Here is a 57,671-nt window from a genome sequence, read left to right as displayed (position 1 = left end):
AGGCGTCAGACACGATCATGGCCGGCGGAACCCGCTGGACCGTATCGATGGTGGATGCCGGCGCCCCGGTAGTCATCGTCCGGGCCGAGGAACTTGGACTGGACACAGCCCGCTACGAGACGTGGAAGGCCAGCGTGGAATTGCACCTGGATACCCTGGACGTCATCCGTCGTCAGGCAGCGGTCCGAATGGGAATGGCAGCAACTCCAGCCGAAGCCGCACGCGCCGTTCCCAAGCTCGCAATCGTCGGCCCACCCACCGGGCCGGAGTGCGACGTCAACGTCATGATGCTGTCGATGGGCAAGCCCCATCCGGCGTTGGCCATCACCGGCAGCATCGCCCTCACACTCGCCGCCCGCACCCCGGGCACGGTAATGAACGACATCACCGGCGACGCACCCCAGGCAGTCCTGAAACTGCGGACACCTGCCGGCGTCATCGAAACCTGGAGCGAGGAACTAGATGGGTCCCTTCTGGTGGGCGTAGACCGAACAGCGCGCACCATCGCCTCCAGCATCATTCACCTCCCGGAGACTCTCGGCAACGTCGTCGAAGCCTCACTAGCAACAGCCACTCGATGAGGAGAAACAACCATGGCTAAGACTATTTCCACACCAGCTCCCGAGGCTGAGAGCGACATCCGGGAAGAGCGTTCCCAGCGACCCGGCAACCGCCGCCGTATCCTGCTGATAACGGTTGCCGCTTCAGTCATCCTGGGTCTGTTTGCCATCCTGTTCGGGGGTGCCATCTTCAACCCGGCGGCCACCCCTGAATCGGAGCCGACCATGACTGCCATCCAGATCATCCCGCTGGTAATCCTTGTGGTGATGTTCGTCGTCGCCACCAAGTGGCCACTGAACATCGGCGTCATGGGACTCGTGGCGTCCTTCGGGGTTGGCTACTTCATGCTGGGTATGACCGACAAGGAGATCCTGGCCGATTTCCCGGCGAACATCGTGATCACCATCATCGGTGTTACCTACTTCTTCAGCATGGCCCAGCGGAACGGGACCATCGACATCATCGTCCAAAACTGCGTCAGGCTTGTTCGTGGAAAGACTCTGCTGCTGCCGTGGGTATTCTTCCTGCTCGCAGCATCACTGACCGCCCTGGGCACGTTCTCCCCCGCCGCCGTGGCTCTGCTGGCACCGGCTGCGATCGGCCTGGCCTACGAGTCACGCATCCACCCGGTTCTTATGGGCGCATTCATCATCAACGGAGCCCACGCAGGCGGCTTCTCCCCGCTGTCCGTGGCGGGTGTCCTGGTGCATGACATTGCTGTCAAGAACGGCTTCCCAATCTCCCAGGGCGCACTTTTCGGAGCGAGCTTCGCACTGAATCTGATCCTGTCCGTACTCACCGTGGTGCTGTTCGCCCTTTTGGGTAAACTCCGCGACGGCGCCGCAGGCCAGCACGCCGAGCTCGAAGCACGACCCACCCGCCCGCACGGCCAGCAGATCCTGACGCTGGGGCTCATCGTGGCCATGCTTGTCTGCGCCTTGGGCTTCCACATGCCCATCGGCTTCGTCGCCCTCTCGGCGGGACTCCTGCTGGCGCTGGTCAACATTAGGGAGCACCAAACCTTCATCGGCGGAGTCTCCTGGTCCACCGTGCTGCTCGTCGCCGGAATGATCACTTACGTTTCCCTCCTGCAGCACGTTGGCGTCATCGACACCCTCGCAGAGCAAGCCCTGGCCCTCGGAGCACCTCTCCTCATTGCCCTGGTACTCTGCTATGTCATCGGCGTCGGCTCCGCTTTCGCCTCCTCCACCGCGCTGCTGACAGCTTTCATCCCTCTGGCTGGTCCTTTGCTGGCAACGAGTTCGCTCAGTGCATCGGGAACCGTTGCGGCCCTGGCGATCGCCGCCACCGTGGTGGACGTATCGCCGTTCTCCACCGACGGCGCGTTGGTGGTGGCCAACGCTCGCGAGGATGACCGTCAGCGCGTCTATAAGCAGCTGATGATGTACGCCGGCGGAGTGGTTTTGGTGGCACCCGCACTCGCTTGGGCATTGCTTGTACCAACGGGCATCATGTAGCTCAACGTATTACTAAACGCCGAAGAACAGGTTCGGTACGCGTAGGAACCGCTCCGGCACACCATCGCAACAGGTAACCCGACCTCCGGGCGCAGGGGCGCGACCCATCGCACCAAGGGCAGGACCACCCACCAGTGGTCCTGCCCTTCGTTATTTTTGGGTGGGGCTAGGGCGTGACTTTGAGCTCACGGATGGTCAGGTCCTGGAATGTGGCCGATCCTTCATGGGCGTAAAGGCGGATGCCGTCATCACCTTCAAGGGGGAAAGCCCGGTGCGAGTGCACCACGCGCCCATCGCCGACGAACACTTCGACGCTGGTGCGATCCACAAGGATGCGGAGCGTAAGTCTGCCAGTGGTGGGATCCATCGCGGTTTGGGTTTCCCCCGCAGTGGGGTTAACGGTGGGGCGGCGGTTGACGTACGTAAACGAGCCACGCAGGAACGCACCGGCGGCCACATGCCTGCCTCCACCTGGTGCGCGGCATACCTCCAACCCGAGATTGGCCGGCGGCGCGGCCGGATCCCACACCACCTCGCAGCTCAGATCGTAAGCATTCGAGCGGATCTTCAGGTCATGAGTACCGGCAACCGCCACATCACCTAGTCGATGTGTGCGCTTCACGTGATCGCTCAGGGCAGATGTGGGCGCTGAGGCGAGGTAATAGGCGTCGCTTCCACGCTTGAGCCGGACATCGCGGACAATCATGTCATCGCCGTTGTAGCCGTCAGTGGAAAGGGTTGGCGTGTTGTGGGGGTAATCCCAGAAATTGGCCCAGCCGATTGCCCGTCGGAGGGTTGGGTCCTCCGCACCCGTCGCATCGTGATGCGGGTAGGTCACTGCGCCATAAAAGTCGAAGCCATAATCAAGCCATTCCGGCTCGGCGAGGTCGGGGGTGAAGGAGCTGCCGTCAAAAGCTCCAGTCCAATACGCATACGTCGCAGGCAACCCGCGCCCCTTGCCATTGGCACTGGTACCAAGGACCCAGTGCGAGGTGCCGTCGTCGGCAGTCATCTTGAAGAGGTCAGGGCACTCCAGCAGCCCCAGGTCGCTGCGAAGAAATTCGCCAACACGTTTCCAGGACCGCAGGTCCGGGGAAGTGTAAAAACCCAGCTTCTGCCCCTCGGCATTGGCCATGAACCACCGGCCGCGGTCTGCGTCCCAGATCACCTTGGGGTCTCGGAAATCGTGCACCCCCGGGTTGGGCAGTACCGGCGCCTCGCCGCCGGGCGTGAAAGAGCGCCCCCTGTCCGTGGAGTACCAGAGGTATTGTGCCTGCCGGCCTTCCGGAGCCTGGGTAACTAGGGCTATGACGGCTCCAGCACCATATCCGGCAGTATTGGCATCATCAACCACCAGACATCCGGACCAACAATCGCCGTTGCCGTTGCTGAACTTGGGTATCGCCACTCCGCGATCCCGGAATGCGACGTGATCCGTGGTGGTGGCCCTGCGCCAGGACGTGCCGCCACCGCCCTTGATGTAGTCAGCGTTGTACAGGTAGTAGTAGTGGTACTCCCCGTCAAGGTAGATGGGTCGTTGGGGATCGTTCTTCCAGTTGTCGGTCACGCTGAAGTGATAGACAGGGCGCATCCGGGATGATCCTTTCGAGGCTGGGCCGCCCACCGCCATAGCGGGTCCTCCAGGAGTGGAGAGCGCGATGGACCCGCCCAGCGCAACAGCGCCAGCGCCGGTCAGAAGTCCGCGGCGGGAGACTGACAGTGATTCATCCATGGGTTTTCTTCCGTTCCGGCTGCAGGCTACGGGTCTCTTCAAAGACCCCGGCCATGGTCCAGGCATCGAAGGAGAGGATCCGCACCGAACCTTCGGTGGCTGCCAGCGTCACGCGCTCGCCGCCGAGGGTTGGGTAGATACGGGCCGTGAGCGGCTTGCCATTGGCGAAAATTTCGACGGCGGACCGGTCCACCAGAACGCGCAGGCGAACTCGCCCATTAGTCATGGGAATGGGGCCGGACTTGTCCTCAACGTCAACGGCAGGGTTGAGGCTGCTGCGGGTCCGGTCAAGGCGAAGAGTGCCTGTTGGGGTTTCGTCAGCAGCCCGGCTCAGCATGATGAGCGTTTCCTCAGCACCATCCGTGGACACGAGCACGCCGAGGCGAACCTCCGCACCAGGGGCAAGGTGTAGGTCCAGCTCAAGGTCCAGCTGGTTGCCGGACACACGGGTATCCAGTGGCGTTCCAGCCCCCACCAAAACCTGGGCCGGCACGCTGACGTGGTTGCGACGGAGTTTCGCGATTTCGGGAACCGGTGCAAACTCCAGGGTTCCGTCGTTGGCCACCGTGGTGAGCCGCGGCAAGCTCATCACCCCGGACCAGCCGGCCTCCACCATGGCTGCGTCGCTGCGACCTTCCTGCATCCAGCCGAACATGACACGTCGACCGGACTCATCCTGGAAAGACTGCGGGGCGTAGAAAAAGCGACCCCCAAAGTCCAGCCGGTGCAAAGCCTCCGGTTCGAAGGAATTTCCGACGTAGCGACCGGTCCAGTACAGCGGGTGGCGGGTTTCGCCGTCGTTCCATGCGGAGAAAACCAGCACATCAGGCGAGTCGTCAGCAGGTGCGGATCCTAAAGAACCTTGTCCTGCCCGGAACAGATCAACGCATTCCCACATGGTCCCGGTCCAGTCAGTGTCCGCCGGGTCACCCTGTGAGGCATCTCCGATGAACAGCGGCCCCACGTAGTCCCACGATCTCAAGTCCGAAGACTCGTACAAGAACGCCGTACCGCCGCGATGACGAATTCCTGAGCCTACCAACTGCCTCCACACGGTCCCCTCGCGCCATACGCAGTGATCGCGGTAGGCAGTGATGTCCACCCCTGCAGGCGGCGCTGCGATCACGGGGTTCCCGGGATCCTTGGTCCAGTCCAGAAGGTCAGGGGATCCTATGGCGACGCAGGGCAACTCCTTGTCCGCGAACCGTCCGGAGTACACCAAGGTGGGTGTGCCGTCGTCGTTCACCAACACCCCGGACCAGCAGCCCTCGGCATCCGGTCCCGCGGATGGCTCCAAAGCCACGGGCTGATCAGTCCAGGTGACCAGGTCCGAGCTGGTGGCATGGCCCCACTGAATCCGGTGATGAAAAGCACCCTCAGGGTTGTATTGGTAGAACAAGTGGTACGTGCCGTTCCACTGGCTGACCCCGTTGGGATCGTTGAGCCAACCGGCCGGTGAAACGAAGTGGAATCGCGGGCGAAGGGGGTCGGCCTCGGCGCGGGACAGCAGTTCGTCGCGCGGAACGGTGGCGAGCGGGTGGGTAAGTTCAGTCATGCGGAAGCCTCTTCGTGAGCGTTCGACGCCGGGTGGCTGGTTTGGGTTGGTTCACTGACCAAGGCATGACTGCCGGCAGCAGCCCACGGCCGGTAGAGGTGGCAGCGAACCCAGTGACGGTTTTCGGGGTCACCCACCTGATGGCGCACAGGTTCCTCGGACGAGCATGCTTGGTTCGGATCGCCGTAGAACGTGCAGTGCGTTGAGGCCATGACCGCTTGCCGCAGTTCTGCCCTGCGGACCGGATCATAGGAGCCTGCACGGGCCGGGTCAGGGACAGCTGAAACCAGCAGTTGCGTGTAGGGGTGGGCAGGATTGGCCAGAAGGTCCAAGGACTCGCCTTCTTCAACCAGTTCACCGGCGAACATGACCGCGGTCCTGTCTGCCAAGTACCGTGCGGACGCGAGGTCGTGGGTGATGTAGAGCATGGAGATGCCCTGCTCGTCGCGGAGCTTGCGCATCAGGTTCAGCACGCCGATCCGGACAGAAACGTCCAGCATGGACGTGGGCTCATCAGCCAGGATGACCTGCGGTTCAACGGCGAGGGCCCGGGCGATCGCAACGCGTTGGCGCTGGCCGCCGGAGAGCTCGTGCGGATACGAGTTCAGCATGTCAGCCTGAAGGCCAACGGTGGTCATGAGTTCTTCGAGCCGCCGCTGGGTCTCCCGCTCGCTTCCGCCGCTCCTGCCGTGGATCGCCAACGAGCGCCGCAGGAAGTGATCCATCCTGTGGGCCGGGTTCAGTGAACCGAAGGGGTCTTGGAACACCATCTGCAGTTTTGATCGGAACGCACGCGATGCTTGGAACCGGTCGCGTTTGAGGACGTCGACGCCGTCAATCAGGATTTCCCCTGAACTAGGCTTTTCGAGCCGCGCCACACAGCGGGCCAAGGTGCTCTTGCCGGAACCGGACTCCCCCACGAGCGCTACGATTTCGCCTTTGGCGATGCTCAGGTCGATCCCGTGGAGGGCGCGGACAGAATCGCGGGAGAACAAACCGCCAATGGGGAAAGTCTTTCCCAGGCCGCGAATTTCCAGGGCAGGGGTGCCGGTGGTGGACACGGCCGCCGGGGTCATCAGTGAGTGGCTCATCGTGCGGCTCCTTCCAGGTTGACGGAATTGACCACCGAAGTGTCGGCGACAAACGGGGCTACAAAGTGGCCGGGTGCCACCTCAGCGAGGTCCGGGATGTTGCGGAACTTCACGCCGTCGGGCAGTCCCGTCAATGGGACGCGGGGGCCGGTGAGCGGCGGGAACGCGCCCATCAGCGCTTGGGTGTACGGGTGACGGGGGTTGGCGTAGACGTCATGGGCCTTGGCGGTTTCCACCATCCGCCCGCCATACATCACGGCCATGCGGTGCGAGAGTTCCACCATGAGAGACATGTCGTGCGTAATGAACAGGACAGAGAAACCGAGCTCGCGCTGGAGCTCCTTGATCTGGGCCATTATTTCCTGCTGAACCACCACATCCAGTGCGGTAGTTGGCTCGTCCAGGATCAAGAGTGACGGCTTGAGCGCTACAGCCATGGCAATCACAGCTCGTTGACGCATGCCGCCTGAGAGCTGGTGCGGGTAGGACTTGAGCCGGGAGGGTTCGATTCTTACCAGTTCCAGCAGTTCCCCGGCTCGCCGCATTGATTCCTTGCGGGAATAGCCGGCATGGGTCGTGAAGATATCAACGATCTGTTCGCCGATGGTCAGCACCGGATTGAGCGAGTTCATGGCCGATTGGAACACCATGGCCACGTCCTGCCAGCGGAAGCGCCGCAGCTCCTCCGGAGTCATGGCCAGGACGTCCTTGCCGCCAAAGGAAATGCTGCCGCCGGCGATCTTCGCGGGATCCTTCAGGAGCCTCATGATCGAGTTGGCAATGGTGGATTTACCGCATCCGGACTCCCCCGCGAGACCGAACACCTCGCCGGTGCCGATGCTGAAGGAAACGTGATCGACGGCAGTGGTGGAGCGGGTATCGCCGACGTACTGCACCGTGAGGTTCTTGACCTCCAGGACAGGCTGGTGGGAGCCGAAGGAAACTTGGGAGATGGTCATTTGGCGGCGCTCCTTTCGGCTTTCGCGGGTGTTGTTTTGGGCGTTTTGATCTTTCGGAGCCGCGGGTTGGTGACTTCGTCCACCGCGTAGTTGATCAGTGCAAGGGCGAAGGCCACCAGCGCGATGCACACGCCGGAGGGTACAAAGACCCACCAACTGCCGGTCAGCAGGGCACCTTCGTTACCGGCCCAGAAGAGGTTGTTTCCCCAGGAGACCGTGCTGACATCGCCCAGTCCCAGGAACTCCAGGCCCGCTTGGGCGCCGATTCCATAAATCACGCAGGCCAGGAGGGTGCCCATGACGATCGAGGCCATGTTGGGCAGGATCTCGCGGAACATGATCCGGCCTGCCCGTTCGCCGGAAACTACGGCCGCGGCCACAAAGTCCTTGGAGCGGATGGATAGTGCTTGTGAGCGCAGGACGCGGGCTGACCCGGCCCACCCGGTGACCACAAGAACCAGGATCACTGTGCCCAGGCCCGGCGGGAGGAAGGCGGCCAGGATGACCAGCAATGGCAGGCCGGGCAGCAACAGAAAAACGTTGGTGACCAGGGACAGTGCTTCGTCAATGAATTTGCCGAAGTACGCCGAGGCCAGACCCACCAGGATGCCGATGAAAGTGGACGCCACGCCCACAGTCAGTCCCACGAACAGCGAACTACGTGAGCCGTGGACGGTCAGGGCGAGCACGTCCTGTCCTTTGGCGGTAGTGCCAAGCCAGTGCTCGGCCGATGGTTCCAGGGAGGCCATCGCGGTGATCCTTGATGGGTCACCCGGGAACAGCACCGGCGCCAGCAGTGCCAGTGCAAGGAAGATGACCATCACGGCCATGCCCGTCAGCGCTTTCTTGTTGCTGATGAGGCCGTGGACGAAGCTGCGGTTGGGCTTGCGGACAGCCTGTGTTGGTGTTGGCTGCTTCAGAAGTGCGGTAGTCATGATCGGTCCTCTAGTTGCTGCGCACGCGCGGGTCGAGGCGGACGTAGAGGATGTCCACCAGGAAGTTGGCCAGCAGCACAGCGGCGGTGATGGTCAGGAACAGGCCCTGCATGAGCGGATAGTCGAGGCCTTGGACAGCGTTGAGGAGCTGGTAACCAACGCCGGGGTAGGCGAACACCACCTCTGTGAGCAGCGCACCACCCACCACGAATCCCAGTCCCATGCCAAAACTGGTCACCGACGGGAGCATGGCGTTGCGGGCTGCGTAGCGGAGCATGATGCGGCCAGGGCGCAGTCCCTTGGCTTCGGCCATGGTGATGTAGTCCTCGGAATTGGTGGCAATCATGGTGTTCCTCATGCCGAGCATCCAGCCGCCGATCGAAACCAGCACGATCGTCAGCGCGGGCAACACAAGGTGGGCGCCGACGTCGCCGATGAACTCCGACGTAAATGCCGGTTCCAATCCGTCCGTGAAAGCGTGCCTGATGGGGAACCATCCCAGCACCACGCCGAAGAGGTACAGCGCACCCATGGCCAGCCAGAAGTAGGGGAACGAGCCGATGAAAACCAGCACGGGCGGGAGCGCGGAGTCGATCGCGCCGCCACGGCGCCAAGCCGCCAGGATTCCCAGCAGGTTACCAACGACGGCGGCGATCACCAGTGCGGTTCCGCCCAGCAGGAGTGTCCAGCCGATTTGGGACGAGATGACCTCGGTGACCGGGGTGGGGAAACGCGAGATGGAGACACCCATCTGCCCAGTGAAAATGTTGTGAATGTAGTCGATGTACTGCTCCCAAATGGGCCGGTCATCAACACCCAGCAGCTTGCGCAGGGCCTCGATCTGTTCGGGCTGCATTCGGTCCTGGGAGCGGGCGAACATACGGGACACGGGGTCGCCCGGCATGAATCGCGGGAGCAGGAAATTTAGGGTGATGGATGCCCAGAAGGCGATCAGGTAGAAACCCAGGCGGCGCAGGATGAAGCGCACGGTTTCCCTCCATTCGGGAATTGCGGGGATTGCGGAAAGTGAAGCGGCACGCCCGGCGGGGAGGCCGGGTCAGCGGCAGGGTGCCGCCGGGCGTGCCAGCGCTGATGCGGCGGCGTGAGGCCTGCCAGGGATTACTTGCGCGGTTCCAGCGTGGTCAGGACGAGCACCGTTGTGGGTGAACGGACGGAGAGGGTGGCGTACGGGTTCTCCTCCGTGGGCCATCCGGTGAATCGGGTGTCATTGAAGGCACCCCATTCAGGTCCGGAGAACAGCGGCACCAACGGTGCGACGTCGTTGTATTCTTCCTGCAGCTTGTTGGCGATGTCCTTTTGCTTGGACTCGTCAGCTTCCGCAGCGAAGTCGGCCAGGAGGGCATCGGCCTTTGTGTCGCCGAAGCGGTGGTAGTTATCAAAGGTCTTGGTGCCTACCGGCTTCACCGTGGCGGTGCCCATGGAGGTGTTGAAGTACTTGTACGGGCTGGGGTCGTTAGCGCTCCAGACGATCCCGGAATCGAAGTCGCCTGTCTCGTAACCGGCAACCACTGCCGCCCAGTCAGGGGACTCCACCTTGGCAGTAACGCCCACCTCGGCAAGGTTCTGCGCGATTACGTTGGCCACGGACAGCCAATCAGAGGACGTCGCACCCACGGAGATCTTGAACTCGAAGGGCTTCCCGTCCTTGAACGTGCGCTTCCCGTCAGCTCCCTTGGGGTAGCCCGCCTTATCCAGAAGCTCGTTGGCTTTTTGCACATCGTGGTTGGTCCACGTGCAGTTGTCCTTGACCGCGGCGTTCTTCCACGTCTCATAGTTACCGGAGAGTCCAGTGCAGTCCGCCGGCTTGGCATAGCCGCTCATACCGATCTTGGTGACCTGATCGCGGTCCACGGCCATGCTCAGCGCCTTGCGGACATCAACATCGTTGAACGGCGCTTTGGTGGTGTTCAGCTGCCAGTTGATCATGGCACCGGTGGCCGGGAACCAGTACTGGCGGTGTTCCTTGTCCTTGGAGACAAACGTCTTTTCAATGTTGGGAATGTACTGCGGAGCCCAGTCCACGTCCCCGTTTGCGGCGGCGAGGTTGGCGCCGTCGTTTCCTGCAAAAGCGAGCATCTTGATGCCGGCGATTTTCTGCTTTTCCGGCTGCCAGTAATTGGGGTTCTTCTTGAGCACGAAGGACTGCGCCTGGAAAGTATCAACCTCGGTGTATGGTCCAGTGCCCACGGGCTTGGCGTTTGCATCCTTCTCCGGGTCCGGCAATGCGGACCATACGTGCTTGGGCAGGATGATCAGCTGACCCACATCATAGAGGGCCGGAGACCACGGCTTGTTGAAGTTGAACGTGACCTTATTGCCCTCGGCCGTGACGGTGTCCAGGTATTCAAAACCGCCCTTGATCTTCTTCTGAAGTTCGAACGTGAAAGCAACATCGTCAGCCACGAACGGCTGCCCGTCAGACCACTTCACACCGTCACGAAGGGTGAAGGTGACCGATTTGCCGTCCTCCGCCGACTTCCACTCAGTGGCCAGCCACGGCACCGTATCTCCCTTTGCCGGGTTGAAGATCAGGAGGGATTCGTAGATGGACTGCTGAACCATCGGGTTCACCGTGGGGGCGAACGGGTTGAAGTTCTGCACGAACGTTCCCATGTCCTCACGCGGAATGGTGAGAAACGCGCTGGCGTTCGCTCCGGCGTCGGAAGTGCTTGTCTTGGTGACATTTGCCGTGCAGCCGGTGAGCAGCATCGCGCCCACTGCAAGGCTTGCCGCCGTCATCCGGGCAGCCCGGAAGTATCGGGGTTGTGTCATGATGGTTGTCTCTTTCCTATCTTCATCGTGCAAGGTGAAGGGGTGGGTAAGGGTTGCTCTTCGACGTTGATTTCGCGGTCAGACCGAAGAGCGTTCTAGCAGCGGACAGTCGACCAATTGCTGGTCGGCAAGGATCGGCTGTCCTGCTGTGAGAGCGGCGAGCGTTTGGACGCCCAAGGCGCCCATTTTCTCGAAGGGCAACGCAACCGTGGTCAATTTTGGCCGCAGGTAGGCCGCAATAAGTTCCTGGTTGTCGAAGCCGATCACGGCGATGTCCCCGGGGATGGTCAGGCCCCGTTCCTTGATGGCGTCATAGGCGCCCATCGCCATCCGGTCATTGAGGCAGAACAGCGCCGTTGGCCTGCCGCTTTCCGGGTAGCGATCCAGGATGTGGCAGGCAGCTTCGTAGCCGCCGTCAGCCGTTGCATATCCGGATACCACCAATTCCGGGTCAAGCTCCAGTCCGGCTGCGGCGAGTGCTTCGCGTGCACCCTCCAAACGCCCCACTGAAGCAGGAATAACCGGGTCAAGATTGATGACTCCAATCCGCGTATGGCCGGCTTGGAGCAACCGTTCGACGGCCACCCGGCCACCCCCACGCTCGTCAGGGACGATCGAGGGCAGCTTTCCATCCGCATCGAAGCAATTGATCAACACGGTGGGTACTTCATTGGCGCTCGCCGGAACATGGACGCCCCGGTGAAACGTGGCTGCGTACAGGAGTCCTTCCACTCGTTGTTCCAACAGCTGTTCAGTTGCAGCATCTTCCAAGCCCTGGTTGGGTCCTACGGCATCGGCCTGGTCGGAGGGCGCGATGAGTAGGAACCGGCGGTCAAGCCAGGCTTGGTCTTGGGCTCCCTTAATGATGTCGACAGCGAACGGTGCCGTGACGATCTCTGTCACGATGCCGTACCAGTCACTGCGCCGGGATGCCAAAGCACGTGCACCGGCGTTGGGCCGGTAACCCAGCTCCTGCACGGCCTGGTTGATCCGGGTGCGGGTTTCCTCGGAAATGCTTGCGTTTTCGCGGTTGCTCAGCACAAACGAGACTGCAGTCCGGGAGACGCCGGCGTGGTTGGCAACGTCCTTCATGGTGACTCCCCGCTGCCGCACGGGCACGGCCTCGTCAGGGGTGGTTTTCGCCATTGAATGCTCCGGGTGCTCTTGTTCGATCCGAGGGTGTGCCAGAGCTTCATGATCTGGCTGCTCACCGGTAACCCTGTTGGTAACGCGCGTTACCCGGTGAACATGTGACTTAGGTTACCCGCGTTACTTCGCGTCTGTCAACAGGCTGCCCGGAGGGCTAAAAACGGAAGGGGCGTAGGGTGGACGTTGGACGAAAGGAGCACTTCATGAAGAAAATCCTCATGGTACTGACCAGCGTTTCCGAGCTCGGCGATACGGGAGAGAAGACCGGTTACAACGTCGCCGAGGCCGCACATCCTTGGAAAGTCTTCAAAGATTCAGGCCACTTCGTCGACTTCGCCTCCATCAAGGGCGGCCAGCCTCCCAGCGACGAGGTAGATACAGATGACCCCATCCAGGTTGCCTTTACCCAGGATGAGACCACGCGCGCCGGGCTGTACAACACCGCCCGCGTGGACGTCGTGGATCCCGGCCAATACGATGCCGTCTACCTCGTAGGCGGGCACGGCACTATGTGGGACTTCCCGGACAGCGAAGGACTGCAGCGGCTGGTAGCCAGCGTCTACGACGCCGGAGGTCTGGTAGGAGCTGTGTGCCACGGTCCTGCCGGTCTGCTGAATGTGGAACTAAAAAACGGGTTCCGACTCGTCCAAGGACGCGACGTAGCCGCGTTTACCAATGACGAGGAAGTAGCTGCCGGCAAGGACAAGGTTATTCCGTTCTTCCTGGCCGACCGCTTGGAGGAGCAGGGTGCCCGCCATGTTTCCGCAGGTGTCTTTGAAGAGAAAGTTGCGGTGGACGAGCGCCTGGTAACAGGCCAGAATCCAGCCTCAGCGGCAGGTGTCGCCAAGGAGATGGAGAAGCTCTTCGCCCAGGTCATCCATCAGGAAAAGGCCGACGAGCAACACGAGTCCGAGGCATTGCGCGCAGAGAAGGACGCGGAAAAGTCCGCCAAGAAAGATGCGGCGGACGCCGATCACTAGTCCCATGGGGTTACGTACCCTGCGCTAGGCCGCCAACTCTGATCCGGGCGCCCCCATCCGTGGGGGCGCCCGACCGTTCCCGGGCTAACTGGCCTGATCCGCCGTGATGGTGACCGGATGAGCCGTCACATGAAAGATCTCATGGAGCTGTGAGCAGGCGCGCTGCACCACGGAACGGAGCCACGCATTTGCGGGATCCTCTGTCAGGGATGGATGCCAATACATGGCTTCCACCAAGGCCGCTTCCAACTCCCCTGCGAACTCCAGGACCTCGATGCTCGCCCCCCGCTGCGCCCTGGATGCCAGCATGCGCGGAACCAGCGCAACAAGGTCCGTCCCCTCCACCATTAAAGGCAGGGACAGGAAGCCGGCCACCACAGCGGCCACGCGTCGCCGAACACCGCGCTTTTCAAAGAGTTTGTCCGCCGGCGTGCTGATGCCCTCGCCGAAATACCCCACGGCGTGCGGCACCCCCACGATGTCCTCCAAGGTCAGCCGCGGCAACTGCAGAAGAGGGCTTCCTGCATCGGCCACGGCCACAAAACTGTCCCGGAACAGTTGTTTCGTGGTTCCTTGCATCTTGTAGCCTATCGGCCCCACCAGCAGGTCCATTCTGGAATAGTCAGCCAAGGCGCCCTGAACCCCGGACGTGGGGACGATGTCCACCACCACATGCGGAGCCTCCTGCCGCAGGATTCCCCTCAGGGGCCCCACGATGAGTGCCGCGGCATAATCGGATGCGGCAATCACGAACTCACGTTCACTGGTGGTGGGATCGAATCCGGACCTGACGCGCGTGGCCCGCTGAATGTGAAGCATGGCTTCGTCAACCAGCGGGACCAAAGACTGCGCGAAGGGAGTGAGCTCGTAGCTGCGGCCGTTACGGACCAAAAGTTCGTCGTCGAAATGCCTCCGCAGCCTGGCCATCGCCGCACTTGTGGCCGGCTGGCTGAGCTGGAGCCGTTCCGCAGCCCGGGAAACGTTCCGCAGCTCCAGCAGAACCTGGAGTTGTGGCAAGAGGTTCAGATCCAGGTTCTTCATGCCCCTAGGTTATCCACAGGAGAAGGACATTAGCTTGCGTGCCCACGAGCCGCGGGCCCGGACAAGGACCATGACGGCGAGCCATGCCAGTATTTGCCGAACAGATAGTTGCTATCAGATACTTGCTCTTCTCCGAATACGTGATGTGGCTCATGGTTGTTACAGGACCTGCAGATAACTGTCCCAGCAATCAAGCACTCAGAAGGAAATTCATCGTGGAAACTCCCCTCTCCCATCTTGCCCACCTCGAGATCACCACTCCGGACGTTGAAGCCTCGGCACGGTTCTACGAGGAGAAATTCGGCATGCGCATCATTGATCGCGTGGATGGCAATGTGTACCTGCGCTGCTGGGGCGACTACTACCGCTACAGCCTGGTCATCACTGAAGGCCCCGAGGCATCGCTCGGCCGGATGGCGTGGCGCACCAACTCCCAAGCAGCACTGGAAGCCGCAGCAGCCCGTGTTGAAGCAACAGGTGTGCAGGGCACCTGGACGGCCGGTGGCCACGGCTTCGGCAAGGCCTACGAATTCACCGGCCCCTACGGCCACCACATGCGCTTGTTCTATGACGTGGAGAAGTTCGTTGCCGAGCCCGGCTTCGAATCCACGTACCCCGACCGTCCCGAACGCCGTAGCAGCCACGCAGCCGCTCCCCGTTTCCTGGACCACGTCACGGTGGCTTCCTCCGATGTCCGCGGATTCGCCAAGTGGTACAACGAGGCACTGGGCTTCCGCGTCATGGCGTTCGTTGACCTGGACGAAGCACCCATCACCGTCTTCTCAGTACTGACCACCAACGAGAAGTCCCACGACCTCGGCGTCGTTAAAGATACTTCCCAGCGCGCCGGCCGCGTCAACCACATCGCGTTCTGGGTGGACGCCACCGAGGACCTTCTCCGCACTGCTGACGTCATGATGGAAAACGGCACCCCCATGGAATACGGCCCCTCCATCCACGGCGTGGGCGAACAGAACTTCCTGTACTTCCGCGACCCCTCAGGCCTGCGCGTTGAGCTCAACTCGGGCGGCTACCGGAACTACGTGCCGGACTGGGACGCCAACACCTGGAAGCCCTCGGAAGGTTCCAACAACTTCTACAAGAACGGCGCCATGCCGCACTCCATGACAGAATCCTTCCCGCCGGCGGAAGGCTTCACCGCCACGGAAGAAGGTGCATCCGCCGAAATGAAGGAAGCCCTCCTGAACCCCTACGCAAAGCAGGGTCGGGGCTAGGAACATGGCTGACGCAACGTACTCGCTGATCCGCTTCCAGGAACCCGGCGACACAAAGGCCAGGGCAGGATTGCTGGTAGGCGAACGTGTCCTCCCCCTGGACAGTGACATCAATGGCCTGATCCACCACTGGGAGACCACCGAAAACGAACTTGACAAGCTCGCAGCCTCGGCCGGTGAAGAGGCGGGCCTTGCCTTGTCCGCCGTCGAGGTCCTTGCTCCAGTGGAACCGGCGCAGGTCCTACAGACCGGCGCCAACTACCGCAAGCACGTGATCGATCTGGCCGTGGCCCACCGGGAAGCCGGCCAGGATGCCGAAGAGGTGCGCGCCAAGACAGCAGCCATGATGGATGAGCGCGCCGGCCAGGGAACACCCTATTTCTTCATCGGCCTCCCCACGGCTATCGCTTCAGCCACGGACGATCTCACCCTCCCGGCATACAGCAAGTCCCACGATTGGGAACTCGAGCTAGCAGCCGTGATCGGTAAGGAAGCTTTCCGGGTAACCCCGGAAGAAGCTCTCGAGTATGTCTTTGGGTACACCATGGTCAACGACATCACCACGCGCGAGTATGTGTTCCGCAAGGACATGCCCGCCATCGGTTCGGACTGGTACCGCGCCAAGAACGCACCGGGCTTCCTGCCCACCGGTCCCCTGCTGGTGCCCGCCAAGTTCTTCGGCGACCCTCAGGATGTCCAAGTGACACTGGAGCTCAACGGGAAGGCCATGCAGGACGAGTCAACACAGGACATGATCTTCGGTGTCGCCAAACTGGTCAGCGAAGCGTCCCAAATCATGCCTCTTCGGCCCGGCGACCTGGTTCTGACCGGAAGCCCCGCGGGCAACGGCCAGCACTGGGGGCGGCTCCTGCAGGACGGCGACGTCATGGAGGGCACCATCACCGGCCTGGGAACCCAACGCATTCACTGCAAGGACGAACAGTGACCGCCGACGCCGTTGAGACCAACCAGATCCGGCCCTCTGACCCGATGGGCAGCATCGCCGCCGCGGCTCAGCTATACAACAACTGGGGACGCTGGGGCGACGACGACGTCCTCGGTACCCTCAACTTCATAGACAACGGCAAGCGCGTGGAGGCGGCATCGTTGGTGAAGTCTGGCGATGCGTTCTCCTTGTCCCAGCCCTTCGACACTAATGGCCCCCAGAAGGGGTGGCGTCGACGCACCAACCCGGTTCACACCATGACCGACACCGGGGTGGACGCGGAGCGCGGCAACCAGGGGTTCCCGCACGGCTTCGGTGGGGCTGATGACGTGATCGCCATGCCCTTGCAGTGCTCTACTCAGTGGGACGGGCTTGGGCACATCTTCGATCGCGGCAAAGCCTGGAACGGCCGGGCCGCGGGAGATGTTGTCACCTCTGAGGGCGACCTCTTCACCGGGATAGAAACCGCCGCCGCCAAAATCGTCACCCGTGGTGTTTTGTTGGATGTTGGCCGCGCCATGGGGCCGGAGCTTGGACGTACTGACGGGGAATTGCCCGATGGCTTCGCCATCACCCCGGAGCACCTGGAGCGCACCATTGAACGCCAGGGTCCAAGCTCGGTAGTTCGCCGCGGCGACATCGTGGTGCTCCGCACCGGGCAGTACACGCGTGTTCGCCGCGAAGGCTGGGGTGATTACGCCGGAGGGTCCGCTCCCGGGTTGTCGTTCAGCACGGCACCATGGCTGCACGCCTCGGAGATCGCCGGAATCGCCACAGACACCTGGGGATTCGAAGTCCGGCCCAACGAGTTTGAAGGTGCTTTCCAGCCACTCCACCAGATCGCCATTCCCAATCTGGGGCTGTTCCTCGGCGAAATGTGGGATCTGGATGAATTGGCGGAAGCATGCGCCCTTGACGGCAGGTATGAGTTCATGCTGACAGCCGCTCCGCTTCCCATCACCGGAGCGGTCGGTTCCCCGGTCAACCCCATAGCCGTGCGATAGCTGGTCCGCCCTCCGGTTTCACAGCCGAAGTAGCCCAGGGCAGAAACAGCTTCGCGCGAGAAGCAGCACAATAGGCAGTATGGCCGTCACCACAAAGGAGTCAAAGATGGCAGCAGTACAGAAGGTCGGAATCGTCGGAGCAGGGGCTGCAGGACTCACTGCGGCGATCCTTCTGGCAGATGCCGGGATCGAGGTGGAGGTTCTGGAGAAGGCAACCGAGCCACAAACCCTTGGCTCCGGTATCACGCTGCAGGGAAACGCCCTGCGCGTCCTGCGCGATCTTGGCGTCTGGGAAGACGTGGAGGCGAAAGGGTACGCGTTCAGCACCCTCGGCCTGCGCGCCCCCGATCCCGCAGGTACCGTGATTGCCGTCCTGGACGACATCCGGACCGGTGGCGACGACCTTCCGGCGACGCTCGGTATGTACCGTCCGGACCTGACTGCCATCCTGCGTGAACGCGCCGTGCAGGCAGGTGCCCGCATCAGTTACGGCAAGACCGTCACCGACATAGAGGACGACGGCGGCAGCGTCACCGTCCGCACCGGCGACGGCGGCACCTCGGGCTACGACCTCCTGATCGGCGCAGATGGACTGCACTCCGCAGTCCGCAAAGCGATCGGCATCGAGGTGGAGCCCAAGCCTACGGGAATGGGTATTTGGCGCGCCTTCGTCGAACGGCCTGAGGAAGTGGTCCGGACCGACCTCACCTACGGAGGGCCGTGTTTCATCGCCGGCTACTGCCCCACCGGCCCGGACACCATTTATGCCTACCTCGTGGAGAAGGCCCAGGAACGCAAGCAGGAAGACGGCCCCAAGGTGATGGCCGAACTCGCCGCCGCCTACGGCGGCCCGTGGAACGAGATCCGCTCAAACCTGGACCATGGCGCCCGAATCAACTACACGTGGTTCACTTCGCACCTGGTGGAAGGACCGTGGAACCGCGGCCGTACCGTCATCATTGGGGACGCGGCGCACAGTTGCCCTCCAACAGTGGCGCAAGGCGCGGCCATGGCCTTGGAAGACGCCGCGGTACTTGCGGAGCTGTTGATCGCCGCGGACCACGTCACGGAAACCCTCTGGAAGGAGTTCGCGGACCGCCGCCTGGACAGGGCAACGGCCGTCGTCAAAGCCTCAGTCCAGCTTGGTCAATGGATGCTGGACGGTGTCAGGGACGCAAATGTTCCGGGCCTGATGAACTCGCTCTCCACCATGCTTAAGGAACCCGCATGAACCACATCGAAACAGCCCAACAGCCCACTGTGGATGTCCATGCCCACGTTCTGATTCCGGCCTTGCAGCAGCTGGTGGCCACCGCTGACCCTGAAGGTTTCGCAGAACTGCAGGCGTTGGAAGTCAGGCGGAACGGTCCCGAGTCCATGGCGAACTCCGGCCTCATGATCAAAGAACGGTGGCCGCAGCTCACTGATCTTGACCGCCGGCTGGCGGACATGGACGCCCAAGGAGTGGACGTACAACTGGTGTCACCGTCGCCGTCGCATTTCTACTATTTTGCCGGGGAAGAGCTCGCACTGCGGCTTGCCATGCAAACAAACGAGGCAGTCCGGGATCTTGTCCAGCAGGCACCGGAACGGTTGAACGGGCTGGGCTTGGTTCCGTTGCAACATCCGCAGCTAATGGTGGAGGCCTTGGAACATGCTGTTCTTGACTGCGGCTTGCTGGGCGTGGAGATCGGCTCTTTTGCTGCCACGCCCGGGGACCCGGAGCGCAGCACTGTTGAGCTCTCCGATCCGCGGCTGGAACCTTTCTGGAACCGGGCTGCGGAACTGGACGCAATCGTGTTCCTCCACCCCTTTGGCTGCTCCCTGGACGAACGACTGGACCGCTTCTACCTGTCCAATACGGTCTCCCAGCCCGCAGAGAACGCCGTCGCGCTTTCCCACGTGATTTTCAGCGGGGTCCTGGACCGTCACCCGGACCTCAAGATCCTCGCCGCGCACGGGGGTGGTTACCTGCCCACCACCTTTGGCCGATCGGACCACGCTTGGAAGGTTCGCCCCGAGGCGCAGCGGTGCGCCGAACCGCCGTCGACGTATCTTCAGAGGATCTTCTTCGATTCCCTGGTGCACAGCACCCGCGAGCTGCGCGCCCTCGTTGAGGTGGCGGGCGCCGGGCAAGTCCTGCTCGGCTCGGATTATCCATTCGACATGGGCTCCAGCGATCCCGTCGGGGCAGTTAGCGAAGCAGGATTCACCGCGGCCGATGCCGCCAAAGTTCTTGCCGGCAACGCTTCCGGCCTCGGCATCAGCGCTGCGGCCAGCCTCGCCGTCCGCCCCACCACCTAAGGAAACACATGGTCAAGATCGCCCGCTGGAATCACGATGGCGGTACATACTCCGGGTTCGTGGATGACGGCAGTTGCTTCGGGTTGCCGGAGGGACAAACCGTTAACCACTTGTTGAGTGCCGGTTTGGCAAGAACGCTGGAGATCGCCGCGGAAACGCTTCGCGGCGCACCTTCGGTTGCCCTTGCGGACGTAGAGTTGCTGGCGCCGCTGGTACCTGCCACCATCAGGGACTTCGTGGCCTTTGAAGAGCATGTGGAAGGTGTGAGGAAGAGCATCGACGGCGTGGCCGGCGTTGTTGCGGAATGGTACGAGGCACCCACGTTCTACTTCACCAACCCCCACACGGTGACAGGCACAGGCGATGTGATCAGTATTCCGGCGGGATGCAGCGAACTGGACTTCGAGACCGAGGTAGCCGCCGTCGTCGGGCATGTACCGGGCAGCGACGGCAGTAACCTGTCAGCGGCAGATGCCCACCGGCACATCTTTGGCTACACCGTGCTCAATGACTGGTCCGCCAGGGACCTTCAGCGCCGCGAAATGAAAGTCAGCCTAGGTCCCTGCAAGGGCAAAGATTTCGCAAATACTGTGGGCCCCTGGATCGTGACGGCTGATGAGTTCGAACACCTGCATGACGATGAGGGCTTTCTCCCCATCTCCATGGCTGTGGAAGTCAACGGGCAGCCCATAGGCCAGGATCTGCTGTCCAACATGGGTTGGCCGTTCGCTGAGCTGGTTGCCTACGCGTCCCAGGACTCGGTAGTGCGACCGGGGGACGTCCTCGGCTCCGGAACCTGCGGCAGCGGCTGCCTCGCTGAACTCTGGGGACGGAACGGGTCCAAGACACCCCCACCTCTGAAGACCGGCGACGTTGTGCGGATGGCTGTGGAGGGAATCGGCAGCATCGAGAACACCGTGGGTGAAAGGCGAAACGGCGTGACCAGGGTCCCGGCCCGGAACCGTCCCCGGAACCGCACCGTCAGTGTGGCCTTCCGCACCTAGGACTGACATTGTCCCTTTGCGCGCGTTTTGGCCATCTGCTCTTTGTCACCGCAACATATAATCCGATCATGCCCATTACGCGTTTTTCCTTAGGTTGCCATACTCTCTTGTCCACCCCTCAGCAGGACGGGGCGGTTCTATGAGCGGCGGTCTGGTAGCGCTTCTGGACGATGTTGCCGCCTTGGCCCGCATTGCGGCTGCATCCGTCGACGACATCGCCGCAGGGGCAGCCAAAGCAGGGGCCAAAGCCGCCGGCGTGGTCATTGACGACGCCGCCGTGACTCCGCAGTACGTGTCCGGGGCGGACCCGTCCCGCGAACTGCCCATGATCAAGCGGATCTTCTGGGGTTCACTGCGGAACAAGCTGGTGTTCATCCTCCCGGCGTTGCTGCTGATCAGCGCCTTCATTCCGGGAGTTATTCCGTTCATCCTCATGTTGGGCGGCACTTACCTCTGCTACGAGGGCGCCGAGAAGGTCTGGCACAAACTTCGTGGCCACTCCCAGCATGAGAAAGCGCCGGCCGTTCAACGCGGACCCGAGGCCGAGGCCAAGGTGACCAAGGGCGCCATCACCACGGACTTCATCCTGTCCTGCGAGATCATGGTCATCGCCATGAATGAGGTAGCAGCTGAGTCATTGTGGGTCAGGGCTTTCATCCTGGTGGTCGTAGCAGTAATCATCACCGTCCTCGTTTACGGTGCGGTAGGGCTCATCGTCAAAATGGACGACATCGGCCTGCACCTGACCACCAAGGACTCCGCGGGTTCCCAGCGCTTCGGCCGCCTGCTCGTCAAGGGCATGCCGGCCGTCCTGGGTGCCATCACGCTCATCGGGACCATCGCCATGCTGTGGGTTGGCGGTCACATCATGTTGCAGGGCGCCTACGATCTCGGCTGGCACGCTCCCTACGACTTGGTTCATGTACTTGAGTCACCCTTCGCCGGGATCCCTGTAGTGGGCGGCTTCCTCGCCTGGCTGGTGAACACGCTGTGCTCTGCCATTCTGGGAGCCATCTGGGGCCTCGTCATCATGCTCATCCTGCATCCGCTGCTGAAGGTGCTGCCGTTCGGCAAGAAGGAGGAGGGGCACGAAGAAGGCGACGTCCGTTCCGCGATCGCCGGACACAAGCCCGCGAAAAACCACGAGGATCCGGTCTCCTAGAACTGTTGCGGCGTCCGGTATAGGTGAGCCTGGACGCCGCAGCTGCAGCCGGATATTACGCGGACCGACCGCCCGAAAACACTCAGACCAGCCAGCTCCACCAGCGCGACCGCTCCGGTTCCGGCGTCGGCTCTGGTTCCGGTTCTTCACCCAAAGCCAGCGCTGCCTCGACGAGGTCTACTCCGGTGAGGGTCATGACGGCCTCCCGATCGAGTGCATCCAGACTTTGAGCCTCATCAAGCGAGAGCCGCAGGGCCTGTCGGTTGAGTGCCTGCTCGAACAACGTGCGGGCAAAGCGTGCGTTACCGGAGTCCTCCCCGGCATGGAGCCCGGCAAGGATTCGACGCAGCATCTGGTCCGCACCGGGTTCCAAAATGTACTCGTGCTGGGCCAGCATACGGTGGAATATGGTCTGCAACTCATCAACGGAGTAGTTGGGGAACGTGATCTCCCGGGCGAAACGTGAACGGAGTCCGGGGTTGGAGAGCAGAAAAGCTTCCATCAGGCGCGGGTAGCCGGCCACAATCACCACAAGCCGATGGCGGTGATCCTCCATTCGCTTGAGCAAGACCTCGATTGCCTCGGGGCCGAAGTCCATTCGGCCATCTTCCGGTGCCAGCGCGTAGGCCTCGTCGATGAATAAGACACCATCGAGCGCTCGTCGGATCACGCGGTCCGTCTTGATGGCAGTCGCCCCAACATACTGCCCCACCAGGCCCGAGCGATCCACCTCAACCAAATGCCCTTTTTGCAATAAACCCACCGCGCGGTACATCTCGGCCAGGAGCCGGGCCACGGTGGTCTTGCCCGTCCCCGGGTTTCCCAAAAACACCAAATGCTGAGACGTGGCAACTTCCGGGAGGCCGTGAGCCTTACGGCGGGCCTGGACTTGGAGCAAGGCGACCAAGGCCCGCACCTGTTCCTTCACGGTCTCCAGGCCCACCAGCGAGTCCAGTTCGGACTGCACCTCCGAAAGTGGCCGGGCCGGCCCGGGCCTTGCGCCCGTGACATCACCTATTAGATCGTCCACGCGTTCCGAGCCGGACAACTTGAGCTGATTGGCCAAGTGGCCAATGGTCTCACGCAGGTCATCAAGCGGATTGCGGCTGGCTGCCATACATCCACTGTAGGGCAGAAGTGGCTGAAGGGTCCGGTATGCCTAAGTTACATCAAACGTTTCTGATATATTAGTTAAGTATTAGCGTCTGCGAAAGACCCTTACTCAACGAGGAGTACACAGCATGCAGCAACTCGCGCATCGACTCGACCGGCTTGGCACCGAAACCGCCTTTAGCGTCGCCCAAGCGGCAGCGGCTTGGAAGGCCAAAGGAAACCTGGTTTTCCCCTTCCACCTCGGCGACATCAACATCCCCACCGCCCCGCACATCATCGAAGCTATGACCAAAGCCATCGCTGACGGCTACACGGGCTACTGCCCCGGCCCCGGCATCCCTCAACTGCGCGAAGCCCTCGCCGAGGACCTCGGTTCACGCCGCGGCATCACCCTCTCCCCCGACAACGTCGTGGTGATGACCGGCGGTAAACCCGTCATCACCAAGTTCCTGCAGGCAGTGATGAACCCCGGGCAGGAAGTGCTCTACCCGAACCCTGGATTCCCGATCTACGAGTCTCAGATCGAATACCTCGGCGGCACGGCGGTACCGTACCGCTACCTCCCCACCAGCCAGGGCTTCTCGATTGACCTCGACCAGGTACGCGCATCCATCACCCCGAACACCGTAGCGATCATCTACAACGATCTACAGAACCCCATCTCTGCAGAGTCCACCACGGCCGAACGTGAAGCCATCGCCCACATCGCACAAGAGCACAACCTCTGGGTGCTCTCCGACGAGGCCTACTTCGAAACCCGCTACGAGGGTGTCTCCAGCTCAATCGCATCCATCCCGGGAATGGCCGAGCGAACCGTCATCCTCTACACCTTCAGCAAGAAGTTCGCCATGACAGGCTCACGCCTCGGCTGCGCCGTCGCGCCCCTCGAAATCGCCAAAGTACTCAGCACCCTCAACACCAACGACGAATCCTGCACCACTCACTACGTACAGTGGGCGGGTATCGAAGCACTCCGCGGCACCCAGGAACCCGTCCAGCAGATGTTGGACATCCTGCGTGAACGCCGGGATGCAGCCTGTGAGCTCGTGAACTCCGTCCCCGGGATGCACGTCGCAGTGCCGCAGTCCACGTTCTACCTGTTCCCGGACGTCACCGACGTCATGGAGAAGATGGGATACACGGCAGTGGGCGACTTCGCCAGCGACGCCCTCTACAAAACCGGAGTTTCCTTCTGCACCCGTGAGCACTTCGGCCGACGCCAACCCGGAGAAGAGCGGCAGTACATCCGCCTCGCCTACTCAGGCATCGACGTCGCTGACATCCGTGACGGCCTTGGCCGCCTCCGCGACTGGATGGTGACCGCATGAGCCGCGTCGTCGTCACGGGACGCATCCCCGAGGCTGCCATTGAAAAGCTTCGGGCCGAACACGACGTCGATGCCTGGGCTGGTCCCCAGACCATCACCCGCGAAGAACTTCTGCGCCGCGTAGCCGGAGCCGATGCCATAGTGTCCCTGCTCACCGAGCGCGTCGACGCAGAACTGCTCGAGGCCGCCGGCCCGCAGCTCAAAGTCGTGGCGAACGTCGCCGTCGGCTATGACAACATCGACGTGCCCGCCTGCACTCAACGGGGAATTGTGGCCACCAACACCCCCGGTGTCCTCACCGAGGCCACGGCCGACATCGCGTTCGGTCTCATCCTCATGGCAACCCGACGACTCGGCGAGGGCGAACGACTCATCCGCTCCGGCCAAGCTTGGAAGTGGGGCATGTTCTTCCTCCTCGGGTCCAGCCTGCAAGGCAAGACCCTCGGCATCGTAGGCATGGGCGGCATCGGCCAAGCAACCGCGCGGAGGGCCAAAGCCTTCGGCATGGAGATCGTCTACCAGTCCCGCAGCGAAGTCGATCCTCAAATCGCCGCCGAACTGGACGCCCGACGCGTCGATCTCGACGAGCTGCTGGCCGTTGCCGACGTCGTCTCCCTGCACTGCCCGTACGGTCCCGCCACTCATCACCTGATCGGGGCCGAACAACTCGCTGCAATGAAGAATTCTGCATTCCTCATCAACACTGCGCGCGGACCCATCGTGAATGAAGATGCGCTGGCAACAGCCCTCCGAGAGGGTGTAATTGCCGGTGCCGGGCTCGACGTCTTCGAGAAAGAGCCAAGCGTTCACCCCGAACTTCTTGGGCTGGACAATGTTGCGCTCGTGCCACACCTCGGCTCAGCCACCGTGGAGACACGCACAGCCATGGCCATGCTGGCCGCTGATAACGCACTGGCAGTGTTGAGCGGAGAACAACCACCCGCGCCCATCGCATAGGGCGTCGGGGCCAACATAGATGTGGTCGCCAGTCAGTTCCGGTTAACCCGCCAGGGGTGTTCGAGCTTCGCGGACGCGCGAAGCTACCGGCCAAGGCTGCGCTAACCGTGAGGTTGGAGTTCAGTAGGGTTGGAACAACCAAGAGCGAGGACAACCCTTATGAACACCCCTGCCAGCAAGACTGCCGTAGACCGACACTACGACCTGGTGATCATCGGCACCGGGTCCGGGAATTCCATTCCCGGACCCGGGTTCGAGGACCAATCGATCGCGATCATCGAGAAGGCTTCCTTCGGCGGGACCTGCCTGAACGTAGGCTGCATCCCCACGAAGATGTACGTTCACACCGCCGACGTCGCACTGCAGACCGCGGAGTCCGGAAGGCTGGGCTTGGAGGCCGAGGTCAACTCCGTTGACTGGCCAGGCATGGTGAGCCGCATCTTCGGGAACCGGATCGATGCCATCTCCGCTGCCGGTGAAGAGTATCGCCGCGGACCGCAGACCCCAAACATCGACGTCTATGACCAGCACGCCGTCTTCGTTGGTGATCGTACGTTGCGAACCGGCCAAGGGGTCCACCAGCGAACCATCTCGGGCGACCGGATCGTCGTCGCGGCCGGCTCCCGACCCGTTATTCCCGGGGCCATCGCCGACTCCGGCGTGCGGTACCACACCAATGAGGACATCATGCGGATTCCGCAGCTGCCCAAATCCCTGGTGATCATTGGCGGAGGCTACATTGCCATGGAGTTCGCCCACGTCTTCGACGCCCTTGGCACGGACGTCACAATCATCGCCCGCTCCACGCTCCTGAAGAACCTCGATGAGGACCTTCACGATCGTTTCAACACCCTGGCCGCCAAACGCTTCGATGTCCGGTTCGGCAGGACCACCGTTGGCGCCGATCAGACCGATGACGGTATTTCCGTCAGGCTCGACGACGGCTCCACCGCCACCGGGGAGGTACTGCTGGTAGCCGCCGGGCGCACCCCCAACGGAGACCTGCTGGACCTACCTTCCGGCGGGATCGACATGACCAATGACGGGCGCATCAAGGTCGATGAGTACGGCCGGTCGAGCTCCGCCGACGGCGTGTGGGCTCTTGGCGACGTGTCCTCGCCCTACATGCTCAAGCATGTAGCCAACGCAGAGATGCGCGCCGTCCGCCACAATCTGTTGAACCCGGACAAGCTTCAGGAAATGCCTCACCGCCATGTCCCCGCCGCCGTTTTCACGCACCCCCAGATTGCCACGGTAGGCATGACCGAATCCCAAGCCCGCGAACACGGCCATAACGTCACCGTCAAAGTCCAGGACTACGGGGACGTGGCCTTTGGGTGGGCCCTGGAAGACACAACCGGCATCTGCAAGCTGATAGCCGATCAGGACACCGGCAAACTCCTCGGCGCCCACTACATGGGCCCACAAGCATCCACCCTGATCCAGCAAATGATCACTGTCCTGGCCTTCGACCTCGACGTACGTCAATTCGCCGCCAATCAATACTGGATTCACCCCGCGCTGCCCGAAGTCACCGAAAACGCCCTGCTTGGTCTCACCTTCAACTGACCAGAACACCACGTCACACGTCCGCGCACACCGAAGCTACGCAGACACTAACTCCTTGTGGGCAGGGCGAGCTTGAAAACTTTAGCCCACGCAGATCCCACCTGTTTCAGCAGCGGCCCCGTGGTGTACTTCAGACCGTAGCGACCGCAGATCTCACGGACCTTGGGTGCGATCTCGGCGTAGCGGTTGGACGGCAGATCCGGGAAGAGGTGGTGCTCGATTTGATGCGACAGGTTTCCGGTCATCAGGTGCATGAACCGGGGCCCTGAGATGTTGGCCGATCCGATCATCTGACGTACGTACCAGTCGCCGCGGGTTTCACCTTCCACCATTTCCTCGGTGAACGTGTCGGTTCCCTCGGGAAAGTGGCCACAGAAAATGACAGCGTGGGCCCAGACATTACGGATAGCGTTGGCAGTCAGTGTGCCGTAGAGGGCTTGCTTCCCGGAGCCTGTAAGCATGGCCAAGGCAGGAGTGGCGGCGTAGTCCTTAGCGAACTGTTTGACCGCCTTTCGCCCCAGCGCTTTGAGATCCTTGTTCATGGCCTCCTTGGATTTCAGGCCTTCTTTGTACTCGGGGATCTCCAAGTCGTAAATGGCTATGCCCCATTCGAAGACGGGCGCGAGCAAGGCGTTATACAGGGGATTGCCCAGGTTAAAAGGCTTCCATTCCTGATCGGGATCCATCCGCAGAAGGTTGTACCCGACGTCGCGATCCTTGCCCACCACGTTGGTCCAGCGGTGGTGAAGATCGTTATGAGTGTGCTGCCACGAGCGCGAGGGGGTAACGAAGTCCCATTCCCACGTGGTGGAGTGGATGTCCGGGTCTCTCATCCAATCCCACTGCCCGTGGAGGATGTTGTGGCCCAGTTCCATATTCTCCAGAATTTTAGCCACGCTGAGGAGCGTTGTGCCGGTGAACCAGGCTGCCTTGTTCCTACCCACCAGCAGCGCGGCACGACCGGAGATTTCCAACCCCCGTTGGATCTTGATCATGCGCCTGATGTAGGCGGCGTCGCTGGATCCGCGCTTGCCAAGGATTTCGTCACGTATGGCATCGAGCTCACGGCCCAGCTGGGCTACTTGTTCGTCGCTCAGGTGGGCTGCCGCAGGTGGCCGCACTGTCGGCCTGCCGGCCTCGGCAAGGGCACCGGGCCGGGTCTTGGGCCCGACGGCGGTGGCGGAGCTCATGGCTGAAACTACTGACATGCGGTGGTACTCCTCAAATTCCGAGGTTGACGGGTCCGGCAGCTGCCGAGACGCACGTTTGGATGAGTTCCCCAGGTGCCCCGCGGACCTCACCGGTACGAAGATCGCGGACCCTTCCGGCGAGCAACGGGGTGAGGCAGCTGTGACAAATGCCCATGCGACATCCGCTGGGCATCAGCAACCCTGCGTCCTCCCCGACGTCGAGAATGGGAACGTTGCCGCCTGCAAAGACCTCGCGGTCGGAAGCCTCAAATGTCACTATGCCACCTTCGCCTCCATCCCCTCCCCGGAGTTCAGTGCTGAACCGCTCAATCGTCAGCGAACCCACTTCTTTTACACCCTTGGATTCGTTCGCGGAAGCAGCGGCACCGGCCAGCGCCGCCTGGTTCCACATGGCTTCCGCGTCATCTAGGAAGGACTCGGGGCCGCACGCATACGCCGCCCTGGCCCGCCAGTCCGGGCAAACCTCGTCCAACACGGCCGTGGACGTGAAGTTCATGCGGCCACGGCCTTCGGTGTGCCATTGGACAAGCCGGAAGTTAGGAAATTGATCAGCAAGTTCAGCCAGTTCCTCCCGGAAGATACTGTCGCCTTGCCCGCGGGAAGAGTGGATCAGCACAACGTTCGCATCGGGCCGGCTTGGGACAAGCGTCCGGATCATTGACATGACGGGCGTGATGCCGCTTCCCGCCGTGAGCATCAGGAGTGAACGGGGGTGCTCAGGGAGGACAAAGTCGCCCTGGGGTGGAGCCAAAAAGAGGACATCACCCACCTTCGTTTTGCGGACCAGAGTTCCTGACACGGATCCAACGTCAGTGACAGTAATAGCCGGGTCCTTGCCGGCCGGTGAACTCAGGGAATAGGACCGCCAATGGCGAACCCCGTTGAGCTCTACACCTATCCGCGCCCACTGACCGGCCAGGTGGGCATGCCAGCCGCGGCCGGGCCGAAAGAAAATAGTGGCCGATTGGGCCGTCTCATGGACAACCTCCGTGACCACCCCGCGCAACTGACGGGACGAAAAGACAGGGTTGAAAAGCGCCAGGACATCCTCCGGCGCAAGCGGGGTGGTCAAAACCGAGGCTATGCGGGCCAGTGGTCTGAAGCGGACGATGAGCTGCTCCTCGCAACGACAGAGAACAAGAATCCGACCACTTCGGCCGGAAGAGGCTTATGTGGCCCATGCCGGTTCAGTAGGACTGAGAGTATTATCATCACCGGATTCTGCTCAAACCGCCACTTGGAGACCCAACGCCTCCCTGAGGTCGAACCGACATCAAGCCACGGCCACCGGGTCATCAAGGGGATGCAGACTGCTAGCCTCACCTCATGCGCACAACGTCTGCACGAGACAAACGCACCGCCAGCGGACAGCGCGTACTAATCCTGACCGCTGGCGTGGGATCCGGGCATAACAGCGCCGCGGCGGCGGTGCAGCAAGCATGCGCCGCGCGCGCTGACATCGCCGAGGTGCAGGTGCTGGACGTGCTGCAGGTGAGCAGCGTCCTCTACCGCGCACTCTTGAGCCGGGGCTACTCCGTCCTCGTGGAAGGCCTGCCGTGGCTCGTCGAATGGGGCTACGACATCAGCAACCCGCCGTTCCGTCGCCGTGGCCCGATTGACCCCTGGACGCGGGTCAACGCCAGTCCGGTTGTTGGTGCGATCAAGCGGTTCCGGCCCACCGCGATTGTGTGCACACATTTCCTTCCGGCCCAGCTGTTGGCCGCACTGCTTCTCCGCGGCCTGATCGATGCGAAGACAGCTGTGGTCACCACCGATTACGACTTTCAAGGCTTGTGGCTCTCCGGGGCATTCCACAAGATCTTTGTGGCCCGGGAAGAAGGAAAGGTGGAGCTGATGGCGCTTGGTCTTCCTTCCGACCGTGTGACTGCCACGGGGATCCCCATCAAGAAACAGCTCAGTCCGGGGCCCGTACGCGATTCCAACAAGCCACCCATGCTGCTCATCTCTGCGGGTGCGACCGGTGGCGACTACGCTGTCTCGGTGGTTCGGCAGACACTGCATATGCGCTCAGCCTTCACGGCCACAGTGGTGTGCGGCCACAATGATGCGCTGCGGCAGCGCATCGGGGCACTCGTGGCGTCGGCCGGCGACCGCTACAGCGTTCTTGGCTTCACAGCGGAAATGCCGCAGCTGCTGCAGCGGGCGGACCTGTTCGTGGGCAAACCGGGCGGGCTGTCGGCGTCGGAATGCATGGCCGCGGGTCTCCCCATGGTCCTTGTGAACCCGATCCCTGGTCAGGAAGTACGCAACGGCGATTACCTCATGGAGCAGGGGGCAGCCGTACGCTGCAACACCGCCGCAACGATCGGCTGGAAGATCGACCAGGTACTGCGCGATCCCGGCCGGTTGCAGAAGATGCAGGCGGCGGCGCAGAGAACAGGCCGCCCTGACGCCGCAGCCGACGTACTAAGCGAGCTGCTGGGCGGGCCCTCCAGGCCGCTGGTAGTGACGCGCGCGGCACAAAGGACCATCCTTGCCGCCAGCGAGAACCGCTTTGTCGCAACCGACCTCACGGGACCTTCCTCTTTGCTGCGCTTGGTCGACCAGGCTTCGGGCAGCACGGTTGCACTTCTTCAGGAAGATGAGCTGCCGGATCTGCAGAAGCGGTACTCGACGCCGGACGGAGACTTGGTGCTCCGGCGCGGCCGGGCGTCCCTGCTTCTCCGTTGGGAGCAACGGAGGTTGCTCCGCGCCATGTTGAGGGGCGACGACGCACTTCCTGTCCGTGTCGAAGGGCCGTTGGCGCCGTTCCGCGACCTCCATGGGTAACTGGCAAAACCCCATCGGTGGACCTGCCCACCAGCTGCTTCCCCGCTGCACCAGCTCTGTCCCCAAGCATCCGGTGGTTAGGCTTGGTCAATGGCAACAGTTATTCTTGTGCGGCACGGCCGCACCACGGCCAATGCAACTGGACTGCTGGCCGGGCGGGCCCTTGGTGTCGACCTGGACCAGGTGGGCCGCGAACAGGCGGCTCAGACAGCTGACCGGCTCGCGGCCGTCCCGGTAGTCGCGGTCGTATCGAGCCCCCTTGAGCGCTGCCAACAGACGGCCCGGCTCATCATCGACCGCCAGGCCGGCACGCCGTACGCGCCGGTCGACCCGGATCTCACCGAGTGCGATTACGGCCAGTGGCAGGGCCGCTCCCTCAGCGACCTGGCCACCGAGACTTTGTGGCCGGTTGTGCAATCGCAACCAGCCGCCGTCGTGTTTCCCGGTGGTGAATCCATGGCGGCAATGCAGGCTCGTTCCGTGGCAGCGATTCGACGTCACGATGCGGCCTTCGAAGCCGAGCACGGGCCAGGTGCCGTATGGGTTGCCGTAAGTCATGGCGACGTTATCAAGTCGATCCTCGCCGACGCGCTCGGCATGCACCTTGACCTGTTTCAGCGAATCAACGTGGGCCCTGCCTCTGTTTCGATCGTGCGCTACGGCCCTAGCCGGCCGAGCGTATACGCGACCAACACAGACGCGGGTGATCTGTCATGGCTTACAAATATTGTCCCCGCCGGGGATGCGCCAGTGGGCGGCGGTGTGGGGCACAACGCTCTGTGAACCTTATGTGCCTAAAATACAGACATGCCTACACTTGTTCACGAGTTTGCCTGGCCTGATCGGGTCGTTGTTGGCACCATCGGCCTTCCAGGGTCGCGGACCTTCTACCTGCAGGTGCGTACGGGAAAGCAAATGGTGAGTGTTGCTTTGGAGAAGCAGCAGTCGGCTCTGCTCGCGGATAAGATCGACGAAATCCTCGATCAGCTCATCACCGTCCAAGGCAACCCGTTCAGCGTTCCCACAAGTACTCCCCCTGAACTTGTAGACAATGACCCTCTGGAAGCCGTTGAAGAACAGTTCCGCACAGGCGCCATGAGCTTGGGCTGGGATCCAACCACTGCGCAGGTTGTCATAGAGGCGTACCCCATCGCTGACCTCGATGACGACGACGAACCACGTGATGAGGACGGCTCCAACGCGGCCGAAATGTTGCTGGTGCGCATGCCCGTAGGCACCGCCCGCGCTTTCGCCAAACGCACCCGGGAGATCGTCGGGGCCGGACGACCCGCGTGCCCGCTGTGCGGTCTCCCCATGGACGCCGACGGGCACGTCTGCGCCCTTCCCGAGGCCTGATGCCCGCGCCGGAGCTCATGACCGCCGAGCTGACACTCACCGGCCGCATTACGACGGCGTCGAACGCTACCTTCCTGGGCAGCATCGCCGACGTCGACGTCGTCTACAAGCCCATAGCAGGCGAAAGCCCGCTATGGGATTTTCCGCACGGATGCCTGGCTCACCGCGAAGTAGCCGCCTACCTGGTCTCGCAGGTTTTCGACTGGGACATCGTGCCACGCACCTGGCTACGCGATGGTCCCCTGGGTGCTGGAATGGTGCAGCTCTGGCAGGAGCAAGACCCCACCCAGCGCGCAGTGAACCTGCTCGCGACGGAGCACGTACCGGAGACGGGATGGAAACACGTCCTCGAAGGACAGGATGAGAACGGACGGATGGTTTCCCTCGTTCACGAAGACTCGGCCGCGCTCAGGCGAATGGCTGTGTTCGATGCGGTGGTCAACAACGCCGACCGGAAAGGCGACCACATCCTCGCCATGACGGACGGCGTCCGGCACGGCGTGGACCATGGACTGACCTTCCACCAGGACCACAAGCTGCGCACGGTGCTGTGGGGCTGGCTGGGCGATGCTCTTACGGACGAGGAACTCGAAGGCATCGATCGTGTGACCGAAGGACTGCAAGGTGAGCTCGGCCGGGACCTGGCCGACTTGCTCAGCGCCGAAGAAATCGCATCGCTCACCACTCGGTGCGAGCGGTTGCGCGCGGCAGGGCGCTTTCCGGCTCCGAGCGGGGAGATGCCGGCCGTGCCCTGGCCCCTGTTTTAGGGAACCAGGTCCGGCTGGCCCCCTCAACAAACGCCCAACATCAGGCAGGCTGCTTGCTGGTTACCAAGGCCGCCTCCAGTGCAGGCACGCCTTGGCCCGCCGCCTCATACAGCCAATCGTTGTACTGGAAGTCGTTGTCCTTGCGGCTCTTGAACAGCAAGTTGCGCAGTGTCCGCGCGAGGCCGGAAACGTGCCAGGACTCGCCCCAGACGCGGGCGGTGCGCTGGACCCGGGCTGTCCTGGTGGCGCGGGCGGAATTGAACGCGGCAAGCGCTTCATCCCACGCGGCCGGGTTGACGCCGTCAGCGGTGAAGACGGTGCCTGCGGTGACGTCTTGCAGCACGGCGGCGTCTTCGAGGGCCTGGCAGGCACCTTGGGCAAGGTACTGGAGCATGGGGTGGGCGGCGTCGCCCATCAGAACCATACGGCCGGCGACCCAGTTTTCAATGGGGTCGCGATCGTACATGGGCCAGCGGATGCCCGTGCCGAGGTTCGCAAGAGCCGCCTGCACCGCCGGAACACAGTCCTGGTAGGCGGCCTGCAGCTCGTCCACTCCGCCGTATTGTTCTTCACCGCGCTCGAAGGACGGCGATTTGAAAACGGCCACAGTGTTCAGCAGCTCCCCCTTGCGCAGGGGGTACTGCACCAGGTGACAGTCCGGGCCGAGATAAACCACGACGTCTTCGAGGTCCGCAGCAGGGGTTTCCGACGTAATGGGCACGGTTCCCCTGTATGCCACGTAAGCGGAGGAAACGGGTTCATCCGAGGCCACCAGCGGGCGCAGCGTGGACTTCAATCCGTCGGCAGCGATCACCACATCGGCTTCATAGTCCACACCCGACTCGGTGTGCACTACTCCCCTGCCGTTCACCGTTTCCACGCCGTTCACCATGACATCGTTGATGAGCTTCACCCCGGCAGCTTCACAGCCCTCAAGGAGAACCCGGTGCAGATCGCTGCGGTGGATCACCACGTACGGTGCGCCGTACCGGTCCTTGAACTCCCCCTGAAGCGACTGCCTCGTCAGCTCTTCTCCGGTAACAGCATCCCGGAACACCAAGTGCTTGGGCTGGACACCGATTTCCAGTGCCTTCTCCAGCAAGCCCCAGCGCTTTAGGACACGGGATGCATTCGGTGCCATTTGCAGGCCGGCGCCTACCTCGCCGAACTCGGGCGCCCGCTCTACCAGCGTGACGTTGGCGCCGTTTTCGCGGAGGGCCAGGGCGCCTGCAAGGCCGGCCATGCCTCCTCCCACAACCAGGACGTCAGTGGAATTGAGGTACTCAGACATTGTGTGCTCCTTGGGAGATGGTGAGTTTGATTTTGAGTCCGATGCCGGCCAGGAGGACCGCGGCAATCGCTGCGGCTCCGGCAAACGCGAGGAAGTTTGAGTTGACGCCCATTCCGGCTGCCAGAAGGAGGCCACCCACTTGGGGTGCGATGACAGCCCCGATCCGGCCTGTGCCCAACGCCCAGCCAAGCGCTGTCCCCCGCAGGTAGTCGGGATAGTGGCTGGCCACCGCGGCGATGATGAGGCACTGGGTGCCATGGGTTCCGACGCCGGCAAGCACCAGTGCGGCATAGACGACGCTAACGGGCGGGCTGGCCAGGAGAACGGCCAGTCCGACGGCGGCGACGGCGGCTGCCGTTATGGCCGTCGGAATCGGCCCGAAGCGTGTGCCCGCCCATGCCGTGATGACCGATCCGGCAACGGCACCGAGGTTCAGTGCCAGCGCAAAGGTGAGAGCCGATCCCAGGTTGTAGCCCGCCAACTGCATCAGATTGGGCAGCCACGTGCCCAAACCATACCAGGCGAACAAGGTGGCGATGGTGGCGAGGGCAAAGAGCATGCTGACACCCAGGTAAGGGGCGCGGAGCAGAGTACCGAAACCAGAGGAGTTCTTGGACTTAGTACGCTTCATCGAGCCCGGCGTCAGCGTCTCCGGGATGTACTTCAAGCCCAGCGGCACCACGATCACCAGCGCCAGGACAGCCACCAGGAACATCACCTCCCACCCGAAAGCGGGGATCAGGGGAATTCCCACCAGCGCGGCCAGAGAGCCGCCGATCGGGACGCCGGACATCATGAGCGTGGCGATGGTGGAGCGCCATTTTGTGGGGACCAACTCCGCCACCAAGGCATTGGCCGACGGCACCAGCCCGCCAAGCCCGACGCCGGCCAGGAGGCGAAGGGCACCAAAGACCGCCGCATTGGGAGCAAACGCACACAGGATGGTGAAGATCGAAAAGACGATCGCGCACCCGAGGATTGTCTTGCGCCGTCCCCAGGAGTCGGCCATCCGGCCTGCAAAGATCGCTCCGATCATCATGCCGAGGAATGCCATGGACCCAATGGTCCCGGCGGTGGCTTTGGTCAGGCCCCAGCCGGTCTCGGAGATCAGGGAGGCCTGGACGGTGCCGTAGACAATGAGGTCGTAGCCGTCGAAAACCACCAGAAGCCAGCACACCAGGACGGCTAGTGCCGAGCCTTTGGAAAACCGCGGACCGGCCTCAGTGCTGGGAACAGCAGCGGCGACGATTCTGGAGGATGCCTCTTGCGACGCTGCAGCGGGAAGTGAGTGATTCATCCCACCACTTTCGGATGGGTCAGGCAAACAAGGCCATAGAATTCTGTTGTGCAGAACAACTCAGCCTCGAAGCAGCGCGGGATGCCGGCCCAGAACCGGAAACCTGTCCAGAAACGGCCCACGTACTCCATCGAGGCTGTGGACAATGCTTTACAGCTCCTCCAGCTTCTTCGCGACGGCGGTGCCCTTCGACTCAAGGACGCAGCAGCCGAGCTGGGTGTTGCACCTTCTACTGCCCACAGGCTTCTGGCAATGCTCGTGTATCGCGGCTTCGCCGTCCAGGACGAAAACCGCCGGTACGTCCCCGGGCCGGCCATGGGCGTGGGCCCGGCAGGACTGAGCTGGACCCGGCTCCTGAGGGACCTGGCACAGCCTCACATGGAGCTCTTGTCTTCGCGGCTCGATGAGACAGTTAACTTGATGGTGCGCGTGGGCACGAAAGTGAGGTTCCTCGCTACCGTGGAAGGCAGCAACGTCCTGCGCATCGGTGACCGGCAAGGAACCGTGATGCCTGCCAACAGAACATCAGGTGGCAAGGTGATGCTGGCAGAACTGGAACCTGGCATGATCGAGCAACTGTTCCGAAGCCAGAATGCCGAAATCGGCGGCGACACCATTCCCGACGCCGAGTATCCGGCGTTTCTGCGGGAGCTGGACACTATCCGCGGCAACGGATTCGCGGCCAACTTCGAGGGCACGGAGGAAGGCGTTAGCGCACTCGGGATGGCACTCCACAACCGGCATGGGCACGTGGTGGGCGCGCTCAGCGTCGCCACGCCTGCCACCCGGTTCCGTAAAGTGTTCGACGCCGGATTGGTCGCCGCCCTGCGCGAGACCTGCCGACAACTTGAAGTGGACATCGCGGCTAACCCGGCCGACGGAGCCGAATAGGATCCACAACGCGACCACCCCCGCGTTGCGAGGCCCGATCTGCGCCTAAAACGAGCTCCATTCCCCGCAGAGCGGGCCCCGCAACGCGCTTAGTTATTCTGCACAGCAGAAACTTCTCTGATTCCCGCCCGGGCCCTCCGTAGGGTCGAACTACGCCAACACCGTTCGGACCCTATCGAGGAGGCCCCCGTGTCCATCACCGCCGAGAACACGACTCATGAATCAGTGGCCGCCAGCCACGCCTTGCCTGAGCCCACACCGGAGGAAGCTGCCCAGTTGGAGCAGCTGTATAAGGACTTCGCTGCCGGGAACATGGTTCCGTTATGGACGGAGATCGGCGATCTGATGCCGATGGTTCCCACCCCGAAGGCCGTCCCGCATGTGTGGCGTTGGAATGACTTGTATCCGTTGGCTGCCCGTGCCGGTGACCTGGTTCCGGTAGGCCGGGGTGGAGAACGCCGCGCGATTGCCCTGGCGAACCCCGGCCTTGCCGGCACACCGTACGCGACTCCAACGTTGTGGGCCGCCATCCAGTACCTGGGCGCCCATGAGGTTGCTCCGGAGCACCGCCATTCGCAGAACGCGTTCCGTTTCGTCGTCGAGGGCGAGGGTGTGTGGACTGTGGTGAACGGGGATCCGGTGGCGATGCGTCGCGGCGATTTCCTGCTCACCCCGGGCTGGAACTTCCACGGCCACCACAATGACACCGATCAACCCATGGCATGGATCGACGGCCTGGACATACCGTTCGTACACTACGCCGATGCCGGGTTCTTTGAGTTCGGCACCGAACGTGTCACCGACGAAGCCACACCGGACCTTTCCCGTTCCGAACGGCTCTGGGCCCACCCCGGCCTGCGTCCCCTCTCCGGCCTTGATGACACCACCAACTCCCCCATTGCCGCGTACCGCTGGGAACACACGGACGCAGCCCTGCGGGAGCAGTTGTTGCTGGAGGACGAAGGCCACCCGGCCACGGTGTCCCAGGGCCACGCCGCCATCCGCTACTCGAACCCCACCACGGGCGGGGACGTGATGCCCACCATCCGCGCCGAGTTCCACCGCCTCCGCGCCGGCGCCGCCACCGAGCCGCTCCGCGAGGTCGGATCCAGTGTCTGGCAGGTCTTTGAGGGCACCGGCACCGTCGTGTTGAACGGCGAGACCAAGCAGCTGGCCAGGGGCGACTTGTTCGTGGTCCCGTCCTGGCAGGAGTGGTCCTTGCAGTCCGAAACAGAGTTTGATCTGTTCCGCTTCAGTGACGCCCCCATCTTTGAACGACTGAACTTCAACCGCAGCTACACCGAAGGACGCAAGTAAATGAGACTCCTCACCCTCCGCACCGAAAACGCCGCCGGCAAAGGCACCGTGGCCGTCCGCCAGGACGGCGACACCCTCACCGAGATCACCGGCTTCGCCGACGTCGGCGCGCTGCTCGCGGAACCCGCCTGGGAGGAAAAGGCGAAGGCGGCCAACGGCGCAACGCACGCGCTCGACGGCGCGGACCTGGCCGCCGTCGTGCCCGCACCGGGGAAGATCATCTGCGTGGGTCACAACTACCGCAACCACATCAAGGAAATGGGCCGGGAAATCCCGGAGCACCCCACCTTGTTTGCGAAGTACACCGAGTCGCTGATCGGCCCGAACGATGACCTGGCGCTGCCGCAGGAATCGGACACCGTGGACTGGGAAGCCGAACTCGCCGTGATCATTGGCAAGAAGGGCCGCCGCATCGCCGAGGCCGACGCCGCGGACCACATCGCCGGATACGCGGTCCTGAACGACGTCTCCATGCGCGACTACCAGTTCCGCACCATCCAGTGGCTGCAGGGCAAAACGTGGGAGAACTCCACGCCGTTCGGCCCGGCCCTGGTCACCAAGGACGAGTTCACCGCCGGCCCACTCATGACCTCGGCCGTGGACGGCGAGATCCAGCAGTCCACCCCCACCGGCGACCTCGTGTTCACCCCCGAATTCCTGGTCTCCTACATCTCCACCATCATCACCCTGAACCCGGGCGACGTGATCGCCACCGGCACCCCCGGCGGAGTGGGCCATGCCCAGGACCCCAAGCGGTACCTGCAGGAAGGCCAGCTCCTGGTCACCACCATCGAGGGCCTGGGCCAGCTAAACAACCGAGTGGTCAAGGAAGCCTGATGGTCGCCCGCCACGATCTCGCCACCGATCCGGGCCTGCAGGAAGATCTCCTGCAGGCGCGGCGGGGCACCGCGTTCTTCGCCCGCAAACTGAACGAACTCTCCGATGCAGAACTCGACGGCGGCACCCTCCTTCCGGACTGGACCCGCCGCCATGTGGTGGCGCACGTGGGATACAACGCCCGCGCGATCGCGCGCTTGGTGGAGTGGGCTGCCACAGGGGTTGAAACACCCATGTATCCCTCCCCTGAGGCGCGGAATCACGAGATCGATTTCGGCGCGACCCTATCCCCGATTGCACTGCGGAACCTGTTCGACCATTCCGCGGTGCACCTGTCCGTGGAATGGCGCGACCTGCCCGACTTGAACTGGGAAAACGAGGTCCGCACCGCCCAAGGCAGAACAGTCCCCGCCTCCGAAACCGTATGGATGCGCACCCGCGAAGTATGGGTCCACGCTGTGGACCTGGACAACGGAGCCACCTTCAACGACATCCCCGCCCCGGTCCTCGAACGTTTGCTCAAAGACATCACCGGCGCATGGAAAACCCGCGGTACCGACACCGGACTCCTCATCACAGTAGATGACACGGAGTTGACGTTCGGCGACACTGCCGCCGCAGACCCGACGATCATCAGCGGCACCCTGCCCGCCGTCGTCGAATGGGCCACCGGCCGCGGCTCCAACGGCGTCAATGCCGACGGGCCACTCACCCAAGGAACGACGCCAGCTGCCCCGAAGTGGATTTAGCCGCGGCTGAGGGTCACCGCGGCTGACGGGTTTACTGTTGAGAAAGCAGGGAGAGTCCGGCTGTCAGTGTGGTGCTTGAGATTCCGGTGCCGCTATTTCTGGCCTGATAGCAGAATGCCTCGTATAGCTGTTACGGGCACGGCGCCGAAGTCTCGGGAGTCGATGGACACGCCGCGGTTATCCCCCATAACAAACACGCTGCCCATGGCCACCTCTTCCGGACCGAAATAGGTCGCGTCTATGCGGCTGTGGTCCACATAGGGCTCAGGGATGGCAACGTCGTCAACATAAAGTTCCGCGTCACGGATAGCAACGCTTTCTCCTTCACCGGCAACGACCCGTTTGATCACTGTTTGGCCGTCTACGGGGCTGGCGAAGGCGACCACTACGCCCGCTCGAAGCCAGCCCGCCGCTACACCAGGCTTGTACAAGAGCACTACCGATCCCGACGGGATAGTAGGTTCCATACTGTTGGACGAAACTATGAGAGGCTCCACCAGCCATAGACGCGCGGCAATGATGATCAAGACGGGAACCAAGGCAATAGTCAGCAAACGCGGCCAGTGCCACGGGACTCCCGGTTCCTGAACCTCTGCCTTCGGGTGCACGGGATGTGTGTCACTCCCTAATAACTTGCGGTTGGTCAATCTTCTTCTTCGTCCCACTGTGCCTTTGCCGCAGTCATGGGATCGTATGGGTCCGGGTCCGGAACTGCGGGGCCTACGCGGAATTGGGCCATCATGTCGTGATCTTCATGGGGCAAATTGTGGCAATGCATCATGTAGAGCCCCTTATGGGGGGTGAACTTCATCAGCAGCCGCACAACCTCATTCTCACCCACATACACCACGTCCTTGGGGCCGCGCTCGTAGGCGAACGGCGCCCTTCCGTTGCGGCTAATGATCTGGAAATCGACCAAATGGATATGCAATGGATGGAACCACCCACCGGATTTGTTCTCGATCTCCCACATCTCTACTGAGTTGAGTGCTGGATCAGCGACTACTTTCTTGTAACCGCTAGCTATGACGTCCTGCCAGCTGTCGTCATTAATAGTCCACATGTTGGTGGTATCGCTTCTCTTGACCCGGAACCGCCGCGTCTTCACGGATTGCCCTGCGGTCAAGGCCATGGTTTCGCTACCCACCAGTGTTGTTGGGATCCGATTCCAGGTTGGGTCCGAGGTATCAACGGGTTCATCAGTGATGTCGAAGGCCATGATCTTGTTGGTGAAGTCGTAGTCTACGTTGTTGGGGTTGGACAGGTTCCGGAGCTCGATTCGCTGCCCCGTCTTGTACTTTCTGAAATCGATCAGGACCTCGTAGCGTTCAGCTCCTGCGTGCCGGTAGTTGGACACGCTTTGCGCCTGCGGTATCAAACCTCCGTCTGTTCCAACGACCACCATTGGATCGCCTGTACTGAGCGCCGGTCGCAGGGACCGTGAAATGGAAGCGTTCAGGAAACGGAAGCGATAAACACGCTTCTGCACCTTCATCACGGGCCATGGTTTACCGTTCACCAGAATCACATCACCCCAAAGGCCCGAGTGGCTGTTGTCGTCGTAACCCAGGGACCCGTTCGCAGCGAACATAGCATCACTGATAGTTACAGCCACGTCGTATCGGCCTTGCGGAAGCAGTTTCCGTTCGAGCGGATCGTGCATGTGGTACTGCGCGGCTAGGCCGGAGTAGGCGTTTATTGCCGTGAAGTGCACTCCGTGATCGTGATACCACAGGGTGCGTGCTGGCTGGAAGTTGGGGTAATGGTAGTCCTTGTAGAAGCCGGGATGAGTGATGTCGCTGGCGTAGCCGTCATAGTGTGGCAGTGACGCGGACCCGTGCAGATGAGTAGACGTTGACAGAGCATGCCCGTCCAAAGCATGGTTGGCCGGTAGCTGATTCCGAACCCTCAGGATGGCCTTAGTGCCTTGGTCCAAACTGATGGTCGGCCCTGGAAATAGGCCGTTATAGCCGAGAATGGGCGTTGCCAAGCGCGGGAGGATGCTGGCCATCGCGGCCTTCTCCGTCACCCTGTAGTAGTTCACGGGTAATCCGTCAGCAGGATCCTGACCCGTGGCATATGGTTCGAGGACCGGAGCCTGCGCAAAAGGCACTTGGAAGGGGCGAGGCATGTCCCGGTCGTTGAGCCTGCTTGCGGACTTCGCCTCAACTGTCGCGGGTAGCATGGCGCCTCCAGCGCCGAGTACTCCCAGCCCACCAATCAGCAGAACCTGGCGGCGTGAAATGGACATTGCCGGTCTCCTTTGTTCAGTACCTTGACTGTGCCCTACCCATCTTGGGTATTTCCTGCCGAAGACTATGGAATTCTTGGGGAAACCCTGAAGCCTCGTGAAAGCTTTCCGGCACTGCAACCCCTACTTGCTGCCTTTATGATGGCTGGTCCCTAGGGATAGTCCGGGTCCGCCAGGCATTTCCAGTGATAAGTCGATCGCTCGGTCCGGAAGCTCAAACACGAGTGTCTTGGTGACGATGTCTCCTTGGGGCGCAATTTTGGGGCCGGAAGAAGCCCAAACGGCTTTCCACCGCGCCTTGCCCAACGAGGAGACAGCGTACTCGGCCGGGTCGAAGGTCAGCCCGCCTGCCTCCATCGCTGTCAATTCCAGCAATATGCGGACGCGATGGAGTTCTTTTCCAGGTGGATTGGCCAGCGTGTCGGATCCAGTGGGTGGCGTCCAGCCGTCGTTCTCCAGCGGTATTACCCCGTGAATACGAGCAAGTCCGCCACTGACGGTCGCCGAGGCACCCAACGGGGCAGGAGCCGGCCGACGATCAACTGTCAGGATGTTGACCAGCAAAGCGCCCACCAATGCAAGCAGAACTATGGGAACAAGAATCTTCGGGTGCTTGAGCAATGCCGTCCGTGCCATAGCAATGAGTCTGGCGCCGACTTCTAGGGAATCCCTAGGAGTCGCCCCAGGTACTCCATACTCGGCAGCCTGTCCAAGGGGGAGGTGTCGGCTTCCGCCGGAATTGCGCCAGCGTTTCCCCAAGGACCAGATCCTAGGTTGTGAGCGTGCGTGAACCCTTTACGCATGCACCCAGGATCTGTGAGGTTGTCATGAAAACTGAACTATACGAACCGGGAGAGTCAAAGACCAAGTCCAGCAACCCTGTCAGGGCCGGGATGATTGCGACGGTCTCTGCCGTGCTTTGCGCCACTACTCTTTTTGCCATACCCACCGCCAATGCCGCCGTCCCGGCCTTCCCAAATAATCTAGTGGTCTTTCCTGACCGCGACTTTGTCACGATCGAAGGGTTCCAGGATCGTGTGGGCGAAACCGCGACGGTCGAAGTAACCCGCTCGGGGGTCGGAGTTGTGGGCTCCGCACGAGGTGTAGTTCAGGCCGGAGACGTCGCCTTCGAAATCAACCACCCAGGCGGGTATTGCTGGGGAGCGGGAACAGGGTTGAACGTCACTCCCGACATTCAGCCCGGCGACATTGTGTCCATTAAGTTCGGAACCGCCGCCGGTGGGGAAACCCGTGTGCAAGATACCTATGTCACCGCCGGCTCGGTCTTGTCCGGAAACAGCGTCATTGTCAGGGGACACGTTGGCTCGGGGGTAAACCGCGACCAGATGGAACAACGCATCATCGAACCGGCGCTCAAAGATACCGCCGTGGCACGCCGAGACGTGCGCGCCATCCCCGGACCGCAGACACCGGCTCCGAAAGGTGGATACACCTCTGCCCTTGAATTTGACGTAGATGGACCGAACACCTTTACCGCCACGTATATCTTCGACGATCCCGCCGCGGCCGAGCTCGCGGCGAACGCTGCCGGCGCGCGTGCCATGGCATGGGAAGAGGCGGACGAGTCGGGCAACCGGCAAGGATTAACCATTGCCGAATTCGGCGAACCCGGCGGCCCAGGAATGGGCGGTTGCCCGAACGGGCCTCTGCAATCAGGCCCGGCAGGGCCAACTAACATCTCTGCAGCTAAGGTCGACGGCGCCCTCAAAGTATCTTGGACACCTGCGCAAGCCATACCTGGAACGCCGGCCATCGAAGGCTACAGGGTAAGCGCTGTCGCCAGGTCCATTGTGGCCCACGAACAAGTCGAATCCGGCATGCGTATCAGCAACCCAAAGGCCACCGGCACAACCATCAAAGGCCTTATCGAGGGAGAAGATTACGACGTATACGTGGTATCCGTCAGCAGCAACGGAGAGACCCATCCGGCCGCTCATGCAGTCCCACAGACGGATGACACCGCTCCGTCGGTGACCGCATCGCCCAATGGCGGCACATTCCCCACGCCTCAGGAGCTGACGCTGGACGCCCGCGAACCGAACATCGACATCTATTACACGCTTGACGGCTCAGATCCGCTACAGTCCGGCGGCGGCACCTCCGATACCGCAGTGCGGTATACCGGGCCTATCAGTATCACGCAGACTGGTACGGTCAAATTCGTCGCCATTGATTCCTCGGGTAACGTTTCGCCCACCGGCAGCGTGGACTTCAGGATCACCAATGATCCTGTGCCGACCGCCCCGGCCTTCACCGGTGCACCCACAGCAGGCAGGGGAACCGCGAGCCTCACGTGGGCTGCCGTCGACCCCGGTGCGGGGCCGGCCATCACGGGCTACACAGTCCAGGCTTACACCGCGGACGGCGTAGCTTTCGGAGCCTCCAAAACGGTCGCAGGCGACGTCACCACACTGGTCTACGACGGACTCAGCGGTGATACCGTCTATCGGTTCACCGTCAGAGCCAGCAACACTAATGGCGCCGGGCCGGAGTCGGCCCTGAGCGATCCCGTGACCGTCCAAGGAGCCGTCGTCGCCGTTGCCGGATCGGATCAGACTATCCCGCGCCGCCCCACCGCAACGAACATCACTTTGGACGGTACGGGCTCCACCGGCGCTGGTGCAACCTATCTTTGGGAGCAGGTCCTTACAGGTCCCTCGGATCCGGATAAAGTCACCTTAAACGCAGCCACCTCGCTGAAGCCGACGTTCAGCCTGCCGGTCTACAAGCATCCCATGACCAACAACCCACTCACATTCCGCTTGACAGTCACCGTCGGCCCTGACGTACGGACCGATGAGGTCAAGGTGATTCCGGTACCGGATAAGGTCACCATCGACCAGGCCCAGTGGAAAGTCGGCGACATGAGGATCAGTGGTACCAGCACCGTGAGCGGGGGCACCGTCACTATCCGGGTCGACGGTCCTTCTGGCCGGGTACTGGGCACAGTGGCTGTGACTGCTGCAGCAGCCCCGGCAACGGGAGGCGTATATTTCCTGAGGCTTCGCAATGGAGCCGCCGGTACGGCTAATCCCGGCAGTGTTTGGATTGAGTCCACCGTAGGAGGCACCGCCGGACCGGTCACGGTCATCAACAAGTAACCCCTGAGCGGGGCTGTCCCCACGGTCCGGTGGCTTCCGGAAAGTCCGGAAGCCACCGGACCCTTCTATGCTCCGACAAGTCCGCAATCGCAGGAATACAACAGGGCGGCTTTGTCGGCTCTCCGTGGTTTGTGGTGAATCGGATTCCACGTCTTGAAAAAAGCTAAAGGGCTCGTAGTCCCGCTGTCATGGATGTTCTTTGATCAGCACGCGTGTGCACTCCCGCCGGCCCCAGCGTATCCGCGACATCCCTGTCGCCGGCCCCATCGAAGTGATCTGGGCCAACCGTCGGCTGCTCCTGCGGGTCGGCTGCACTCTCTCGGACCGGGCACGGAACAGGCTCAGCACCGTGTTCGCCACCGACGACGCCACCGGAATATTCCAGGCCGCGTGGCTGGTCACAGAGCAGCTCCGGACGCTGCTCGCCACCGGGTCCCTCGCGGACGCTGCCGACGTGAAGGACTACCTGCAGGCATTGGTTGAACATGCAGCCCAGCCGGAAACGAACCAGCTCTGACACACAATCTGCCGATGGTGGAAAGAGATCGAAGTCCTCATCGTCTACACAACGCGTATCCTGTTGCGCACTGCCGCTAGAAAAGCGGCTTAAACATACATCACGGCGAAACATTCACTACAAACCGTGAAGAGCCGCTTCGTCGTTGTAGTAACACGGCACATCAATTTTCTGATTCATCCAAACCAACTACGTGTGCTTCGAGGGATTGAGCTAAGTGGACCTCGGAATGGTGGGGCCCTGTGCCACAGATGCGGCCGATTGCCTGCTGTACCAGCGGGCTGAGGGTGTGCAGGCCCCAAACGTCGCAGTAACTGACGTTCCGGCCCCGGGCTGGGAACGGATGTCAAGGGAACCACCCGCTTGGCGAATGGTGTCCCCCAGGATTCTCAAACCAAAGTGGCCTTCCGGTCGGGAACCCTGGGGGTCGAAGCCCACGCCGTCGTCTACCACTGTGATCTCGGTGCACCCACCGGACTGGCGGATCCGGATGGAAACCTCTTGGGCCAAGGAATGTTTCGTTGCGTTAACCAGAGCTTCGCGAGCCACCCTGTAAACCAGAACCTCACGATCCCGGTCCAGTATGAGGTCTTCCGGAATCTCCAGGCTTAAGGCTACTCCTCGCTCAACCAAGGGAGTCTCAAGTCGTAGCAGGCTGGACTTCAACCCAAACTCTTCAAGATCAGGTGGATAGAGCTCGCTGGTCATAGCCCGCAGGCTGCGGATGTTGCTCTGGAGCATGGAACGGGCATGAGTAAACACGGTTCGAAGTTCGGAGGGGCCGCGGCGCTCCTCCGCCTCTAGTGCATAGGCCAAACCTGACAAGTCCTGGATAACCTCGTCGTGGAGTTCACCAGCGATCTGTCGACGTTCCTGGTCCGACGCCTCGATGGCGCAGCGCAGCAACTTATGACGGGCCACCTGATCCCGCTGAATTCTGCGCGCCAAACGTACGGCTGGAATCAACTGCGTCAGTTGGAGGGCCGCCAGTGACAGCAACGTCGGAGGAATCATGCCCATCAGCACAGCTTGCTGTTCGCGGCGCACGCCCTCGCCCGAAGAGTATGTTTCGAAAATCATGGGCGCGCCGCTTTGAGAGGAAGAGCGGGCATAGACCTCAACGAGTTCCCCCGCATGCGCTTCGTACTCGTTTTCTTCCGCAGTCTGCCGTTCCAGAGTGGCCGTCGCCGGCCCACCATCGAGCAGGAGACGGGCCCACTCCTCATGTTCAAAGTCTTGGCCAATGAGGTTTTTCTTGTCCGAATAGACCACCCGGCCGGCCTCGTCCCACACTTTGATTCTTGTTACGCTGCCGCTGGCAAGCCAAGGTGCCAGCCTTTGGTCCAGCAATTCCAGCGCGGTAGGGTCTCGGTCAAGCAGCTGGTTTGTTATCAGAGGCCCCACCACATTGTCAGCCAAACGTTGAGTGAACTCCCTCGCATTGGCGAGGGCGTGACGTTCTGCTTCTGCCCATATCCAAAAGGCCACTGGGGTGGCTACTACGATGAGTGCCACGAAACCGGCGGTCAGAAACCTGGCTACGGCTGACTTGACCTCCAGCCGTTCGCTATCTTCAGTAGACGTGTTGAGGTTGGCTCTGGCCCTCCCGGCGAAGAGGTCGCGCATGGTCAGTCACGCCCGGGCTAATGACCCGAAGGCTCCGCTGGAGGTAAAGCGCCACCGCCCAGCCTCGCCACCAAGGACGGATGAACAATCATGTTGCCGGGGCGGACGTGCCTCAAGGTGTCCAACATAATGCCCAAGGCTCCATCTTTAGGCAGGAACCCGCAGATGCCCATACTTGCAGCCTCACACAGTGCCTTCTGTGAAGGGTTTCCCGTCAACATCACTATCCGGGCCTCAGGAGCTGCTGCCAGAATGCGTTCAGCGGCCCGAAGCCCGGAACCATCTGTAAGATACAGGTCCATAATGACCACCTCGGGCTGCAAGTCAAGGAACATTGTTACAGCGGCGTCAACCGACTTCGCAGTCCCGACACTCTGAAGGTCCGGTTCCCGATCCAAAGCTCCGGCCAATAAGTCGGAGAACGTTGTGTGATCGTCGACAATGAGAATTCTCAGGCGCTCCGGGTCTTGGTTCGTCAGCGCCTGCACAGAGGGACTTTCTGGAACCGGGACATTCGATCCGCGGGTCTCAAGTGGTCCGTAACATGCGGCGGAGCTTGTCAAAAGCCTGGCCTGCGCCTCTTGCAATATCGGCCCAGGCGCACAGCCCAACTCCCTGTCCATCACCCTCCGGCAGCGGTCGAAAGCCCTCAAAGCTTCTGTAACTTCTCCGTTCCGCTCCAATCCCAGAATCAGCGTAGTCCAAGCCCGTTCGTTGAGTGGATCGTCCTTTGTTACGTCCGTGCCCCACTCCGTGGCCTTAACCAAATCCCCAACAGCAAGCGCAGCTTCTGCCGCCAGAACCCGCGCATGGCTCACTCGCGCTGCTTGCAGCGCCCGTTCCTCTTCCGCCCAAGCAGGCAGAAGCTCATCTCCAAGGAGGGGTGCAGATGATAACTCCAAGGCTTCGGTCAGCAGATCCAATGCGGACTGCGGCGTGGCCTGGCAGGCCCGCTTGGTGAGTCTCTCGAACCTGTCGAGGTCGAGTTCCACCAGTGACCGATCGATTGCATAGCCGCCATTGACAGTCCTCAGAGGACCTGTCCGGCCTGTTCCAGGCTGCAAATGGCGTCGGAGCACACTGACATAGCTTTCCAAGGTAGGAAGTGCCACCGCCGGATGGTTCCCACCCCACAGCAGGTCCATGATGCGATTCTTCGACACCGCCCTCCCGAAGTTGAGAAGAAGGATTTCTAGTACCTGACGTGGCTTAGGCCCGCCCAAGTCGCTGGCGTGCAGCTCTGTTTCGCCGCGGCGAATCGTAAGGGCGCCAAAGATGGAGATCTGGAGCACCGGCGCTGGGACAGCGTCGTCTGAATCGACGGTTAGACGGTCAGGTGAAGTTGCCAGGTTCAGAGTGCTCACGGAGTGCCCCAATAGGTAGTCGAGTGCCTAGTGATTCCATTCAAATCGTGCACAGACAGGGGAACAACAGTAGTGAGTACTCGCCTTTTTTGACGTACTTTCATGCCAATACTTGGTCACAGTGGTTGTGTACTTAGGCCCGTGCCCAACAACCCTTGTTATGCGCTTTAACGCGTTGAACCGTTGGAGAACGTTCGCGCTGGTGAAACCACTGTTCCCACCTTGCCAATATTGTAAAAACCCTATGAGGTCGGAGCGGAGGCCGCTGACCCTTCGCCGTAGGATTCCCCAAGCCGCTGGGCCTACTGTGACTAATAGATCCACACCATCGGCAGCCGGCTCGGGGAGGACACTCTAACGCTGACAGCCGGACATGGAAGGAAGTCACATGTTCCCGAGCAACGTTACCTCTGGCGCCCAGAGGTGCCATACAGGCCGTCCCAGGTTTCCAGGTATGTGGTCCGTAGTCCGCGACGCAGTGGGCGCCGCCCGTTACGGTCCATACAGCCTCACCTCGCTGGCCGCCCTAATACTGGCTGGGGTTGCGGGTTTCACGGTAACGGGGAAGCTCCTCGATCCTCTCCGGCGACGACAAGGCATTACGACCACGGGGACGGCAAGTCTGCTGGGCACGGGCACGGTCTCTTCATACGCCGTCGATCTGCCTCACGGTGAGACCAACCATCAGTGGTTGCAGGTCAGGGAACAAACGTTATTTATGGAGGAGCTGAACAGGATGCAGTCTTTAGTAGATGACCTATTGTTGCTGGCAAGAAGCGGCCGCCCTGGCTTCGTTAAGCGAGAATGGGTTGACGTCGATTCTTTCCTTGCCGAGTCCATGGACAGGATCAAGGTTATGGCTGAACGTCGCTGGCAAATTGACGACATGCCCAGTGGAAGGCTTTGGGCCGACCCAGACCTGCTCTCCCAATTAGTAGATCGGCTGGCGGTAAACGCTGTGCAGTCCACCACTGATCGTGATGTGATTTCTTTAGGTGCCGCCTGGATCGAATCGCCAGCGATCAACTCCTCCGTTGAATACGACAAGACGTCAGCGAGCACTATCGAAATCTGGGTGGCTGATTCCGGGTGCGGTATTAGCGCTGCGGACCAGGAAAGAATTTTCCACCCCTTTACAAGGCTCGGACTGCCTCGGGAACAGGAAGGCGCAGGACTTGGACTGACCGTAGTTAAGGCCATAGTCGAAGCACATCAGGGTTCTGTCCGTGTCAATTCGCGGCCAAATGTTGGTAGCAGATTCGTGCTCTCACTGCCGGGGGAAGCCGAGCAGGAGCCGGACCAAGCCGCAGCATCAACACAGGCCCCAGGTGGAGTTGTCTCGCCTAGGGACCCGGGGGTTCCGCTGTAGCAGACCCTGGCCAAATCGGACCATGATCAGATCTAGTCCAACGTGAACGGGCTAGAGTCGGTGGCCCCTGCATCTCATGTTCTGGCCTAGTAGAACCCGGGCAAAGCTATGGAGGGTTCTCTGCCGCGATGGTGACCGCGGCCGCCTTAAGCTCAACACCCCCAAGCGTCGCCAAGGTTTTCCCTAGGAAGCCCTTGGAGCATGGCCCTCACTCGTGGACTGAAACGGGAACGACCGCATTGGGGAGCCGACGCTATGAAAATCACTACAGGAAAACCCGCACGTACGCCGCGACGAGGCAGCGCGGATGCAATCCGTCGCACCCTGGCCGCTTCAGCAGTACTAGCTGTGACGGCCTCGTTAGGGCTGCCACCGGTAGCAGCTGCTGCTGCACAACTTCCCATTGGCGCCGGTTTCACAGTCACGACCGCTGACTTGTCCTACATCCTTAAACAAATCAAGATTGCCGAGGCCCACGTAGCCAACACTACGTCCGAAACCGGGCCATGCGGGGCGCTGCTGGGGAACGGTCCTAACCAACTCGCCAGTCCCCTATTGTCGCAAGGGTTACGCACAGTCGACGGGAGCTGCAACAATCTCCAACAAGGCCAGGAGAGGTTCGGGGCCTCCGACCAGATATTTCCGAGGCTCGGTACGAAGGCCTTTACCGCTGCTGAGAGCGGCTCCTTTGGCGGACCTCCTTCGCCCACAAGCTACACCCAAAAATCCGGAGCCGTCTTTGATTCGCGGCCACGGGTCATCAGCAACCTGATTGCGGATCAAACATCCACCAACCCTGCGGCGGTGGCCGCGGCAGGGTTCCCGGCCAGGACCCAAGGAAACGCCGGCGTGGTGCCCTGCACCACCGACCCCGAGCCAGACGCAGTTCCCCCCGTTGCGGCGGCCCCGGAAGGCTGCGTTCCCTCCCGAAACACTCTTTCCATCCCCAACGTGACAACCGATGTTGGGCTCTCCCCGCCGTACAATTCCCTCTTCACCCTCTTCGGGCAGTTCTTCGACCACGGTATTGACCAGACCGTCAAGGGCGGCGGGACAGTTTATGTTCCGCTGAAGAACGATGACCCGCTGGTAGCAGGACCGGACCATGTGTTCGGCACCTCCGATGACCTCCATCCGCAGAGGCGCTTCATGGCGCTGACACGCGGTCAAAACCAGCCTGGCGCCGATGGTGTTATGGGAACACCGGACGATATCCAGGATGCCCTCAATACCAACTCGCCCTGGGTGGATCAGAGCCAGACCTACTCGTCCCACGCCTCGCACCAAGTGTTCCTGCGGGAGTACACCAACAGTCCCGCGGGGCGGCCCGTTTCAACAGGAAAAATGTTGGGCGGGCCGGCCGGTACGCCCTCTGCCGGCGGCATGGCAACGTGGGCTGTGGCCAAAATACAAGCACGGGAGCTGCTGGGTATTCAACTCCTGGACAAGGACGTGGTCAACGTCCCCATGCTTCTCACGGATCCCTACGGAAAGTTTGTCCCCGGACCAAAGCACGGACTTCCCCAATTTGTGACAGAGTCCGGGCTGGTGGAAGCAGACAAAACCCAAAACCAAGGGCGCGGAACGCTGGTTCCCCAAGACGTGGCGTATTTCAACACTCCCTTCCTCACGGACATTGCACACAACGCGGATCCCTCACCTCGGGACTCTGACCACAATCCTTCAACTCCACCTGTGGCCCCGGATCCGGACCCCGACACAACAGCTTCAGCGGACTTCGCGAACCAAGCGCCCGGCACGTATGACGATGAGATGCTGAACGCTCACTTCATCGCCGGCGACGGCCGGGTCAACGAGAACATCGGCCTGACAGCCATCCACCAGATCTTCCACTCTGAGCACAACCGGCTGGTGGCGGACGTAAAGACTGTCCTCAGCAAAGACACATCGTCAGCAGGTATCTCCGCACTTGCCGAGTGGAAGCTACCCGGCGGCGCAGAAGGCTGGAACGGCGAACGGCTGTTCCAAGCTGCGCGGTTCATTGCTGAAATGGAGTATCAGCATCTGGTTTTTGAGGAGTTCGCCCGGAAGATCCAGCCTGCCATTAACCTCTTCGAACCTTTTGCATTCGCCCAGACGGACATCAATCCGGCAGTCAGTGCAGAATTCGCGCATGCTGTCTATCGATTCGGGCATTCGATGCTTACGGAAACCATTTCCCGTCGAAACCAGGATAGTCCCGGGGCCGATGGCGTGTGGGGGACCTCAGACGATGTACTGGGGACCCGGAATGATCTATCCCTACTGGAAGGGTTTCTGAATCCTCCTGCCTACACAGATGGAGGCCCTGCCGGGCTCATGACGTCAGAGGAGGCGGCAGGAAGCATCATTATGGGAATGTCCGACCAAGTCGGAAGTGAATTGGATGAGTTCGTCACCGACACGCTTCGGAACAAGCTGCTGGGGCTTCCCATGGATCTGGCTGCGATCAATCTGACCCGCGCCCGCTCAGAGGGATTGCCCAGCCTTAATGCCCTGCGCCGGGAAATACACGCCACTACAAACGACGGCCAGCTCGAGCCATACACGAACTGGATCGACTTCGGCGAGAACATCAAGCACCCGCAATCCTTGATCAATTTCGTAGCGGCCTACGGAAAACACCCCTCGATCGTTGGCGCAAGCACGGTTGCGGATAAGCGAAAAGCCGCCAGGCTGATTGTCAGCCCCGACGCGCTGGCCGGTGAAGTCCCTCCGGTGGACGCTGTGGCCTTCATGAACAGCATTGATGCATGGGCCAGCAATGACGGTTCTTCCACCACCGGCCTTGATGACGTGGATCTATGGATTGGTGGTTTGGCTGAACGGACCAATCTCTTCGGGGGACTGCTCGGCAGCACCTTCAACTATGTCTTTGAGAGCCAGATGACGGATCTTCAGAATGGCGACCGTCTGTACTACCTGGCCCGCACCCCTGGAATGAATCTCATGTCGCAACTGGAAGGAAATTCTTTTGCAGAGATGATGATGCGCAACACCAACGCACAGGCGCTGAAGGCTGACGCTTTCGCCACTGCTGATTGCAAGTTTGAACTGAAGAACCTTGCCGGAACCCCCCAAGGCTTTGCTGCCAGCGGCAACACTGTTGCCGATGACCCCGAGTCCCAATGCAATGAGACTGCACTGCTCATCCGCATGCCCGACGGCACCATCAAATACCGTGCTTCCAACTCTGTGGACCCGGCCGGTATCAACGGCCAGGCTGTCTACAACGGATCCGTGCTCGGTGACCGTATTCATGGCGGCTTTGATAACGACACCATGTGGGGCGGCCTTGGGGACGACATCATCGAAGGAAGCGATGGCGCCGACAATGTCTTAGGCGGCCTGGGCGATGACACCATCACAGACTCGGCGGGAGAAGACATCATGAAGGGCGGACCGGGAGATGACGCGATCGACGGCGGTCCCGGCCTGGATCTTCTCATCGGCGGTGACGGCAAGGACTTTATCAACGGCGGAGCAAACTCCAATGAGACTTTTGCCGGCGAAGACGACGACTTTGTGATTGCCGGCGAGGGACTGGACTCAGTGTTTGGCGGTGGGGGGAACGATTGGGCAGAAGGTGGCGACGGTCCGGACCTACTGATTGGCGACTCCAGCAACCTGTTCTTTCTGGACGACTCACAACGGCCTGGAAACGACATCCTGATTGGCCAAGGAGGCGACGACGACTACGACATGGAGGGCGGGGACGACGTGGGTATTGCGGGTCCCGGCGTCGAGAAAGTGGCCGGAGCTTCGGGCTACGACTGGGAAATCGGCGTGTACGACCCCCAGCCGCAAGATGCGGACCTGGACCTTCCGATCGCACCGTTGGACATCCTTCAGGTTGGAGTCCGGGACCGATACAACGAAGTTGAAGCACTCTCCGGCGGCGCCCTCAACGACGTACTCCGCGGCGACCACCGCATCCCCAAGACCGTAGGTGGCGGCGGCTTCATTGGTTGTGATGTCCTCGACCAATCGGGCGTGGACCGTATCTCCGGACTAAACCAGCTCGTACCGTCCTTGCCTACCCCTATTGAGGAGGTCATCAACAGTTCTGCATCGAAGGAATGCCCGGCACTAAACGGTCCAATGGTGTGGGGCGAAGGCAACATCCTTCTGGGCGGCGGCGGGAACGACGTTCTCGAAGGCCGCGGTGGAAACGACGTCCTCGACGGCGATCGCTACCTCAATGTTCGGCTCAGTGTGCGTACGGACCCCAACAACCCTGCCACTGAAATCGGCAGTGCCACCTCCATGAATGCACCGTACCAGCGCAACATCGCCGGCGAGCTTGTGGGCCCCACCCTGCAGCAAGCCGTCTTCACAGGGGCAGTGGACCCCGGCAACATCAGCATCGTGCGGGAAATCCTGACATCTGCAGAGGGAACCGATACCGCGGTCTTCTCCGACTTCGAATCCAATTACACCATCACCACAACCGGCGGTGATGGCACCGTAGGCTCACCCGGATCAGTCACCACGGTCCAGCACAACAACGGAGAAGACGGCACGGACACCCTCCACAACATTGAACTTCTCGTTTTTGGCAGCGGTACCGGCGGTGGTGACGACGGCCAAGGGGGCGGTGAGGACGGAGACGACGGTCCAGCAGACGATGAAAACGAAGGTAACGAAGACGGAATTACGGACGGTGTCGAGGTCATCCCCGGCGATGGGGAGGTCACAGTGGTTACTCCGCCCACGCCGGGTCCAGGGCCCGCGGTAGACCCGGCACCGGCCCAGCCCGCACCAGTGGAGCCTCCGAACCCGGCCCCTGCGGGTCCAGGGCCCGCGGTAGACCCGGCACCGGTGCAGCCCGCACCAGCGGCTCCCCCGAACCCGGCCCCCAGTGGCTTCACCATCCGGATTGTGGATCCCGCAGGTGCCCAAGTGGGAGACATTCTCACCACTGAACCCGGGGCTACCAGGACCGTGGTTCGCGGGTTGGACAACGGAACGGCTTACCGCGTCCAAGTTGCCCCCACCGTCGACGGCAGCGAGCCGGCGTTTTCCACTTTTAGCGAACCCGTGACCCCGCTCGTCCAAGGGGACCAAAGTGCTTCGGACCAGGATGACATGCTCCCGCTGATGCCTCTCCCCCAAACCGATCAACAGCAGGAACCCGAATCCGGTCCGTCAGCGTTCGGCATAATGCCGCCCACATCATTGGCGGCTCTAGCCCAGTATCTTTCGACCGGTCCTGGCCCTGCAGTGTTTGCTGCCGCTGTTGGAGCGCTGGTGGTGGTTTCCTGGTTCTTGTGGCACCGGCGATTTCGCTCGCAGGTAAACGCCAGAAAGTCGGGCAGCACCTAAGGTCCGGCGCAGCGGCCGGCGGACGGGGCTGTGGCGCGGCCGGATCGAAGCCACCGCTCGATGCCGGTCATGGCACGGGTCGCTGCAGCCCAATAGCCCACGCCCACCGCCAACGATGTCAGCACGGCAATGGTTTTGTTCCCCTCGGCCAGCAACGGGTACACCAGCCAGTGTGTGACGTAGATGTACAGGGAAGCCGTGGCCAACAGGGCTGTCATCCGATGCAGTCCGCGCGGTATGGGCAGGGTCGGGATCCACAGCAGGATGAGGAATCCGACAAGAATGGTTGCACTACGTTGTTCATCCGTAAATGAACCGGGGATCGTCGCCAAAGAAACAGCTGTAACGACTATCCGCTGCCGCACGTTTTGGGACGCTGCTGCCGCCCATCCAAGAGCGAAAAGCCAAAGAACGGGCCCCTGCCCGGGATAGGACAGGTCAATGATGTCGAAGCGCTGGACTAAGTCGACACTTGCCAAGGCCAAAGGGAAGCCAAACGGCCATCTGCGCAGGGCACGATCAACCGCCGGTATCGCGAGCAGCACAGCCAAACCGAGCAAGATGTGGACCAATATTTCAACGAACCAGAAGCGGGACATATCCGTCCACCCTTGGGGACCCAAGAGAGAGTTCAGAAGGAACACGTTCTGCCAGCCATAGGCGTCCGTAAGCACAAACGCGACGGCAATCACCACGACACTTGGAAGCACGATCCGTGCAGCGGCTCGCAGCTGTCTCAGCAGCCGCTCCATGCGGGAGCCGGACAACTGGAAGCGGGCAAAGTTATAGCCGGCCAGCGCCATCAAGACGTGCGCTGTTCCCTCCCAGTCGAGAAGCCTGAAGTGTGTGGACACAATGAAAAGGATTGCCACAGCGCGCAAGACAATACCTGACTCCATACGTGCGAACAGCCGTCCCCGCCACGTCCTGACCCTGTCCGATCTGCTGGTCACCGAAGGGCGATCAGCTGATGGAGAGGCGCGCGTGAACTCGCGCACAGGCATGAGGTGCCATCCTGGTGGAACATCACCGAGAGCGCGCTCCAGACGAACCGAAGCCGCCACATAAGAAAGGGAGTCACCGCCCAAGGAAACAAACGTGTCGGAGTCTTTGACGTTCCGGCGTTCGAGGACGTCCTCGAAAATCTCCCGCACTGTGCTCGTCGATGACAATGAACCCATGATGGCCGCCTCTGGTTGACGATCCGAATCGGGCCGGAGGGACAATGCAAGGATGGCAGGGTAGTCGGGTTTCCCGTTAACCAGCCGCGGAATGGACGGTACAGAATGAAGTTCGACGGCGGCACGCGGCACGCCCAGGTCATGCGCCAGTGTTTTGGCGACCAAGGCGAGGTGATCGCGGTTCCCCTCGACTGCCGCCACTACCATCTCGTCCGAGCCGGCAGCAGCGGCACTAAGGCCGAAGTCTGAAAGGATCCGCTCAACTTGTCCTAAATCAATCCGGAGCCCAGCGATTTTGACGAACCTGCTGCGCCGGCCAACGATTTCATAGAGGCCGCCCGGGCCTTGACGCGCAAGGTCACCGGTACGGAGCTCGGTTGTCTCGCGGCCGAGAGCCAGGTCTTCGGGTCGCTCCGCATAGCCCAGCATGACATTCGGGCCGCTGAAGACAAGTTCGCTGGCGTCCAACCCCGGAACTGGTTCAAGCCGGAACGCTCCGCCTGGCACTGGCACTCCAATAGCGTACGGGTGGACTACCGCCTGGTCGGGTGGCAGGTAGGCCATCCGGGCCGTCGCCTCCGTCTGCCCGTACATGACAAAAAGGTCCCATCCACGTTTTTGGCCCAACTCTGCATAGCGACGGACGCACTCCGGCGCCAGACGCCCTCCAGCCTGGGTGATATAGCGCAGGCTTGGAAGGTCCATGTGCTCGAAGCCCACCCGGTCCAGGAGATCGAAGGTGTACGGCACAGCGGCAAATGACGTCACCTGCCGTGATCGGACCAGGTCCCAAAAACAGGGGTCCACCACCGAAAGGTCCGTCAGTACCAAAGACGCGCCTACCAGCAAATGACTGTTGACCACGCTCATCCCGTAGCAGTAAGAGAGGGGAAGCGTAGTGGCTGCGGTATCGCTTGGACGCAGGTGCAGGTACTCGGCGATAGCGGCCGCGTTCGCCTGAACGGCGGCGCCGGAGAGGCGAACAAGTTTCGGCGATCCGGTGGACCCGGAGGTGCTGACCAGGAGGGCTAAATCCGGGTGTAAATCGTGCTTGGTCTCGTCCCTCAGCACTTCCACGACACAATCGCCCGAGCCTGACCGGGCAACGATGTCGGGATCGTAGGAGGCAATGAGGGCCTCGGAAGCTTGGCCGCCACCCGGTGGAACTAAAAGTAAAGGATGTCCTGACGCCAATGCGGCGAGATATACCGTTAACGACGGCAAGGTGTTCTCGACCTCGAGCGCAATCAGGCGCCGGGCGGGACCAAACGACCGCGCCATCGCCCCTACGAGTTCGGCCAGCTCTCCATAGCTAACGGAGCGGTCCCCAACGCATACGGCGGTACGGTCTCCGAACGTGGCAAGCTTGGCGGCGAACGAGGTTCCGGCCAAATCCGGCTGAATAGTCACACCAGGGATTCAACAAGGTAAAGCTAACCTAACTCAACTTGATAATGCCCTGAGCTCAATCATGACATCCGTTAGCCGCTCATAAGGAACGCAAGACCTTCACCA

The 57,671-nt window shown here is 61.6% G+C and carries 45 protein-coding genes (1 of these 45 running past the window's edge); 25 read left to right on the top strand and 20 right to left on the bottom strand.

Going from position 1 to position 57,671, the window contains the following annotated elements; translation table 11 throughout:
- Together HAV21_RS13785 and HAV21_RS13780 are read left to right on the top strand one after the other, a co-directional pair.
- On the top strand, positions 1-581 hold the 3' portion of the coding sequence (locus HAV21_RS13785) for a PrpF domain-containing protein (protein WP_166842103.1). It extends 532 nt beyond the left edge of the window; 581 of the gene's 1,113 nt are visible here — the last part of the coding sequence; the start codon falls outside the window, past its left edge; it ends in the stop codon at positions 579-581.
- Positions 582-593: 12 nt separating this feature from the next.
- Positions 594-2,039, top strand: coding sequence for an SLC13 family permease (locus HAV21_RS13780; protein ID WP_166842102.1), 1,446 nt, complete (start codon positions 594-596; stop codon positions 2,037-2,039).
- 166 nt (positions 2,040-2,205) lie between these two features.
- Here HAV21_RS13780 and HAV21_RS13775 read toward each other — a convergent pair whose 3' ends face one another.
- From HAV21_RS13775 to HAV21_RS13740, 8 genes are all read right to left on the bottom strand, one after another.
- Positions 2,206-3,630: a glycoside hydrolase family 32 protein gene (locus HAV21_RS13775; protein WP_166842135.1), complete on the bottom strand. Its 1,425-nt coding sequence runs from the start codon at positions 3,628-3,630 to the stop codon at positions 2,206-2,208.
- 133 nt (positions 3,631-3,763) lie between these two features.
- Complete coding sequence (locus HAV21_RS13770) at positions 3,764-5,326, bottom strand: glycoside hydrolase family 32 protein (RefSeq protein WP_166842101.1); 1,563 nt, start codon at positions 5,324-5,326, stop codon at positions 3,764-3,766.
- Entirely contained in the window at positions 5,323-6,417 is a 1,095-nt protein-coding gene (locus HAV21_RS13765) for an ATP-binding cassette domain-containing protein (RefSeq protein WP_166842100.1), read from the bottom strand. Before HAV21_RS13765 ends, HAV21_RS13770 begins: the two co-directional genes overlap by 4 nt.
- Entirely contained in the window at positions 6,414-7,376 is a 963-nt protein-coding gene (locus HAV21_RS13760) for an ABC transporter ATP-binding protein (protein ID WP_166842099.1), read from the bottom strand. Before HAV21_RS13760 ends, HAV21_RS13765 begins: the two co-directional genes overlap by 4 nt.
- Complete coding sequence (locus HAV21_RS13755) at positions 7,373-8,311, bottom strand: ABC transporter permease (RefSeq protein WP_142939345.1); 939 nt, start codon at positions 8,309-8,311, stop codon at positions 7,373-7,375. The genes HAV21_RS13760 and HAV21_RS13755 overlap by 4 nt, the downstream gene beginning before the upstream one ends.
- 10 nt (positions 8,312-8,321) lie before the next feature.
- A complete protein-coding gene (locus tag HAV21_RS13750; RefSeq protein ID WP_166842098.1) occupies positions 8,322-9,299 on the bottom strand; it encodes an ABC transporter permease in 978 nt (325 codons plus the stop codon).
- A 131-nt stretch (positions 9,300-9,430) separates the two neighbouring features.
- Positions 9,431-11,104 carry an ABC transporter substrate-binding protein gene (locus HAV21_RS13745; RefSeq protein WP_166842097.1) on the bottom strand — a complete coding sequence of 558 codons (1,674 nt, stop codon included), beginning with the start codon at positions 11,102-11,104 and terminating at the stop codon, positions 9,431-9,433.
- 78 nt (positions 11,105-11,182) lie between these two features.
- Positions 11,183-12,250 carry a LacI family DNA-binding transcriptional regulator gene (locus HAV21_RS13740; protein WP_142939348.1) on the bottom strand — a complete coding sequence of 356 codons (1,068 nt, stop codon included), beginning with the start codon at positions 12,248-12,250 and terminating at the stop codon, positions 11,183-11,185.
- 206 nt (positions 12,251-12,456) lie between these two features.
- Here HAV21_RS13740 and HAV21_RS13735 point away from each other — a divergent pair, with 206 nt between their 5' ends.
- A complete protein-coding gene (locus HAV21_RS13735) occupies positions 12,457-13,233 on the top strand; it encodes a type 1 glutamine amidotransferase domain-containing protein (RefSeq protein ID WP_142939349.1) in 777 nt (258 codons plus the stop codon).
- Positions 13,234-13,317: 84 nt separating this feature from the next.
- Here the strand turns inward: HAV21_RS13735 and HAV21_RS13730 are convergent, their stop codons facing one another.
- Entirely contained in the window at positions 13,318-14,274 is a 957-nt protein-coding gene (locus tag HAV21_RS13730; protein ID WP_166842096.1) for a LysR family transcriptional regulator, read from the bottom strand.
- A gap of 215 nt (positions 14,275-14,489) precedes the next feature.
- On the opposite strand from HAV21_RS13730, the gene HAV21_RS13725 reads away from it, so the two are divergent.
- The 7 genes from HAV21_RS13725 (at position 14,490) to HAV21_RS13695 (ending at position 21,929) form a co-directional block, all read left to right on the top strand.
- A complete protein-coding gene (locus HAV21_RS13725) occupies positions 14,490-15,509 on the top strand; it encodes a VOC family protein (RefSeq protein ID WP_166842095.1) in 1,020 nt (339 codons plus the stop codon).
- Between the two features lie 4 nt (positions 15,510-15,513).
- Positions 15,514-16,455 carry a fumarylacetoacetate hydrolase family protein gene (locus HAV21_RS13720; RefSeq protein ID WP_142939352.1) on the top strand — a complete coding sequence of 314 codons (942 nt, stop codon included), beginning with the start codon at positions 15,514-15,516 and terminating at the stop codon, positions 16,453-16,455.
- A gap of 44 nt (positions 16,456-16,499) precedes the next feature.
- The gene (locus tag HAV21_RS13715; RefSeq protein ID WP_243753300.1) at positions 16,500-17,459 is read left to right on the top strand and encodes a cyclase family protein; all 960 of its coding nucleotides are present in this window, start codon (positions 16,500-16,502) and stop codon (positions 17,457-17,459) included.
- 106 nt (positions 17,460-17,565) lie between these two features.
- A complete protein-coding gene (locus HAV21_RS13710) occupies positions 17,566-18,690 on the top strand; it encodes an FAD-dependent monooxygenase (protein ID WP_142939353.1) in 1,125 nt (374 codons plus the stop codon).
- The gene (locus HAV21_RS13705; protein WP_166842094.1) at positions 18,687-19,763 is read left to right on the top strand and encodes an amidohydrolase family protein; all 1,077 of its coding nucleotides are present in this window, start codon (positions 18,687-18,689) and stop codon (positions 19,761-19,763) included. The genes HAV21_RS13710 and HAV21_RS13705 overlap by 4 nt, the downstream gene beginning before the upstream one ends.
- 8 nt (positions 19,764-19,771) lie before the next feature.
- Entirely contained in the window at positions 19,772-20,767 is a 996-nt protein-coding gene (locus HAV21_RS13700; RefSeq protein ID WP_166842093.1) for a fumarylacetoacetate hydrolase family protein, read from the top strand.
- 139 nt (positions 20,768-20,906) lie between these two features.
- A complete protein-coding gene (locus tag HAV21_RS13695; RefSeq protein ID WP_166842092.1) occupies positions 20,907-21,929 on the top strand; it encodes a DUF808 domain-containing protein in 1,023 nt (340 codons plus the stop codon).
- An 82-nt stretch (positions 21,930-22,011) separates the two neighbouring features.
- Here HAV21_RS13695 and HAV21_RS13690 read toward each other — a convergent pair whose 3' ends face one another.
- The gene (locus HAV21_RS13690; RefSeq protein WP_142939357.1) at positions 22,012-23,046 is read right to left on the bottom strand and encodes an AAA family ATPase; all 1,035 of its coding nucleotides are present in this window, start codon (positions 23,044-23,046) and stop codon (positions 22,012-22,014) included.
- 124 nt (positions 23,047-23,170) lie between these two features.
- Between HAV21_RS13690 and HAV21_RS13685 the strand changes: the two genes are divergently transcribed.
- From HAV21_RS13685 to mtr, 3 genes are all read left to right on the top strand, one after another.
- The gene (locus HAV21_RS13685) at positions 23,171-24,370 is read left to right on the top strand and encodes an aminotransferase class I/II-fold pyridoxal phosphate-dependent enzyme (RefSeq protein WP_166842091.1); all 1,200 of its coding nucleotides are present in this window, start codon (positions 23,171-23,173) and stop codon (positions 24,368-24,370) included.
- The gene (locus HAV21_RS13680) at positions 24,367-25,326 is read left to right on the top strand and encodes a D-glycerate dehydrogenase (protein ID WP_166842090.1); all 960 of its coding nucleotides are present in this window, start codon (positions 24,367-24,369) and stop codon (positions 25,324-25,326) included. Before HAV21_RS13685 ends, HAV21_RS13680 begins: the two co-directional genes overlap by 4 nt.
- A 159-nt stretch (positions 25,327-25,485) precedes the next feature.
- Complete coding sequence (gene mtr / locus HAV21_RS13675) at positions 25,486-26,895, top strand: mycothione reductase (protein ID WP_166842089.1); 1,410 nt, start codon at positions 25,486-25,488, stop codon at positions 26,893-26,895.
- A 47-nt stretch (positions 26,896-26,942) separates the two neighbouring features.
- On the opposite strand, the gene HAV21_RS13670 is transcribed toward mtr, so the two are convergent.
- Positions 26,943-28,103 carry an acyl-CoA desaturase gene (locus tag HAV21_RS13670; protein ID WP_166842088.1) on the bottom strand — a complete coding sequence of 387 codons (1,161 nt, stop codon included), beginning with the start codon at positions 28,101-28,103 and terminating at the stop codon, positions 26,943-26,945.
- 13 nt (positions 28,104-28,116) lie between these two features.
- Positions 28,117-29,217, bottom strand: coding sequence for a ferredoxin reductase (locus HAV21_RS13665; RefSeq protein ID WP_166842133.1), 1,101 nt, complete (start codon positions 29,215-29,217; stop codon positions 28,117-28,119).
- A 215-nt stretch (positions 29,218-29,432) separates the two neighbouring features.
- Here HAV21_RS13665 and HAV21_RS13660 point away from each other — a divergent pair, with 215 nt between their 5' ends.
- The 4 genes from HAV21_RS13660 to HAV21_RS13645 all read left to right on the top strand — a co-directional run bounded on the left by HAV21_RS13660 (position 29,433) and on the right by HAV21_RS13645 (position 33,019).
- Positions 29,433-30,896 carry a glycosyltransferase gene (locus tag HAV21_RS13660; protein WP_166842087.1) on the top strand — a complete coding sequence of 488 codons (1,464 nt, stop codon included), beginning with the start codon at positions 29,433-29,435 and terminating at the stop codon, positions 30,894-30,896.
- Between the two features lie 90 nt (positions 30,897-30,986).
- The gene (locus HAV21_RS13655) at positions 30,987-31,679 is read left to right on the top strand and encodes a histidine phosphatase family protein (RefSeq protein WP_142939364.1); all 693 of its coding nucleotides are present in this window, start codon (positions 30,987-30,989) and stop codon (positions 31,677-31,679) included.
- A 24-nt stretch (positions 31,680-31,703) separates the two neighbouring features.
- A complete protein-coding gene (locus HAV21_RS13650) occupies positions 31,704-32,252 on the top strand; it encodes a DUF3090 domain-containing protein (RefSeq protein ID WP_142939365.1) in 549 nt (182 codons plus the stop codon).
- Positions 32,252-33,019 carry an SCO1664 family protein gene (locus tag HAV21_RS13645; protein WP_166842086.1) on the top strand — a complete coding sequence of 256 codons (768 nt, stop codon included), beginning with the start codon at positions 32,252-32,254 and terminating at the stop codon, positions 33,017-33,019. Before HAV21_RS13650 ends, HAV21_RS13645 begins: the two co-directional genes overlap by 1 nt.
- 40 nt (positions 33,020-33,059) lie before the next feature.
- Here the strand turns inward: HAV21_RS13645 and HAV21_RS13640 are convergent, their stop codons facing one another.
- Positions 33,060-34,310, bottom strand: a complete 1,251-nt coding sequence (locus tag HAV21_RS13640; RefSeq protein ID WP_142939367.1) for an FAD-dependent oxidoreductase — start codon at positions 34,308-34,310, stop codon at positions 33,060-33,062.
- On the bottom strand, positions 34,303-35,607 hold the full coding sequence (locus HAV21_RS13635) for an aromatic acid/H+ symport family MFS transporter (protein WP_142939368.1): 1,305 nt from the start codon (positions 35,605-35,607) through the stop codon (positions 34,303-34,305). Before HAV21_RS13635 ends, HAV21_RS13640 begins: the two co-directional genes overlap by 8 nt.
- Positions 35,608-35,688: 81 nt before the next feature.
- On the opposite strand from HAV21_RS13635, the gene HAV21_RS13630 reads away from it, so the two are divergent.
- From HAV21_RS13630 to HAV21_RS13615, 4 genes are all read left to right on the top strand, one after another.
- Complete coding sequence (locus HAV21_RS13630) at positions 35,689-36,498, top strand: IclR family transcriptional regulator (RefSeq protein WP_142939455.1); 810 nt, start codon at positions 35,689-35,691, stop codon at positions 36,496-36,498.
- Between the two features lie 189 nt (positions 36,499-36,687).
- Complete coding sequence (locus HAV21_RS13625; protein WP_166842085.1) at positions 36,688-37,815, top strand: cupin domain-containing protein; 1,128 nt, start codon at positions 36,688-36,690, stop codon at positions 37,813-37,815.
- Positions 37,816-38,652, top strand: a complete 837-nt coding sequence (locus HAV21_RS13620) for a fumarylacetoacetate hydrolase family protein (RefSeq protein ID WP_166842084.1) — start codon at positions 37,816-37,818, stop codon at positions 38,650-38,652.
- A complete protein-coding gene (locus HAV21_RS13615; RefSeq protein ID WP_166842083.1) occupies positions 38,652-39,401 on the top strand; it encodes a maleylpyruvate isomerase family mycothiol-dependent enzyme in 750 nt (249 codons plus the stop codon). The genes HAV21_RS13620 and HAV21_RS13615 overlap by 1 nt, the downstream gene beginning before the upstream one ends.
- A gap of 92 nt (positions 39,402-39,493) precedes the next feature.
- On the opposite strand, the gene lepB is transcribed toward HAV21_RS13615, so the two are convergent.
- From lepB to HAV21_RS13600, 3 genes are all read right to left on the bottom strand, one after another.
- A complete protein-coding gene (lepB, locus tag HAV21_RS13610; protein ID WP_347877656.1) occupies positions 39,494-40,009 on the bottom strand; it encodes a signal peptidase I in 516 nt (171 codons plus the stop codon).
- Between the two features lie 35 nt (positions 40,010-40,044).
- Positions 40,045-41,652 (bottom strand): multicopper oxidase domain-containing protein, encoded by a 1,608-nt coding sequence (locus tag HAV21_RS13605; protein WP_166842082.1) that lies wholly within the window; start codon positions 41,650-41,652, stop codon positions 40,045-40,047.
- Between the two features lie 123 nt (positions 41,653-41,775).
- Positions 41,776-42,288 carry a hypothetical protein gene (locus tag HAV21_RS13600; protein ID WP_166842081.1) on the bottom strand — a complete coding sequence of 171 codons (513 nt, stop codon included), beginning with the start codon at positions 42,286-42,288 and terminating at the stop codon, positions 41,776-41,778.
- 191 nt (positions 42,289-42,479) lie between these two features.
- On the opposite strand from HAV21_RS13600, the gene HAV21_RS13595 reads away from it, so the two are divergent.
- A complete protein-coding gene (locus HAV21_RS13595) occupies positions 42,480-44,774 on the top strand; it encodes a fibronectin type III domain-containing protein (RefSeq protein WP_166842080.1) in 2,295 nt (764 codons plus the stop codon).
- A gap of 199 nt (positions 44,775-44,973) precedes the next feature.
- Complete coding sequence (locus tag HAV21_RS13590) at positions 44,974-45,291, top strand: hypothetical protein (RefSeq protein ID WP_166842079.1); 318 nt, start codon at positions 44,974-44,976, stop codon at positions 45,289-45,291.
- Between the two features lie 213 nt (positions 45,292-45,504).
- Here HAV21_RS13590 and HAV21_RS13585 read toward each other — a convergent pair whose 3' ends face one another.
- Together HAV21_RS13585 and HAV21_RS13580 are read right to left on the bottom strand one after the other, a co-directional pair.
- Positions 45,505-46,917, bottom strand: coding sequence for an ATP-binding protein (locus tag HAV21_RS13585; protein ID WP_166842078.1), 1,413 nt, complete (start codon positions 46,915-46,917; stop codon positions 45,505-45,507).
- Between the two features lie 17 nt (positions 46,918-46,934).
- On the bottom strand, positions 46,935-48,281 hold the full coding sequence (locus tag HAV21_RS13580) for a BTAD domain-containing putative transcriptional regulator (RefSeq protein ID WP_347877655.1): 1,347 nt from the start codon (positions 48,279-48,281) through the stop codon (positions 46,935-46,937).
- A gap of 718 nt (positions 48,282-48,999) precedes the next feature.
- Here HAV21_RS13580 and HAV21_RS13575 point away from each other — a divergent pair.
- Both HAV21_RS13575 and HAV21_RS13570 read left to right on the top strand, forming a co-directional pair.
- Positions 49,000-49,650: a HAMP domain-containing sensor histidine kinase gene (locus tag HAV21_RS13575; RefSeq protein WP_208096816.1), complete on the top strand. Its 651-nt coding sequence runs from the start codon at positions 49,000-49,002 to the stop codon at positions 49,648-49,650.
- A 255-nt stretch (positions 49,651-49,905) separates the two neighbouring features.
- On the top strand, positions 49,906-54,975 hold the full coding sequence (locus HAV21_RS13570) for a peroxidase family protein (RefSeq protein ID WP_166842076.1): 5,070 nt from the start codon (positions 49,906-49,908) through the stop codon (positions 54,973-54,975).
- On the opposite strand, the gene HAV21_RS13565 is transcribed toward HAV21_RS13570, so the two are convergent.
- Positions 54,972-57,566 carry an AMP-binding protein gene (locus HAV21_RS13565; protein WP_166842075.1) on the bottom strand — a complete coding sequence of 865 codons (2,595 nt, stop codon included), beginning with the start codon at positions 57,564-57,566 and terminating at the stop codon, positions 54,972-54,974. The genes HAV21_RS13570 and HAV21_RS13565 overlap by 4 nt on opposite strands.
- Between the last annotated feature and the right edge of the window lie 105 nt (positions 57,567-57,671).

Source organism: Paenarthrobacter sp. MSM-2-10-13 (assembly GCF_011605365.1).
Lineage (GTDB): Bacteria > Actinomycetota > Actinomycetes > Actinomycetales > Micrococcaceae > Arthrobacter.
The sequence above is the reverse complement of the archived record's forward strand: the minus strand, read 5'-3'. Positions and strand labels throughout refer to the sequence as shown.

Excerpts from the sequence above, each read along its gene's own strand:
- HAV21_RS13680 (WP_166842090.1), top strand. The coding sequence starts at position 24,367 with ATGAGCCGCGTCGTCGTCACGGGACGCATCCCCGAGGCTGCCATTGAA.
- HAV21_RS13640 (WP_142939367.1), bottom strand. The coding sequence starts at position 34,310 with ATGTCTGAGTACCTCAATTCCACTGACGTCCTGGTTGTGGGAGGAGGC.
- HAV21_RS13595 (WP_166842080.1), top strand. The coding sequence starts at position 42,480 with ATGAAAACTGAACTATACGAACCGGGAGAGTCAAAGACCAAGTCCAGC.
- HAV21_RS13715 (WP_243753300.1), top strand. The coding sequence starts at position 16,500 with ATGGGCAGCATCGCCGCCGCGGCTCAGCTATACAACAACTGGGGACGC.
- HAV21_RS13695 (WP_166842092.1), top strand. The coding sequence starts at position 20,907 with ATGAGCGGCGGTCTGGTAGCGCTTCTGGACGATGTTGCCGCCTTGGCC.
- HAV21_RS13615 (WP_166842083.1), top strand. The coding sequence starts at position 38,652 with ATGGTCGCCCGCCACGATCTCGCCACCGATCCGGGCCTGCAGGAAGAT.
- HAV21_RS13700 (WP_166842093.1), top strand. The coding sequence starts at position 19,772 with ATGGTCAAGATCGCCCGCTGGAATCACGATGGCGGTACATACTCCGGG.
- HAV21_RS13605 (WP_166842082.1), bottom strand. The coding sequence starts at position 41,652 with ATGTCCATTTCACGCCGCCAGGTTCTGCTGATTGGTGGGCTGGGAGTA.
- HAV21_RS13620 (WP_166842084.1), top strand. The coding sequence starts at position 37,816 with ATGAGACTCCTCACCCTCCGCACCGAAAACGCCGCCGGCAAAGGCACC.
- HAV21_RS13730 (WP_166842096.1), bottom strand. The coding sequence starts at position 14,274 with ATGAAGAACCTGGATCTGAACCTCTTGCCACAACTCCAGGTTCTGCTG.
- HAV21_RS13690 (WP_142939357.1), bottom strand. The coding sequence starts at position 23,046 with ATGGCAGCCAGCCGCAATCCGCTTGATGACCTGCGTGAGACCATTGGC.
- HAV21_RS13655 (WP_142939364.1), top strand. The coding sequence starts at position 30,987 with ATGGCAACAGTTATTCTTGTGCGGCACGGCCGCACCACGGCCAATGCA.
- HAV21_RS13685 (WP_166842091.1), top strand. The coding sequence starts at position 23,171 with ATGCAGCAACTCGCGCATCGACTCGACCGGCTTGGCACCGAAACCGCC.
- HAV21_RS13600 (WP_166842081.1), bottom strand. The coding sequence starts at position 42,288 with ATGGCACGGACGGCATTGCTCAAGCACCCGAAGATTCTTGTTCCCATA.
- HAV21_RS13775 (WP_166842135.1), bottom strand. The coding sequence starts at position 3,630 with ATGCGCCCTGTCTATCACTTCAGCGTGACCGACAACTGGAAGAACGAT.
- HAV21_RS13770 (WP_166842101.1), bottom strand. The coding sequence starts at position 5,326 with ATGACTGAACTTACCCACCCGCTCGCCACCGTTCCGCGCGACGAACTG.
- HAV21_RS13765 (WP_166842100.1), bottom strand. The coding sequence starts at position 6,417 with ATGAGCCACTCACTGATGACCCCGGCGGCCGTGTCCACCACCGGCACC.
- mtr (WP_166842089.1), top strand. The coding sequence starts at position 25,486 with ATGAACACCCCTGCCAGCAAGACTGCCGTAGACCGACACTACGACCTG.
- HAV21_RS13760 (WP_166842099.1), bottom strand. The coding sequence starts at position 7,376 with ATGACCATCTCCCAAGTTTCCTTCGGCTCCCACCAGCCTGTCCTGGAG.
- HAV21_RS13705 (WP_166842094.1), top strand. The coding sequence starts at position 18,687 with ATGAACCACATCGAAACAGCCCAACAGCCCACTGTGGATGTCCATGCC.
- HAV21_RS13740 (WP_142939348.1), bottom strand. The coding sequence starts at position 12,250 with ATGGCGAAAACCACCCCTGACGAGGCCGTGCCCGTGCGGCAGCGGGGA.
- HAV21_RS13585 (WP_166842078.1), bottom strand. The coding sequence starts at position 46,917 with ATGCGCGACCTCTTCGCCGGGAGGGCCAGAGCCAACCTCAACACGTCT.
- HAV21_RS13575 (WP_208096816.1), top strand. The coding sequence starts at position 49,000 with ATGGAGGAGCTGAACAGGATGCAGTCTTTAGTAGATGACCTATTGTTG.
- HAV21_RS13645 (WP_166842086.1), top strand. The coding sequence starts at position 32,252 with ATGCCCGCGCCGGAGCTCATGACCGCCGAGCTGACACTCACCGGCCGC.
- HAV21_RS13650 (WP_142939365.1), top strand. The coding sequence starts at position 31,704 with ATGCCTACACTTGTTCACGAGTTTGCCTGGCCTGATCGGGTCGTTGTT.
- HAV21_RS13780 (WP_166842102.1), top strand. The coding sequence starts at position 594 with ATGGCTAAGACTATTTCCACACCAGCTCCCGAGGCTGAGAGCGACATC.
- HAV21_RS13745 (WP_166842097.1), bottom strand. The coding sequence starts at position 11,104 with ATGACACAACCCCGATACTTCCGGGCTGCCCGGATGACGGCGGCAAGC.
- HAV21_RS13710 (WP_142939353.1), top strand. The coding sequence starts at position 17,566 with ATGGCAGCAGTACAGAAGGTCGGAATCGTCGGAGCAGGGGCTGCAGGA.
- HAV21_RS13670 (WP_166842088.1), bottom strand. The coding sequence starts at position 28,103 with ATGTCAGTAGTTTCAGCCATGAGCTCCGCCACCGCCGTCGGGCCCAAG.
- HAV21_RS13635 (WP_142939368.1), bottom strand. The coding sequence starts at position 35,607 with ATGAATCACTCACTTCCCGCTGCAGCGTCGCAAGAGGCATCCTCCAGA.
- HAV21_RS13630 (WP_142939455.1), top strand. The coding sequence starts at position 35,689 with ATGCCGGCCCAGAACCGGAAACCTGTCCAGAAACGGCCCACGTACTCC.
- HAV21_RS13570 (WP_166842076.1), top strand. The coding sequence starts at position 49,906 with ATGAAAATCACTACAGGAAAACCCGCACGTACGCCGCGACGAGGCAGC.
- HAV21_RS13735 (WP_142939349.1), top strand. The coding sequence starts at position 12,457 with ATGAAGAAAATCCTCATGGTACTGACCAGCGTTTCCGAGCTCGGCGAT.
- HAV21_RS13755 (WP_142939345.1), bottom strand. The coding sequence starts at position 8,311 with ATGACTACCGCACTTCTGAAGCAGCCAACACCAACACAGGCTGTCCGC.
- HAV21_RS13720 (WP_142939352.1), top strand. The coding sequence starts at position 15,514 with ATGGCTGACGCAACGTACTCGCTGATCCGCTTCCAGGAACCCGGCGAC.
- HAV21_RS13660 (WP_166842087.1), top strand. The coding sequence starts at position 29,433 with ATGCGCACAACGTCTGCACGAGACAAACGCACCGCCAGCGGACAGCGC.